Below are 56,617 nucleotides of genomic sequence, written 5' to 3' on the forward strand. Positions count from 1 at the left end.
GGCACCGAAGACCGTTTGGAAGAAGTCAACGGCCTGTTTCATATCCGGCACGGTGACGCCGATATGCTGAATGCCTCTAACCTGGATCAAGTCTTCCCTCCCTCGGCGCCGCTTATCCGTTTAAGCAATTTTGTGCGGACTTCAGTAGTAACTAATTAGTTATTTCATTTTGGCTTGATATTGTCAACGCCCTAGGCCTCGGCGAACGGACGCGGCTCGTTGCGCTCCCAGGAGAATACGGCACTCGGAAGAGCCGGCCGGCCCCTCACCAGGTCGGCTCCCTTTTCGCCGATCATGATGGTGGGAGCATTGGTATTGGAGGAATTGATCAAGGGCATGATCGAGGAATCGCAGACCCTCAGCCCATCGATGCCGTGAACCTTGAGATCCACCCCCACCACCGACATCGCGTCATGTCCCATCTTGCAGGTTCCAACCGGATGATGGTCCGTTTTTGCCATCCGGCAGGCGTAGTCGAAGGCCTTTGACGGGTCGTTGCCGATGTCCGCTCCCGGCAGGACCTCTCGCTTCAGGAATGGCGCCAATGCCGGCTGCGCCATGATCTGGCGCCCGAGTTCGAGACCGCGCAGAGACATTTCCAGATCATAGGGATCGGCCCAGTAATTGGGGTCTATCAGCGGTGCATCTGCGGGATCGGCACTCTTCAATCGCACGCTGCCGCGCGAGCGCGGCCTCATGAAGGCAGTGTTCAAGGTGACGCCCGGGTTCTGAAGCTTGGCGATGCCGGTCTCGATCCCGGAGCCCTGCCCGAAATGAAACTGGATATCGGGTGATCGCGCGGCGGGATCGGCGTACCAGAACCCGCCCGTTTCAAAGAGCGAGGACACCACCGGCCCCGTTTTGAACAGCATGTATTGCAGGCCCGCGGCCACCATACGATGCGGGCGCTGAACCCGATCGTAGGAATGGTCGCCGCTGCACTCGCACAATACGCACAGATCGACATGGTCCTGAAGGTTCTCGCCGACCCCGGGCAGGTCGTGGACGACCTTCACGCCGACGGAGCCGAGGTGGCGGGCCGGGCCGATACCCGACAACAGGAGAAGGCGGGGCGAGCCGATCGCGCCCGAGGAAACGAGAACCTCCCGGTCGCATGCAATACGCCTGAGTGCCGCGCCCTCCTTGACCTCGACGCCGGTTGCCCGTCCCCGCTCCACCAGGATCCGCCTGACCTCGGCATTGTTCATAACGGTCAGATTGGGCCTCGGCATGGCAGGCCGCAAGAACGCCACAGCCGCCGAGGAGCGACGGGCATCGCGTTGCGTGAGCTGGTAATAGCCGATGCCGCGCTGATAGCGCCCGTTGAAGTCGGGGTTGTAGGGGAGGCCGGCCTGTTGCCCGGCCCGAATGAAGGCATCGCAGATCGGAAGCGCCCCACGCGGCATCGCCACACCAAGCGGACCGTCGACGCCATGGAATTCGTCGTCGAAGCGCTGATTGCCCTCGGCTCTCTTGAAATAGGGAAGAAGATCGCGATAGCCCCAGTCCTCGCAACCGGCCTCGTCGCGCCAGGCATCATAGTCGAGTGCATTGCCGCGGGTGTAGATCTGGGCATTGATGGTGGATCCTCCGCCCAGCACCTTCGCCTGGGTGTACCAAAGTACCCGCCCTTGCATGTGGCGCTGCGGTACGGTCGACCATCCCCAGGAAGCGATGCCCTTCGTCATGCGGGCAAAGCCTGCAGGCCAGTGGAACAGAAAGTTGCTGTCCCGGCCTCCGGCCTCGAGAAGAAGCACCTTGACGTCGGGGTTTTCGCTCAAGCGCGAGGCGAGCACGCAGCCAGCCGGGCCAGCGCCGACGATGATGTAATCGAATTGAGCAGACACCGGCACACTCCTCCCCGGCCTCGCGCCGCCGCGAGCCGATATATAAGTAACTGTATAGTTATTTTCTATGCGTAGTTAGCCTGCTTTCGCCGATACGGTCAACGTCAAAGCCGCGGATGCGGAACGGCGCCTGCCACCGAGTGGCGCACGACAAGAGTGGGCTCGACCAGATAGCGCCGAGGCTCGAGCCCCGCTCCCCTCACCTTCTCCAGCAGCGTCGCGGCGGCATGCCTGCCGATTGTGCGGGGGAAGAGATCCACGGTCGTGAGCGCGGGCAGCAGGGAAGATGATTGAGGCAGATTGTCGAACCCGACGATCGAGTAGTTGACGCCGACGAGCCTGCCCGCAAGGTGAAGGGCGGCATAGGCTCCGAAGGCGACGTAATCGTTGAAGCAAATGGCCGCGCAGCAGTCTGGATTCGTCTCCAGCAACTGCCTCGTCGCGATCTCTCCGCCCTCGTTCGTGGGTGAGGTCGGTATGATGTGCTCTAGCGCGATGCTTTTGCCAACCTCTCCCAAGGCCCTGCGAATGCCCTGAAGACGGCCAGCCCAGGTCTTGCTTCCTTCATGGCCACCGACGAAGCCGAATTCGACGATGCCGGTGTCGATGAGGTGCCGGGCGGCAAGATAGCCCGCCGTTTCATCGTCGGCACCGATGAAATCAGCCGAAGGATCGTTGATGTCCCGTACGCAAATCACATAGGGCTTCGATCGCCGACGAAGGCCCGCCATCATGTCGCATGATGTCGTATGACCCGGACTGATCAGCAGGCCGGCAACATTCTGCGCGACCAGAGCGTCGATCAGCGTCGCCTGGCGCGCCAGATCATCCTTGGTATTCGCGACGATGGTCAGATAGCCCGCTTCGTAGCAAAACGCCTCGAAATCACTGAGCAATTCCGCAAAGAACGGGTTGGAAATGTCGTGAACGATGACCCCGAGCAGGTTGGATTCGCCCGTGCGCAAACGTGCTGCGGTGTCATTCCTGATAAAGCCCATGGCATCGGCGACGCGCCGGACATTTTCTTGGGTCTCGATCGAGACGCGGCCATTGCCGCTCAGGGCATAGGACACCGCCGCCGTTGACAGCCCAACCGCCTGGGCGATGTCCTTGATGCTCGGCCCTTTGGGACGCCTGACCACTTCCGCCCAATTTCCCTGACGCTTACTGCTATGCCTCGAACGGTGAAAGCCTAGCCTAGCGGCGGCACCCGATCAAAGTCCCCTTTGGAACGTCGGCACAATCGTCAACAGGTCTCCGACAACGCCGTGGTCGGCGCGCTTGAAGACAGGCGTTTCAACAGACGGAGCGAAAGCGCTCGACGCAGGTGTCGAGCACCTGCGCCGGATCGCGCTTCCACCAGTTCTCGGCCGAAAAGACCTCGACCTCGCACAAGCCTCGATAACCTGCGTCTTCCACCGCCGCGCGCAACGACTTCAGATCGGCGACGCCATCTCCCATCATGCCGCGATCGAGCAGGACATCGCGCGTCTCGGCAAGCCAGTCGCACAAATGATACCCCAGGATGCGCTCCTTGCCGGCACGCCGGAGTTCGCCGGCAAGGGAGGTGTCCCACCAGACGTGATAGACATCGACGCCAATGCCGACATTGGCCTCGCCGATCGCCTCGCAGAGGTCGACGGCGTCACGCATCGTCACCAGGCAGGAGCGGTTGCCCGCATAGACTGGGTTGAGCGGTTCGAGCGCCAGGCGAACGCCCCTCTGTGCCGCGTAGGGTGCGGCTTCGGCGACCCGCTCGGCCACGCGTTTCAGGCTTTCCTCCACCCCAAGGCTTCCCGGCTCGACCCCGCCGACGACGATGGTCAGGATCGAGGTCCCGAGTCCTGCCGCCATGTCGATCGAGGCCCGGAAGTCATCCCGCAGGACGGATAGAGGCCGCGGCGCCATCGGGCCTACCAGGAAGGGGCTGCGACACAGGCCCGCGACTTCGAGGCCCGCCTGGCGGGCACGATCGCCGATCGCGATGGCTCGCCCCCCAATCTCCCGGCGCCAGAACACGATCCCGCCAAAGCCGCGCTCGGCGCAGGCATCGATGACGCGCTCGATGGACCAGCCAGCGCCATGCCCATCCAGATTGTGCCCGAGCGTCGCGGTATTCAGGGCGAGCGCCGAATGATCCGTCGAGAAATCGCGCATCGCGACCTCTCAGGCGCCGTAAAGGACAAGCAGCCTGCGCATACGATCGGTTGCCAGATCCGGGTCGCGCAGCAGGCCGCAGGCATCCGCCTGCTTGAAAAGTTCGACGAAATAAGGCAGCGGCCGCATGGCCTGCGCCCCGCCCAGCATGATGAAATGCTCCTGGAAGCCATTGAGCCAGGCGAGGAAGACGACGCCCGTCTTGTAGAACTGGGTGGGTGCCCGGAAGATGAGCCGCGCCAGCGGGACGGTGGGATCCAGTACCGCATGAAAGGCTTGTCTGTCGCCCTCCCCCAGTTTCTGGATGGCGAAGGCCGCAGCCGGCGCAAGAGGATCGAAAATACCGAGAAGGGCATGCGAAAAGCCGACCTCGTCGCCGGCGATCAATTCCGGATAGTTGAAGTCATCGCCCGTATACATTCTGACGCCGGCGGGCAGGCGCCGTCGCATCAGGATTTCCTTGTCCTTGTCCAGGAGCGAAATCTTGATGCCGTCCACTTTTGCCACGTTCTCTTCGATGACGCGCAATGCCACCTGCATGGCGGCCTCGAAGCTTTCGCTGCCCCAGTAGCCCTTGAGCGCCGGGTCGAACATGTCGCCAAGCCAGTGGAGGATGACGGGCTGGTCGCAGCGGGCCAGGACATCGCCATAGACCTTCACATATTCTTCCGGTGAGCCGGCCACCGCAGCAAGGGCGCGGCTCGCCATCAGGATCAGGCGCCCTCCCAGGGCCTGGATGGCCTCAATTTGTTCGAAATAGGCGCGACGGACGTCGTCCAGCCCGCGCGCCTGGCTCGGCTCGAGCTGGTCGGTGCCGCATCCATTGAAGATCAGCGCCTGCGGAAGCTCCTCGCGGGTGCGTCGGATAAGCTCGAGGGCCCGAGGCCAGTCCAGGCCCATGCCGCGCTGGGCCGTGTCCATCGCTTCGGCAATGCCAAGTCCGAGATCGTTCAAATGGTGGCGAAACGCCATCGTCGCCTTCCAGTCGACCGCGGCCGGGCCGGAAGGATCATTGGCGGTGAACGGATCGGCCACGACATGGGCCGCCGAAAACACGACGCGCGCCGCGCCGGCGGGCAAGCGGGCAGCCGGGATCACCTTGCCGCTGAGCCGATAGTCGGAGAAAGCGCCATTGGCGTCTGGAAGACGGATCATCGTAGTTTCCTCAAAATCTCGGCACCAGCATGCCCGCATCCACGGCGATCACCTGGCCTGTCGTATAGGGCAGCTTGCCGGTGGCGAGGGTCGCCATCACGGTGCCGACATCCTGCGGCTGGCCCAGGCGCCGCATCAGGGTCAGGCCCTCTTCATCGATGCGCCGCTGGTACAGGCTGGTCACGGATTGCGTCATCGCGGTCTCGATCAGGCCCGGCCTGATGTCGTAGACGGCAATGTTCTCGCGCCCCAGGCGAACGGCGAACACCTTGCTGACCATGGCTGAGCCCGCTTTCGAAACGCAGTACTCCGCGCGCGGCTCGGCGACCGCATCGGCATTCGATGACGACACATTCAAGATCGCATAGAAGCGGCCGTCATTGCGATCGCGCGCGATAACGCGTCTTGCCCATTTCTGGCACAGGAAGAATTGCGCTTTCGCATTCACAGCCTGGCAGCGGTCGTAGCTTTCCTCGCTGACATCGAGCGGGTCGCCGCGGCTCAGCACCGATACGCCCGCATTGTTGACGAGCGTCGAAAGCGGCCCCAGCGCCTTTTCGGCGAGGTCGAGCATTGTCTCATGCGCACCGATATCGGCGATGTCGCCGGCGACGCGGGTGACCGGCACACCAAGGCCACGCACGCGTTCCTCGGCGGCCTGCAGTTCCGCATCATCCACGGGCCCGTTCAAGGCGATCGCAAAGCCGTTCCTGGCCAGTTCGATGGCGGCCGCCAGGCCGATTCCGCGGCTGGAGCCGGTGATGAAGGCCGCCTGCCGGAGTGGCGTACTCATGCCAGCGCTCCATGCTTGAACAGCTCGCGGGCGATGATCATGCGCTGGATCTGGTTGGTGCCTTCATAGATCTGGGTGATCTTGGCGTCGCGATACAGGCGCTCGACCTCGAAGCCGCGGATGTAGCCGGAACCGCCGAAGACCTGGACGGCGTCGGCCGTGCGGGTCACCGCCATGTCGCCGGCGAAGCATTTGGCGATCGAACAGGCCTTGGTCGCATTGTCCCCGCGATCGATCTTCGTAGCCGCGCTGTGCACCAGAAGACGTGCAGCCTCGATATCCTTGGCCATGTCGGCAATCAGCCACTGCACGCCCTGGAACTCGGCGATTGCCTTGCCGAACTGCTTGCGCTGGCGGGCATAGTCGACGGCAGCCTCCAGGCCGGCCTGGCCGATGCCGACCGCGAGCGCCGCGATGCCGACGCGGCCTTTGTCCAGCACGCTCATCATCATGTGGAAGCCCTTGCCGAGGTCTCCCAACAGCGCATCCGGCCCGAGCACGACATCGGTGAAATTGAGCGCGCCAACCTGGCTGGCACGCTGCCCCATCTTGTGCTCCTTGGGGCCGCGCTCGACGCCCTTGGCGTTGAGATCGACGATGAAGATGCTCATGCCGCGGTGGCCGGCATCCTTATCCGTCCGGGCCAGCACGAAACCGACATCGGCGACCGGCGCGTTGTGGATCCAGATCTTGCCGCCGTTGAGACGCCAGCCCTCTCCGTCCCGTTCTGCCGTGGTCCTGATGCCGGACACGTCCGTTCCGGCCTCCGGCTCGGTTATGCAATAGGCCACGCGCTTGGTTCCGCGCATCACCGGTGCCAGCCAGGCTTGGCGCTGGGCCGGCGTGCCGTGCCTCACCAGCAGCGTGCAGATGAGTTCCACCAGGCCGCATTGATCGGCAACCGAGGCATAGCCTCTCGAAAGCTCTTCCATCACCAGCGCATAGGTCAGCGTGTCGAACCCCGGGCCTCCCATGGCTTCGGGAACGCCGATGCCGAAGAGCCCGAGCTCTCCCATCTGCTCATAGATCTCATGGGGGAAGCGCTCCTCACGATCGAGCTCCTCGGCCAGCGGCTTGATCACGTCGTCGGCGAACTGTCGCGCCATGTCGCGCACCTGCATCTGCGTTTCGCTTGGGTACATGCGCTTCTCCCCCTTTTGTAACTATCTAGTTACTGCTATAACGCACGTGGATCAAACGGGTCAAGCCTGACGATCCCCTCGAATCGAGGCCAGGTCAGGCAAGCCATCAAAGAGCGATGCCAACGGAGGAAATCATGAAGCCATCGGAAAAGCGGAAATTCGGCCGCAGCGACATCGAGGTCACCCCCTTTGCCTTCGGGACGGCGCCGATCGGGAATTTCTTGCGCGAGATCAGCGAACCGGTTGCCGACGAAATGGTACAGCATGCCTGGAATGCCGGCGTGCGCTTCTACGACACCGCACCGATGTACGGTCATGGCCTTTCTGAACTGCGCCTGGGGCAGGCGCTGCGCTGGAAGAAGCGCGATGATTTCGTCGTCGCCTCGAAGGTTGGGCGCATCCTGCATCCGGCCCGGCGTTCCAACATCGACTTCTCGCCTTGGGTCAATGCGGCGCCGAACACCATGAGCTTTGACTACAGCTATGATGGCACGATGAGGGCGTTCGAGGATTCCCTGCAGCGGCTCGCGCTCGAGCGCATCGACATGCTGTTCATTCACGACATCGACCGCTTCACCCGTGGCGACGATCAGCCGGAAGTCTTCAGGCAGGCCATGGACGGATGCTGGCGCGCTCTGGAGCGCCTGCGCTCGGAAGGCGCGGTGAAGGCGATCGGTGTGGGCGTCAACGAATGGGAAGTCTGCCACGAGGCGCTCAAGCAGCGCGATTTCGACTGCTTCCTCCTGGCAGGCCGCTACACGCTACTCGAACAGGAGGCTCTCGACGGGTTCCTGCCGCTTTGCGAGGAGCGGGGTGCGGCCGTGCTGGTCGGCGGCGGCTTCAATTCCGGGATCCTGGCAACCGGCGCGGTGCCCGGCGCGAAATACAACTACGCCCCCGCCCCGGCCGCGGTGATGGAAAAGGTCGCCAGGATCGAGGCGGTGTGCCGCGACCACAGGGTGCCGCTTGCCGCTGCGGCGCTCCAATTCGTCGTCGCCCACCCCGCCATCCCGGCCTTCTGCGCGGGAACGCGCACGGTGGAGCAACTCGACCAGAACCTGGACTGGTTCAGCCACCCCATTCCCTCGGACTTCTGGGCCGAGCTGAAAAGCAAGCAATTGCTGCGCGAGGACGCGCCGGTGCCGGCATGAACGACATCGCACCCGACACCGGTCGCCGCCTCGCGGCGACCGGACTGCGCTATGAAGATGTGGCCATCGGGGATTGGTTCGACACACCGGCAAGACATGTGGGTACCGAACTGATCGATGCCTTCGCCGATTTGACCGGCGACCGCTTCGAGATCCATATGGACGATGATGCGGCGCGTGCTCACGGCTTTCCCTCTCGCGTCGCCCATGGCCTCCTGATCCTGTCGCTCGTCGATGGGCTGAAGAACCAGGCGCAGGCCCGCTTCCTCGCCATCGCCTCGCTAGGCTGGAACTTTCGGTTCGAGCGCCCCGTCCTGGCCGGCGACACGATCGCCGCCCGCGTCGGCATCAGGGACAAGAGGACGACATCGCGGCCGGACCGAGGCATCCTCATACTGGGGTTTTGTGTACGCAAGCAGACTGGAGACATCGTCCAGTCCGGAGAGAACCAGTTGATGGTCTATCGCTGAGACGGCAAGCCAATGCCACGCGCGTGGAGACCGTCTCTTGCTGGGTCCGAGCAAACATACCCTCCCCTCGATGGGGAGGGTAAAGAAGCGGCGCTTCTTTTCCCAAAGCTAGCGCCTCGGAACAAGGATCTGTCGGCCGTCAGGCGGCCGGTCAGAATTTCGGCGGCCGCCTTTCGCGGAAGGCGGCGAGGCCCGCCTGCAGCTCGCTCGACTGTGCCGCGGCTATGCCGGCCAGGCAGTCGAAAACCCGTTCCGTCTCCTCCGCTTCGGCGGCGTTCACCAGCATCTTGGTCATCTCGGTCGCCAAGGGCGCGCGCGAGCACACCTTTTCCGCGACCTCCATGGCCCGGGCAAGCCCTTGGCCGGTCTCCACCACCTCGTCCACGATACCGAGTTCGCGTGCATCCTTCGCGGTCAGGATCTCGCCGAAGATCGCCATGCGTCGCACGGCCTGGGCACCAAAGCGCCGTGTCGCCCGCTGTGTACCCGACCATCCCGGGATGATGCCGAGCCCCGTCTCCGGCTGCCCGATCTTGGCGTGGGCTTCCGCAATGCGATAGTCCGCACAGGCGGCAAGCTCCAGGCCTCCGCCCAAGGCATGGCCGTTCAGCACGGCGATCAGGGGCTGGCGCAGCCGGGCCAGCGCGTCAAAGGCGGCGTGTCCCTCGCGCACCCAGAACCGACCGAAATCCTCCGGAGCCTCGCGGCTCCAGGCCTCGATGTCGCCGCCTGCCGAAAACGCTTTCGTCCCGGCCCCCGTCAGGATCGCGACGCGGATGGTCGCATCGTGCTCGATGAGGGCGCACAAACGTTGCAGCTCCGCCACCATGGCAGCATCGAAGGCATTGAGCTTGCCTTCGCGTTCGATGACGATGCTCGCAACCGGCCCCTCGATCTTCAGCCGCACGCCATCCCCGCTCATCACTCGGCCGCCTCTCTGGTGACCGCCTGCCGGCTGCGGCGATCGGGCTCGAACAGGTCGGCTGGCATCAGCGGGAGAGGCTCGGCCACGGTGAGCGGGAAGGCAGCCTGGTCGAGGATATCGCGCTTGAGATCGACGCCCGGCGCAATCTCCGTCACGGTGAGCCGGCCGTCGATCAGCTTCAGCACGCAGCGCTCGGTGACATAGGTCACGTCCTGGTTCTGCAGCGTGGCGCGCTTGCCGGAGAACGAGACCTGGTCGACCTCGGGCACGAGCTTGGCAACCTTGCCTTCCTTGTCGATCCTCAGCTTGCCGTCGACCACCGACAATTTCGCACCGGCATTGAAGTAGCCCGAGAACACGATCTTCCTGGCGCGGGAGGTGATGTCGACGAAGCCTCCGGCGCCGGCCGTCACATGCGGCCGCACCGCCAGCTTGGAGACGTTGACGGAGCCATCCTCCCCGATCTGAAGGAACGACAGGAGGGAGGCATCGAAGCCGCCGGCCTGGAAATAGGTGAACTGATGCGGCGAGGCCACGAACGCCTCCGCGTTGGAGGAACAACCGAACTTGAAGTCGAGCAGCGGGATGCCGCCGACGGCACCCTGCTCGATCACCCAGGTGATCTCGCCATGCCGGCCTTCCTCCAGGAGAATGCGCGGAACGTTCGCGGAAATGCCGAAACCGATATTCACGGCCCAGCCGTTCTCGAGCTCCATCGCCACCCGGCGAGCCATCACCTTGGCCGCATCGAAAGCGGGGATCGTGAACGTATCGAGGGGGCGAAACAGCTCGCCCGATATGGCCGGGTCATAAGCCGTCGCCGTCGTCTGCAACTGGTCCGGCGCCTCGACGATGATGTCGACGAGGATGCCCGGCACCCTGACGTCATGAGGACGCAGCGTGCCCGATTGGGCGATCCGCTTGACCTGCGCAATGACGGTACCGCCGGAATTGTGCGCAGCCAGCGCCAACTCCATGGCGCCGAGATAGGCGCCTTCATGCTCGAAGGTCAGATTGCCACGTTCGTCCGCCGTCGAGGCCCGGATGATGGCGACGTCCGGTGCGATCGCTGGGAAATAGAGCCACTCGTCGCCCTCGAACTGAACCTTGCGCACGATCGGCTGCGAGCGGGCGCGGTCATTCATGGCGCAGCCATCGAGCGCCGGATCGACGAAGGTGTCGAGCCCGACCTTGGTCAGGACGCCGGGACGCTTTCCGGCCGCCTCTCTGAGAATGTCGAACAGGATGCCGCTGGGCACGTTGTAGGCGCTGATCTTGTTCTCGCCGAGCATCTTCCAGATCAGCGGCGGCTCCGCCGAAGACGGTCCCGACGGATAGGACCCGCCGATGATCGTGTCGATGAGGCCGTCCTGGGCCAGATGGTCGACGCCCTTGGTGCCGAACATGTCGCCCGCGGCAATCGGGTGGATCATGGTAAGCTGGCGGGGATGGCCCTCTTCGCGGTACCGCTCCCCCAGTGCCTGGAGAACCAGGTCCGGGCAGCAAAGCCCGCTGGAGGAATTGACGGCAACGACCGCCTTGTCACCGATGCGCTGCACTGCCTCGAGCGCGCTCCTGATTTTGGACATCGTCTCCTCGCGAGGATTTTTATAAGTAACTATATGGTTAGTACCTTATAGCGCCAGCGCCTTCAACTCCTTTTCTCCGCCGCCCGCCTCCCAGAAGCCACCCACCGCGCTTGCCGGACGGCGAGACACGATATATAAGTAACTAGATAGTGCAATAAAAAAGGAAACGACAGGGATGAGCATCTATTTCACGCGGACGTTCCAGCGCTCCTTCGGTACCTACCCCCTGCGCGGCGACGCGTGTCGGCAGGCGATCGAAACGGCATTGGCCACCGGATATCGCGCCTTCGATACCGCGCAGATGTACGAGAACGAAGCCGAGGTCGGTGAAAGCCTGGCCAATGGCGGCGTGAAGCGGGACGAACTTTGCATCACCACCAAGGTCAGCATCCACAATTTCTCCGAAGAGCGCTTTCTCCCGTCGGTCGAACAAAGCCTGAAGGACCTTCGGGTCGACTTCGCCGACGTCCTGCTGGTTCACTGGGCGCCGGCCGACGGCCATATCGCCCCCTCGCTCGAACTCCTGCAAAAGGCACGGCAGCGTGGCCTGGCCCGCCACATCGGCGTCTCCAACTACACGGCGCGCATGATGAGGCAGGCAAGATCGATCGTCGACGCGCCGCTTGTCACCAACCAGGTCGAGTTTCACCCCTTCCTCAATCAGGACATTCTGCTGGCCGCCGCCAACGAGACCAACATCCCGCTTTCATCCTATTGCTCGGTCGCACGAGGAAAAGTCTTCGAACAGCCGCTCTTCGCCGAGATCGGCCAGGCCTACGGGAAGACCGCGGGACAGGTGGTGCTGCGCTGGATTCTCCAAAAAGGCGTGCCGCTGAACACGATGTCGACGAAACCGGAAAACATCCGCTCGAATTTCGACATCATGGATTTCACGCTCTCGAGCATCGACATGGCGCGGATCGACGCGCAAACGCAGAAGAACCTGCGCATCGTCGGGCGCGACCTCATCCCCTGGGCGCCGGAGTGGGATTGAGCTTTCCGCGAAATGCGCTGGCATCTCGGTTCAGGCGAGGCACCTAAAAGTGCAGCAATCAAAGGAAAAGTGCGGCCGAAAAGACCGCACTTTTTCTGTGTCTAGCGAGGCACAGTCTTTTAGAGCCTTCGCCGCTCCAGACGAACGGCGATAGCGACGGTGTCGGGACCAGCCCCTTGCTTCACATATTCCCGCGGATGAGATCCGTTGCCTTCTCGCCGACCATGATCGCGGCGGCATTGGTATTCGAGCCGATCAGGCTGGGGAATGTCGAGCTGTCGCAGATGCGGATCCGGTCGAGGCCCCGCACTCGCAACTGGGGATCGACCACGGCCATCGCATCGATGCCCATCTTGCAGGTGCCGCTCGGATGATAGGAGGTCCTGCCGTACTGGCGCGCATAGTCTGCGAACTGCGCGTTGGTTCTGACATCGTCGCCAGGTAAGTGCAGGCGCTTGATGAACTTCTGCAAGGACGGCTTGGCAAAGATCTCCCTGCTGATCCGCACGCCTTCAGCGGAAACCCGGACATCGTCCGGCTCAGCCAGGAAGTTCGGGTCGACGATCGGATTGATGGCTGGATCGGAGGAAGCCAGCCTGACCGATCCGCGGCTTTTCGGGCGGAGCGTGTAGGAGTTCAGCGTAATGCCGGACCCGGAGGGAACCGTGGGTACGCCCGCTTCGGCGCCCGCGCCGGCAAGGAAGTGGAATTGCAGGTCTGGTATCGCGGCATCGGCATCGCCATACCAGAAGGCGCCGCCCTCGACGACGTTGGAGGTGACCGGCCCGGACTTGAAGAGCAGATACTGGAGCCCCGCCCATAGCATCCAATGCCACTTGTTATACTTGTCGAGGCTGGTCGGCCCCTTCAGTTCAGCCACGATATCGACGCCGAAATGGTCGTTAAGGTTCTCGCCCACGCCGGGCAGATCCTCGACCACGTCGATCCCGAGCTTCCTGAGATGATCGGCAGGCCCGACACCCGACAGCATCATGATCTTGGGCGATCCGATCGCCCCGGAGGTGATGAGGACTTCGCTCTCGGCCCTGGCGGTGATGAGTTGGCCATTCCTGACGAATTCGACACCAATGGCGCGCGCACTCTGGAACAGGATGCGCCGGACCAGGCAGCCGGTCTCGACGGTGAGATTGGATCGCTTCGCCGCCGGCCTGAGATAGCCGACGGCAGCCGAGCAGCGCCGCCCGTTCCGGATGGTCGTCTGGTAGATCCCCGCCCCTTCCTGCGCCCTGCCGTTGAAGTCCGGATTGTAGGGCATGCCGAGCTCCTGGCAGGCCTGGACGAAGGCGCGCGACATCGGCTGCGGATCGGGCAGGTTCGAGACACCCAGCGGTCCGTCCGCCCCATGCATGTCGCCCGAAAGAATGGTGTTGCCTTCGGATCGTATGAAATAGGGCAGCACCTCCTTGAAGGACCAGCCGGCAGCCCCCTCCTCCCCCGCCCAGCGATCGAAATCGGCGACATGGCCTCTCGTGTAGATCTCCGCATTGATCGAAGAGCCGCCTCCGATCACCTTTGCCTGGGCGTAGGGGATCTCCCGGTCGTAGGCATGCCGCTGCGGCGCCGTCTTGAGCCCCCAGGTCAGCGGCCCCGAGGTCATCTTGGCGAAGCCGACCGGCATGTGGATATAGGGGTTGCTGTCACGGCCGCCGGCCTCCAGCAACAACACGCGCACGGCAGGGTTTTCGCTGAGGCGAGCGGCAAGCACGCAGCCCGCCGACCCGCCGCCGACGATCACATAATCGTAGCCATCTTCCTTCATCAGCGCACCCAAGGCTCGCGCTTGCCAATCTCGATATGGACGGACTTGATCTGGGTATACTCCTCGATGCCGTAGGAGCCAGCCTCGCGTCCCCAGCCCGATTGCTTGAACCCGCCGAGCGGAAGTTCCGGGCCGCCGGCCAGCGTGGTGTTGACCCAGAAGCGGCCGGCGCGAACACGGCGTGTCACGTTCAAGGCCTTGTCGATGTTCTTGGTCCACACGCTCGCGGCCAGGCCATACACGGTGTCATTGGCCATGGCGATCGCTTCGTCCTCGCTGTCGAAGGGCATGACCGCAAGCACGGGGCCGAAAATCTCGTCGCGGGAAATCGCCATCGAACCGGTAACGTCCCCGAACAAGGTGGGCGCGATATACTGGCCGCGACCGAAGTCGAGCGCTCCGCCGCCACAGACAAGACGCGCGCCCTCCTCCTTGCCCTTGGTGATATAGCCCAGAATGGTCTCGTTCTGGGCCGTTGTCGTGATGGCGCCGATCTGCGTGTTCGGATCGAGCGGATCGCCGACCTTGACCTTTGCCAGCTTGGCGGCGACCAGCTTCTCGAACTCGCTGGCCACCGACCGTTCGACGATCAGGCGGCTGCCGCTCACGCAGCACTGGCCGGTGTTGAAGCCGATGCCAAAGGCCACGCCATCGGCGGCATCCTCCAGGTCCGCATCGGCGAAGACGATTTGCGGATTCTTGCCCCCGAGTTCCAGCCCGAGCTTCTTGAAATTGCCGCCGGCGGCCTCGATGCAGCGTCGGCCCACGGAGGTCGAACCGGTGAAGGACACCATGTCGATGTCGAGGTGTTCGGTCATGGCCTGGCCGATGACGCTGCCCGAGCCGGTGACGACATTGTAGCAGCCGTCAGGCAGCCCCGCTTCCGACAGGATCTCGGCCAGCATGAGGGTCGTGGCCGAGGTCACCTCCGAGGGCTTTGCGACGATGGTGCAACCGGCCGCGAGGATGTAGGGCACCCTTTCGCAGAGGATCAGGAATGGGAAGTTCCACGGCGTGATCAGGCCGACCACGCCGACCGGCTCCCGGGTGACCAGGCCGAACATGCCGTCACCCAGATTGTTGAAGGCATCGCCATGCAGCGTCCTGGCGAGACCGGCGGCATATTCGAACATGCCGGCGCAGCCATCCACTTCCGCCCGCGCCTGGCTGATGGGCTTGCCGTTCTCCAGCGTTTCCCAATAGGCCAGTTCTGCCGCGCGGCTGCGCAGGATCTGCGCGGCGCGCAAGAGCACGTTCGCGCGCTCCACGGCCGGGATCCTCGACCAGCGCCCGTCCTCGAAAGCGCGACGCGCCGCCTTCACGGCAAGGTCCAGGTCCTCCCTGGTGCACTTTGGAATGCGCGTCACCGGCACGTCATGCCCCGGGCTGCGGCGCTCGAAATAGGCGCGGTCGCCCGCCTCTATCTGCTTCCCATCGACGAAAAAGCCGAAAGTCCTGGGACTGTCGGGAAGCGACTGTCTACCGACGACCTGGTCCATGTCCTCAATCCTTTTATTCTATGAGCAATTGTATCAACGCGGCCGAGGCGCCTGTCATTCCGTTGCCTCGGGGGACCCGAAGCGGTCATGCCGTCGTATCGATCTGTGTTTTCAGAACAGTCGGCCGATCCTGGATGGTCTCGAAGGCGGACTGAATTGCGCTCAGTGGCACGACCGAGCCGATGAAGGGCTCGATTTGGAAGCGCCCGTGGGTCAGCAGCGTCAGGGCATCGTGCATATCCTGGCCAATGCCGGCCACTGAACCTTTGACCGAGTTTTCCCGCAGGACCGTTTCGAGCAAGGGAAGCGGCACGCTGTCGCCGGGGCCCGTGATGCCGAAGGCGGCAACATGGCCTCCGGGGCGAATGAGCCTGAAAGCCTCGGCGTAGAGTGCGGGGACGCCGACGCTTTCGATCACCACGTCCGCTCCACGCCCCTCCGTCGCCTCGGCGACGAGCCTGTGGGCGTCCTTGGGGTCGGTGATGACGAGATCGGCGCCAGCCCTCTCGGCGAGTTCCGCTCGGGGTCGCGACGGCTCCACGGCGATGATCGGGGCGGCTCCGACGAGTTGCATCATCTGGATATGGAGATTGCCGATCGGCCCTGCGCCGAGCACGACGACCGACATGCCGAAACCGATGCCGGATTTGCGCGCGGCCCTGACAACACAGGCGACCGGCTCCGTCAGCGCCAGCAACTCGGGCTTGGCTTCGCTGGGCGCGGGAATGACCAGCCGGGCAGGAACCGCGACAAACTCCGCAAACCCGCCATCGCGATGGATTCCGATCTGACTGACTGCCTGGCAATTGAGGACCTCGCCGCGGCGGCAGAAGTAGCAATGTCCGCAACCGATATTGACGTCCGCAACGACACGCTGTCCGACCTCGAAGCCCTGGACCCTGTCACCCACGCGGCTCACCGTGCCGGTGAACTCATGTCCGGGAATGAAGGGCAGGGTGTCGGCGGCATAGTGGCCCTTGAAGATATGGATGTCGGTGCCGCAGATACCGCAGCGATCCACCTTGATGAGAGCGTCATCCGGACCGATCGGGGGGATGGGCACCTCCCGGACTTCGAACCTCCCGGGGCGGGTGAGCACTGCGGCTCGCATCATTTCCATGTCGCTCTCCCCTCGCTTACTTCACGATCCGCATCTTCGAGCGGTCGATGGTGAGGGCGATCGCAACGATGAGCACGATGCCGAAGAAGATCTGCTGACCCGTCGCGGGGATATTGAGATAGAGCATGCTCGCGCGCACGACGGCCACGATCATCGCGCCGATGAGCGTGTTGACGACACCACCGACGCCGCCGGTGAGCGGGGTGCCGCCGACCAGCACCGCTACGATGGCTGGCAGGAGAAAGCCCTCGGCCAGGGTCGGCGAGCCGCCCGACAGCTTGACCGAGAACATGAGCCCCGCGATCGCCGCAAACAGGCCGGAAAGGGCAAAGGCCAGGATCTTGTAGCGCTCGACGCGTATGCCTGATGCGACCGCCGCCAGCTCGCCGGCACCCACGGCCTTCAGCGTGCGCCCGGCGGTCGTCCGGCTTTGAATGAACCAGGCTATCGCAAGCAGTCCCAGCGACACGATCAATTCGTGCGGGATGCCGGCGGTTCTGCCGAACATCCATCCGAACGCCTGGTCCCTCGCCCCTACATCCATGTGCAAGGCACGCTGGCCCGAAGCGAACTGGCCGACGGAAAGGGCAAGGCCGCCAACCGCCAAGGTGGCGATGAAGGAGGGCACCTTGAGCCTCGTCGTCACCAGTCCGGAGACGGCACCGAACAGCAAGCCTACCAGCGCGATCAGGAGGGCGCTGAAGACGCCGAGATAGGGCAGCGACAGGGTGGCGAGCACCGTCGTCATGTTCGCGACGGACTGAGCCGAAAGATCGATGCCGCCGATATAGATGGCAAGCGTCATGCCGAGCGCCATGATGAACAGGGGCGCGATGTCGGCGCCGAGCTCCATCAGGTTCTGCGGCCTGAGGAAGGTCGGATCCATGATGCCGACAAGCAGGATCAGCACGAGAAGCGTGATCCAGGGAAAATGGCGTTTGAGCTGGTGGAGATTCATCACCCTGGCGCTCACGTCATATGATGAAGCAGGTCGTAGAGGGAGGGCTTTGCGCCTGGCTGACAATTGAACCATTTTTGGATCTCGCCATCCTTGACAACGGCTATGGTGTGACTGAGGCCGATGGCCTCTTCGAGTGTGTCGGCGATGAGCACGATGCCCACGCCGTCGGCTGACATCTCCCGGATCATTTCGTAGACGTCCTCCTTGGCGCCGATGTCGAGGCCACGCGTGGGATGGTCGAGGAGGATGATGTTCGAGCCGCCACTGCGCCATTTTGCGAGCACGACCTTCTGCTGATTGCCACCCGAAAGGTTTCCGCAATCGGCGTTCTCGGAGGAGGCTTTGATCGACAGGCGCTTGATCCAGTCACGTGCGAGCTTGCGCTCGGAGCCAATGTCCAGAACGCCGGCCTTGGCATAGTTGCCAAGCTGCGAGAGCGTCATGTTCTCGAAGACGTTCATGCCGCCGACGATGCCTTCGATCTTGCGCTCCCTGGGAACATATCCGATGCCGCGGGCGACACCCTGCGAAGGACCGAAGTCGTGCACCTGGCTGCCCTGGACGGCCAATGCGCCCGATTGCATCCGCTCAAGGCCGAAGATCGTGCGCAGGATCGCCTCGCTTCCGCACCCTTCGACCCCGACGAGTGCCAGCACCTCGCCGGCATGCAGTTTGACGGAGATGTCCCGGTAGTGCCCGGGCAGACTGATCTGGTCCGCCTGCAAGAGCAGCTTCTGGACATCGTAGGGACGCTGCTTTTCTTCCCGGTAATATTCCTGGTTGATGTCGCGGCCGACCATCCGCTGCTGGATGGCTTCGGCCTTGGCCTCGGCGCCTTTGACCACATCGACCACCGCGCCATCCTTGAGCACATAGATGCGATCGGACAGCTCGATGACTTCGTCGAGGCGATGCGAGACGAAGATGAAGGACGCCCGCTTGCGCAGGTCTCGTACCAGGCTGAACAGCAGCCCGATCTCCTCCTTCGAAAGGACCGATGTCGGCTCGTCGAGGAGGATCACGAGATGGCCGTGCACGCGCTCCTCGAGCGTCAGCACCTTCGCCAATTCGACGAGCTGGCGCTGGGCAAAGGAGAGCTTCGAGGTGACCGTCCTGGGGTCGATCTGCAGCTTGACCTTCTTCAACTGCTCGCCCGCCGCCTTCGCCATGCGCTTCCAGTTGATCTTGCCGAAGCGGGCGAACTGCTTCTCGAATCCGAGGAAGATGTTCTCCATCACGGTCAGGTTGGGGATGAGCGACTGCTCCTGGAAGACCATGCCCACGCCGCGATCCATGGCTTCGCGCGGGTTCTGGAAGCGGACGGCCTTGCCGTCGACGAGCACCTCGCCGCCGTCATGCTGGACGGCGCCGTAGATCACCTTCATCAGCGTGGATTTGCCGGCGCCGTTCTCGCCGACGAGCCCGATGATCTCGCCGCGGTCGATCTGGAAATTGATGCCCTTCAGCGCATGGACGCCGGGGAAGCGTTTTTCGACGTTTCGAAGTTCGAACATGGCGCGCCTATTTCACAAAGGCCAGCGATCGACGATCGGTGGACAGATAGACTGCTGTGATGACCAGGAGGCCGAGGACGCCATCCTGCACGTAGCTCGGCAGGCCGATCACCACCATGCCATTGCCGATGACATTGACGATCAGCACGCCGACCAGTGTGTTCCAGACGCCGCCGGCTCCGCCCCAAAGCGCGGTGCCGCCGACGACGACCGATGTGACCGAGACGAACATGAAGTTTCGGCCGGTCACGGTCTCGGCAATACCGATCTGGGCTACGGCGAGAATGGCTCCGAGGGCGTAGAAGACGCCGGCGATCATGAAACAGATGACCCGTACCCTGGAGACATTGAGCCCCGATGCGTGGGCCAGGTCCTCGCCGCCTCCGACGGCGTAGAAATTTCGTCCGATGGTCGTCTGTGTCTGGATGAACCAGCCGGCGACCACCGCCGCAAGCGCCACATACGCCATCAACGGGAAGCCGCCGAGACGATAGGTGAGCAGCGAGCGAAAGAGAGGATCCTCGACGAGGATGCGGTCACCGCCGGTGATCAGCAGCGAAAGACCGATGCCGACGAAACCCATCGACAGGCTGGCCATGAACGAAGGAATCTTCAGGCGGACATGGACCAGGCCGGTGATGGCTCCGAAGATTGCCCCGACTGCCATGGCGCCCGGGATCGCCAGCCAGCCCCAGCCGGCAAGGGAACCGCCCAACGCCCCGAACAGCGTGGCAAAGAGCACCGCGCACACCGCAACCGAGCCCTCCATCGACAGATCGATGGAGCCCATCAGGATGACGAACGTCACGCCAACCGCGACCATCAGCGCCGGCGTCGACGAAATCGCGATGCGGGCGAAATTGCGCACCGACAGGAAGTTGGGATTGACGACCGAGAAGAACAACACGAGCGCCAGGAGCACCAGGACGGGTGCCCACTTTTGAATATTGTCCTTGGTGAGCAAGCTATCCATGTCGCGCTCTTGCATCGGAGGGAACGGGACGCGGCCGCATGCCCTCCCCCTGGAGGGCGTGCGGCCGGTGCGGAAGGAAGGGATCAGGACTTGTACTGGATCTGCCCCTTGCTCGGGCCCCAGAAGTCCTTCCAATCATATTTGGGATTGGTGTCGAGATATTTGGCCTTGAATTCCAGGGCGTCCTTGGGCGTGACCAGGATCGTCGGCCCATAGAACTCGCGGTGCTCCTTGGGTTCGCTCGAAGGCTTGAAGGCTCCCGTCGCTGCGTAATAGGCGAGCGCCGCGCTGATGCCGCCGCCCCAGTAGGGGTTGGTGAAGACGGTCGCCAGGATCTGTCCCTTGGCGACGAGTTCCACAGCCTGCTGGTTGCCGTCATAGGAGACGACGGGCATCCCCTCGATGCCCTCGGCACGCAGCGCCTCGAGCACGCCGTAGGCAATCGTGTCGTTGGCGCAGTGAACGCCCTTGATCTCGTCGCCGTAGCGCGTGATGAAGCCGGCCATGACCTGATTTGCCTTCTGCGTATCCCAGTCTGCCGGCTGCGCATCGAGCAGTTGCACGTCGGGATAATCCTTGAGGGCCTTCTTGAGCCCGTTGAGGCGCTCGATGGCGGGATTGTTGGAGGCGATCCCACCCAGATGAACCACGCCGCCCTTCTTGCCCATGGCGTCCATGAGGATGCGGGCAGTCTGCTCTGCCGGCCCCTCGTCCGACCAGGTCATGTGGGACACGTAGTGGTCGCCGAAGTCCCAGGGATGCAGGTCGTCGGTCTTGTTCCAGATGGTCGAGACATAGGCGCCGGCAGCCGCAACGGCCTCCACCACGGGACGGCAGTTCGGCGCATCGTTCGCATCGATCGCCAGTGCGACCTTGCTGCCGTTCTTGCCGAGCAACGCCTTGACGTCCGCCAGCGACTTTTCGCTGGATCCCTCATTGATGAGGTTGACCAGTGCGGTCTTGGGCAGCCCCAGGCTCTCGACGAAGGCCTCGCCGCCAGAGACGATGTAGTTCCAATAGGGATTGGTCCTGTCTCGATAGCTCCAGGCTATCGTCGGGTTGGATGCTGCCGCCCTTGCGGCAGTCGAACCCAACGCTCCGAGCGTCGCCAACCCGCCCAGACCATAGGCGGATGCCAGGAGCAGATTGCGACGATTGATCGTCTCCTGCTCGATGAATTTCTTGATGAACGACATGTCTTCCTCCCTGCCGACCCTCGCATCGCGCCGCGCTTTTGAGCGCCATTGGACGCTGTCGCGTTCTCGATATTGCACTATCTAGTTACTTCGTTATCGTTGATGTGTCAACGCTGCCGGATGCGCGGGCACAGCCTCGGATCATTACGGCAAGGGAAAGCGGGAAAGTGGAAGCGGCACTGGCGCAGCGTCAAAGTAACCAGTAAGTTACCAAAATTCTTGATCGAATCCGCCGACCGGCCGACAAAGCGTAACTGGAAAGAGGCACGCGGCCTCGAGTACCATCACGGACGGCTCCGCATCAGGCGACGCCCAATGAGGTAGGAATGCTCACCAATCCCCCCAAGCGACCCCGGATCCGAGACGCGGAAGCCACGCAAGCAAGAATCCTTGCCGCGGCGAAGAAGGAATTCTCGAAAAACGGACTTGGCGGCGCAAGGGTCGACATCATTGCCGAACGCGCCAAGGCCAACAAGCGCATGATCTATCATTACTTCAAAAGTAAGGAGGATTTATTTCAACGCGTCTTGGAAGACGCCTATTCCGACATACGAACGGCCGAGCAAAAGCTCGATCTGGAACGACTGCCCCCCAAGGATGCGCTTGAGCGCCTGGTGCGATTTACCTGGAATTATTACCTGAAGAACCCGGAATTTCTGACGCTCGTCAACAGCGCCAATCTGCACAAGGCAAAGCACATCAAGAAATCCGAAGTGGTGCGCCAGGTGAGCACGCGCTTTGTCGACATGGTCGGGAAATTGCTTGATCGCGGCGTCGAGACGGGTGAATTCCGGTCAGGCATTGACCCCGTACAACTGAACATCACGATTGCAGCGATCGGATATTACTATTTTACAAATCGCTATACCGGTTCGATTGTCTTTCAACGCGACCTCATGACCCCCGAAGCGCTTGAAGAACGGATCCGTTTCAACGTCGATACCATCATGCGGCTTGTCGAGGCCTGATATCCGGTCTCGAAGACGCTGATCTGCATAGGCGATTTTGGATTTCCCCCGGGACCGCCAGCATCTTGCTGGCTTCCGCCCGCAAAGGTCCCCCGCCCAGGAGCCAGCAAGATACTGGCAGTCCCAGGACGAGGCACTATTGTGCGCCCCGTCCGATGTGGATCTCTCCGCCGTTGCATCGGTCGCGGCGGTCAGCCACCGGACAGTCTTTTCGCCATCGTCATACCAGATGATGTACCAGCGGCATCCCGAACACCGGCGTGGGCAGGCCTTCCATGCGCGCCTTCAACTGCAATGCGAGATATTGGGAGTAATGGCGGGACTGGTGCAGGTTTCCGCCATGGAACCACAGCCCTTCCTGCCGGGTCGGCTTCCACATGTTGCGCGGCTCGCCCTCCCAGGGGCCGGGATCCTTGGTGGTATCGGAGCCGAGCCCCCAGACCTTGCCCACCCTGTCCGCGACCTCCTGCGAAATCAGCCTGGCGGCCCAGCCATTCATCGAGCCATAGCCGGTGGCGTAGACGATGAGATCGGCCGGCAACTCGGTGCCATCGCTGAGCATGACGCCGTTCCGGGTGATTTCGCGGACCCCCACGCCGCTTTTCAGCTTGATGTCCCCGTTCGCAATCAGGTCGGAAGCGCCGACATCGATGTAGTAGCCCGAACCGCGCCGCATATATTTGAGAAAAAGGCCGGATTCATCGTCGCCAAAGTCGAGCAGGAAGCCGACCTTTTCAAGTCTCTCCAGGAGATCGGCATCCGCGGCCTTGATGGACGCGGTCACGGGCCTGAGAATTTCCGGCATGAGCCTGTAGGGCACCGAGGCATTCAACAAATCGGCCTTGTCGGTATCGATGCCCTGCTCGAGCGCGTCCTCCGAATAGAGCCGGCTGGTGCCGAACTGGAAGAGCGCGTCTGAACTCGCGACATGGGTCGAGGTTCGCTGCACCATGGTGACATCGGCGCCCTTCTCCCACAGATCGGCGCAAATATCGTGGGCTGAGTTGTTCGAGCCGATGACGACGCATTTCCTGCCGCTATAGGCATCACTGCTCTTGTAGCGGCTGGAGTGGCATTGTTCGCCTGCAAAAAGCTCCATGCCGGGAAATGCAGGTTCATTGGGAATACCAGACATGCCGGTCGCCAAAATGAGGTGCTTGGGCGTGAGCGTAACCGGCTTGCCCTCGCGCGAGACTTCCACGGTCCATTGCCCTCGCGCGGCATCGAAGGATGCCTTCCGACAAGGAGAGGAACTCCAGACATTGAGTTCCATCACCTTGGCATAGGCTTCGAGCCAGTCAGCCATCTTGTCCTTGGGCGTATAAACCGGCCAGTCATCGGGGAAAGGCAGATAGGGCATGTGGTCGTACCAGACCGGATCGTGCAGGCAGAGCGACTTGTAGCGCTTGCGCCATGAATCGCCCGGTCTCTCATGGGCCTCGACGATGAGGGTCGGCACACCGAGACGCTTAAGCCGGGCCCCGAGGGCCAGGCCGCCCTGCCCGGCTCCGACGATCACGCAATAGGGCTGGGTCTCGGTGCCCAGGAGGCTCTCTTCCTCCTGCCGTCGCTCCAGCCAGGTCTGCCGACCGCGGTGTACGCCATGCTGGGCACCCATGACGCGGCGGCGCCCTTTCTTTTCTTCGAATCCCTTCAGTTCCTCCATCGAGGTCAGCAGCGTCCAGCACAGATCGCCCTTGAGGCGGATATAGCCGCGACAGCGCGCTTCGCCGGTTTCAAACGTGAAAAATCCTTCGATGACGCCATCGGTTTCCGACACCTCGTCCTGCACGGCAAAGGCGATGGGCCGCGTGCGCGCCAAGGTCGCATCGATCAAGCCGCCAACGCCTTCCCTGCCCTCCGCAGTGTAAAGGTTCCAGGTGAACGCCAGCAGATCGCGCCAGTAGCAATCCTCCGCGAACAGAGCGAGGAGCCCGGATTTGTCGGCAGCCGCCGCGGCGAGAGCAAAGCGATCCAGCCACCTCGAAAGCTGGCCCTTTGCATCTGATCTACTCATGGCATTTCATCCCTATGGTTTTTCAAAGCGCGCCTCATTGTGATCCGGGCGCCCGCAAAAAGCGGCGATTTAACAACGCATACCGGCAATCCGTATCGCCAAAAGGCCGTTATGCAGACGTAATACTATGGATTCTTCTCGCACCTCGTTCTTTCTGTACCAAATGGAGGTGATCACAAAGTATGTGTCAAGTAACTCTGAAACCGAAATCGATCGGGAAGGAATTGCGCATCATGCGGCAATGGCCACATCGTGCTCATCGAAGAGATGCACGCGGGACGCATCAGGCGTGAGGAAGATCCTATCGCCGGTCTTGAAGCGCCTTTTTCCCACGGCGCGCACGGTAATGGTTCCGAGCGATGGCACGTCGACATAGAGCAGGGCGTCGCTGCCGAGTTGCTTCTCCAGGGACACCGTGCCGTCCCACAGCCCAGCATCGGGGGAATAGAGAACGTGCTCGGGGCGGACGCCGAAGGTCATCTTCTGGTCCAGCCGGGTGCCCCGCCCATCCGGCAGAGCGACTTTCGAGCCACCGGCGAGCTCCGACTCCTTGTCGCCGCTCGGCATCGCCGGCACGAAGTTCATCTTGAGCGAGCCGATGAAGCTTGCGACGAAAAGGTTGGCGGCACGGTCGTAGAGTTCGAGCGGCGTGCTGAACTGCTCGGCATTGCCCGCCCGCAGCACCACGATGCGATCGGCCATCGTCATGGCCTCGACCTGGTCGTGGGTGACATAGATCATCGTGGTTCGAAGGGTGCGATGCTGCCGGACCGGTTCGATGCGCATCTGCACGCGCAAGGCCGCGTCGAGATTCGACAAGGGTTCGTCGAACAAGAAGGCCGTGGACGAGCGCACGATGGCCCGCCCGATCGCCACCTTGCTGGCGATTTCCTGCTTGGGCATGCCGGCGATCTTCAGGCCGAAGCCGATATTGTCACACACGCTCATATGCGGATAGAGCGCGTAGGACTGGAAGACCATGGCAATGCGACGGTCCGCCGGCGCGAGCCGGGAGACATCCGTGCCGTCGATCAGCACGCGGCCGTCCGACAGCTGCTCCAGGCCGGTGATCAGCCGGAGCACCGACGACTTTCCGCAGCCCGACGGGCCGACGAACACCACGAGCTCGCCGTCCTTCACCTCCAGGCTGACGTCGGAGACGATCTGATGGGACCCATATTTCTTGCTGACACGGTCGAACTGAATGCTTCCCATGGTCACCTCCTGATGGCTCACACCGAAAGTCATTGAAAATGGCTCTTGGTTCCGTCTCACAATTTTCGACAAGCCTTTGATTTTGCATCGAAAATCGTGAGGCGCTCAAGTCGCGTATGCATCAGCATCTTCGCGACTTGGTATCCGATCTAGACGAGGCTGCTGCGGCCGCGCTTTTCGGTCTCATAGGCAGCCTTGAGATGGGCCTGCGTGAAGGTCTTGGCATGAGCGGCGAGGTCGTCGCCGTCGTCCCACAGGTCACGCCAGATGCCGAGAATACCTTCGAGAGGCTGGCCGACGACCCGGGAGGAGAAGGATTCGAAGGTGATCGGTCCCTGGTAATTGGCCTTGGCGAGGGCGCGGAAGATCATCTTGAAATCGATCGACCCCGTCCCGAGATAGCCTCGATTTGAATCGCCGGTGTGGAAATAGCCGAGCAGCGGTCCGGTCTCGACGATGGCGGCGGCGACGTCGGCCTCCTCGATGTTCATGTGGTAGCAGTCGAGATGGACCTTCACATTCGGGGCGCCGATGCGCTTGCACATCTCGACCGCCTGCGCCGCCGTGTTGAGGACGTTGCTCTCATAGCGGTTGACCACCTCCAGCCCGAGGGTGATATCGCTCTTGGCCGCCTGCTCGGCGACGCGCTGCAGGACCTCAACGGCGCGGGCGACACCATCCTTTGTGGGAGGCACGGCATATTTCTGGAACGCCGAATAGATGATCCCGCAGATATGCGTGCCCTTCAGGTCTCGGGCGATGGAGACGATGTCGAGAAGGCGCCGTTCGCCGCGCTTGGCCATCTCGGGGTCGCCATTCGAGATATCGGTGGTGGCATCGAGGCCGAGGGAGAAGGTGATGCCGATATTGGCTTTCTCGAGTTCGCGCCGCGTGAAATCCACGTCGAATACGCTTGGATCGAGAGCCGGCGCTTCGATGATGTCATAGCCCAGTTCCGCCGTCTTCCCGATGGCGCGAGCGCACTGTTCGTGGCTCCAGCCGGGTGTCCAGACAAAGGCGTGCAGTCCCAGTTTATTGTTCACGATGCTGGTCTTTCTTTCAGCGGAGGTTGATGGTTTCAGTGGAAGATGATGCCGCCGCAGACGTTGAGCGCCTGCCCGGTGATGAAGGATGCATCATCGGATGCGAAAAAGGCGACGGAGCCGACGACATCCTCAGGATATCCCAGGCGCCCGAGCGTGGTCTTCTCGATGACTTTCTTGAGCGACTCTTCGTCCCGATAATTGTTGCGGCCCATGTCGATGTCGATGATGCCGGGGCAGACCGCATTGACGGTGATGCCGTCGAGGCCGACCTCCATGGCCAGGATATGGGTGAAGCTGATCACCGCGGCCTTGCAGGAATAGTAACGCGCCCCGGCCTTGCGCTGCCGGAAATGGCCAAGCAGGGCCTTGGTCACCATGAAGGTGCCCTTGGTGTTGACGTCGTACATGCGGTCCCACGCGTCAGGCTCGATATCCTCGACCTTGTGGACCGACAGGACACCCGCATTGTTGACCAGGACATCGATGGTGCCGCATGTCACCAGCAGGTGAACCCGCCGTCGGCCACCACCGTGGTTCCCGTCATCAGGCTGGAAGCATCACAGGCCAGGAAATGCACCACCGATGCGATCTCGTCCGGCTTGCCGAGGCGATGCATCGGCGTGTCGCGCAGCCAGACATCGATCATGCCGTCATTGTCGTGCCGGTACGTTGTCATCGCCGTCTCGATATAGGTCGGCGCCACCGCATTGACCCGTACGCCACGATCGGCCCATTCCGCAGCCAGAGACGAGGTCATCTGGTGTACCGCGGCCTTGGCCGCATTGTAGTAGGTCTGCTTTTGAGGGCGGTTCGAAATCAGGCCGGACATCGAGCCGATATTCACGATAGCCCCCCGCCCCGCCTTGAGCATGTGGCGGCCGAACGCGCGATTGCACCAGAAAACGCCATTGTAGTTCACATCGTTCACGAGCAGCCAGTGCTCGTCGGTCACATCCTCGGCCGCCGTTCCCGAACGGGCAATGCCCGCATTGGCAACGAGGATGTCGACCCGGCCATGGTCCCGCACAATGCCGCCGGCCAGGGCATCAACCTCGGCGGGCTTGGTCACGTCGACCTGGCGCACATCGACTTCATAGCCCCTGCGCGCCAGTTCCGCCTGCCCTTCGGCGGCGATCGACAGGTCGATGTCCGCGATGACGACTTTTGCGCCATTTTCCAACAGAGCTTCGGCGCAACTCAGGCCAATGCCACGCCCCCCGCCGGTGACGACGGCAACCCGGCCGTCAAGACGGAACTTGCGCACATACATGGGATCCTCCCGTTTGCGGATATTATGGCAATGCAGGTCGAGCCCGCTCTTATTCGGCACGCCGATCGAGGAAGGGATGGCGTCCGGGCTGGGCGAATTTGGTGCGGCGGATATCGAGAAGCCTCTCGATCTGCTCGGCGTTGAATTCCTTCGCGCCGCCATAATGGGAAGCGAGGTAGACGACCTTGGCGTAATAATCGAGCGCTTCCATCTTGAAATAGGCACTGGTGAGATCGTGCCCGTAGGACAGCGCGCCATGGTTTTCCAGGAGCAGGGCGTCATATCGGTCGAGATAAGGAGCGATCGCATCGGACAATTCGCTCGTCGAGGGCAGCGCATAGGGCGTCAGAGGCACCTCGCCGAGGAACATGGTGGATTCGGGCATGATCTGCTGCGTGATCGGCTTGCCGCAGATGGCGTGAACGGTGGCATAGAGGGGATGGGCGTGCACGACGGCCCGGACATCAGGACGACGGTCGTAGACGCAGAGATGCATCTTAATTTCGGTCGAGGGACGAAAACCCCTGTCTTCGAGAAGAGCGCCCTGCCGGTCGATCCGGCAGATCATGTCAGGCGTCATGAACCCCTTGGAGACGCTGGTCGGGGTGCACAGCAAGGTGCCGTCATCCAGGAGAACCGAGAAGTTGCCGTCATTGGCGGCGCCCATCTCGCGCGCATAAGCGCGCCGCCCGATTTCACAGATATATTCGCGCAATCGCAGATCGTCTTGCATGCCGGGCACCTCATTGGTCGCCCCAAGTTTTCGTATATTCGGTCAAAAAGTCAATAATTCAGACATTATATTTTCTGTATTTGCCCGATTATATCCATTACACGATCAGCTTCACCTCGTTCCTTTCGAACAATTCGCGCCATTCCGGCGATGGCTCCCGGTCCGTGACCACGAAATCGATGGGTCCGAAGCCGCAAATGCTGATCAGGGCCGTCTTGTCGAATTTCTCGCTGTCGACGAGGAGGCAAACCCGTTGTGCGCTCTCGATGAAGGCGCGCTTCACGTCCGCATCGGCCATGTTCGCCTCCATGAGACCGCCGGTCAGCGAGATTGCCTTGCAACTGATCAGGGCGACATCCGCATTGAACTGGGCGATGGTCTGGCCGGCCAGCGGGCCGACGAAGGTCATCGAGCGGCGCCGCAATTCTCCACCGACCGACATGATCGTGTAGGGGGGCAGGCTGGGGTCCGACAGGATGCGTACGGAATTGGTAATGAGGGTCAAATCCCGCCGGTTGCCAATCGCTCTCAAAGTCTCATAGGCCGTCGAGGACGAATCCATCATCACCGCGTCGCCGTCCCTGACGAGCGTCGATGCCTTCCCGGCGATCGAGCGCTTGGCTTCGATATTGATGAGATTCCGTGTCCGATAAGGCAGGTCTTCGGCTTCGCCCTGGAGTGCGATCGCGCCCCCATGCGTCCGGCTGAGGAGGCCCTCTTTTTCGAGCTTGTTGAGATCGCGCCGTATGGTCTCTTCGGTGACCCCCAGTTCCTGGCTGAGTTCGGCCACCACAACGCTGCGGTCGCGGGTGACAAGGTCGAGTATCCTGGTTTTTCGCTCAACCGCCAACATGCATCACCGGATCACCTGACCAAATATCGGAACGTTTCAGACAAGATCGCGAATGTCCGCGGACTGTTCAACCAGAGCCCGCCCTTCTTCCAATGATTTTATCTGGCCCAGGCCAAGGAGCTGAACCAAGGCATTGCCGCAGGAACTCGCTTCGGCTGGACCGATCCGCACAGTCTTTCCGGCACGGGCAGCGATCCTGTCGCACAGAACTGCATCCCGCACGCCACCGCCACACAAAGTGAGGCTCGACAGCGGACGGCCCGTCAGATTCTCGATCGTCTTGACCGCAGAACCGATTTCTGCGGCCAGGCCATTATAGACGGCCAGCGCCAGGCCTCCGAGGTCGTAGGGAGGAAAGATGCCGTTCCGCGCACATGATCGGCGGATCGCCTCGATGATGTCCGGGGGATTGAAGAAGAGCGGATCGGATGGATCGATGGCGGGCGTATCATCCAGGGCACCGGCTCTCGTGACTTCATCGGCGATCCCGGCAAACGTCACCGGCCGGCCGTGGCGCTGCTGCCAGGCAGCCCGCAATTTCTGGATGAGATGCAGGCCGTTCAGGCTCTTGACCAGGAAGGTACGGCCGAGAATGCCGCCCTCATTCCCGAAGCCTGCGGCCCGCACACCATCATCGAGATCGGGCACACGCCGCTCCAGGCCGATCAGGGACCATGATCCGCAGATCACGAAGCCGCCGCCATCGGTTAGATCGAGCGCCGCTACCGCGCTGGCCGTATCATGGGCCGCGACCGAGATCACCGGAACCGGCCCCAATCCCAGCCTGTCGGCAAGTTCACCGCGCAGCGTGCCATAGACCTCGGCAGGGCGAATGATGGGCTGCAGTAGCTGCCGCGGCAGACCGAGCCTTTGGCAAAGCTCGGTACTCCAATCTTCCGTACGGGCATCGACGAGCCCGGACGTGCGCGCCAGGCTCAGTTCGGACCGCAGGTTCCCGGTCAGATGGTAATTGACGACATCGGCCATCATCAGAAGGCCGCGGCTCTTTGCCAGTTCATCGGGGCCATGCCGAGCTTGGTCGAAAAGCTGGCAAATCGTATTGACAGGCAGGTCCTGCGCGCCCGAGATCGCGTAGAGCTCTTCCGGGGCGAGCGGCAAGGCGTCCCGTCCGCGCTGCGAGCGCGGATGGCGGTAGTGATAGGGCTCTCCTACCAGCCCGCCGGCATGATCCAGCAACGCATAGTCCAGGCCCCAGCTATCCACGCCGATGGAATCGAGCGAACCGACCTCGGCCCTGCACCGGCGCAGACTCTCCTCGATCTCATCGAAAAGGCAAGGGAGGGACCAATGAGGGCCGTCGTCCCTTTCGACTGCATAGCCGTCGAAGCGGTGAATTTCGTCGAGCCGTAGCTGGCGGTTCTCAAACGTGGCCAGCATCGCACGGCCGCTGCCAGCTCCAAGGTCAAGTACGAGACAACGCGTCATCGCCTCTTTCCGATTTCCGACCTTCCACGAGAAACAACATTATCGGGCAAACTCGACAGGTCGATTGTTGTCAAAAGTCCGAATTTGACATTAGAGCCCAACGCAGCCGACCAGCAACCGACAATTGCCGATTAGGCGGGATGATTGGGAGGTCCTTTTGATCGGAGGGAGAGCTTCTTCTCTTTCGCATCGTGACCCAACCAGGACGGAGGTGACCTCTAGCCATCGCGGACCGGCTCATCCAGCGGACGATGCCATGGCCGGCCACCAGGTGTGGGAACGGCCCGCTGGTGCATTCTGAGGCGGAGCGGCAACTCAATCGCTCGCTGAAAGTACGTCATAGCTGCGCTGGCAATCCTGAATCACGCCCATGTTCTCGACGGTCCAGTCGAACAGGATGGCGAATGGGCCCTGCAATGATTGGCCCAGCGGTGTCAGCGCATACTCGACGCCGAGCACGCGGCCAGCCAACACTCGACGGGTCACCATGCCATTGCGCTCCAGTTTGCGCAGTGTCTGAGTCAGCACGCGCTGCGTGACCCCATCGAGACGGCGCTTGATCGCATTGAAGCGACGTGGCTCCCGCAGCACCGCCAGCACCATCATCGACCATTTGTCGGCGATCTGATCGAGGATCACGCGGCTCGGGCAGTCGGCACGGTAGATCGGATCGGTGTCATCCATCGGTATCCTCCGGCATCCCTGGGATGCTTCAGGTGCGTAATTGACGCTAGGTATCCAATGAATACCATATGATCAAACGCGTGAAAGTCCAACGCCCGGTATTCCCCGAAACAAAGAGAAGTAGATATGACAGACGCAGACTTCCGCAAGCTCCGCATTTCCCAGGCGGATGGCGTCGCGACGATCACGATCGACAATCCGCCGGTCAACGTCCTCGATGTGACTTTGATGGGCGAAATCCGCCGCCTGCTCCTGTCATTGCGCAACGATCCAAATACGCGCGTGCTGGTTTTCCAGAGCGCCGATCCAGAGTTCTTCATCGCCCATGTCGACATGACATTGATCGACGAACCGCATGCCTTCGACGAGCTCGTGCGCGATGCTCCTGACGGGCTCAACCCATTCCAGGCGTTCGGCGAACTCCTGCGGGAGCAGCCGCAGGTGACCATCGTCAAGCTCGCCGGGCTGGCCCGAGGCGGCGGCGCAGAGTTCGTTGCGGCAGCCGACATGGCGTTCGCCGCCCAGGACCGAGCAGGGCTCGCGCAGTGCGAGGCGTTGATGGGCATCACCCCGGGGGGCGGCGCCACCCAATATCTATCCAGTCGGATGACGCGCGGTCGCGCTCTCGAGGTGATCTTAGGCGGCGATCTCACCGATGCCGCGACGGCGGAGCGCTACGGATGGATCAACCGAGCCTTGCCGGCGGCAGAGCTTGACGATTTCGTCGATCGGCTGGCGCGCAACATCGCCGCGTTGCCCGAAGGCGTCATCGCCGCCGCCAAGCAAGCCGTGCCGGTGACAGACCTGCAAGAAGGCTTTCGCCGTGAGCATGACGCCTGGGCCGGACTTTTCGAACGCCCCGCAGCCGAAAAGCTGATCCGGGGCGGCCTGAGGGCCGGCGCACAGACCAAGGACGGCGAGCGCAATCTCGAAGGCTTGCTCCGCGCCCTGGCCATCTGACCTGCGCCGCTACGATCTGCGCTGATCCTTGGTCAGACTGAATGCCTGCCCTCATCGCTCCGCCAAAACGACCTTATCATACCAGAGCGCGATCGAGATGCACGTAACCGCCATCGACGAAGAGCCATTGGCCCGTGGTATGGCTGGAGGCATCGGACAGGAGGAAAACCACCGTATTGGCGATTTCCTCGGCCGTCGTCATGCGCTTGCCGAGCGGGATACGGTGCGTGATGTCCTGCAACCGCGCTTGCGGATCCTCAAAAGTGTTCAACCAACGCTCATAAAGCGGCGTCATCACCTCGGCGGGGATGACGGCATTGACGCGAATGCCGTCCTCTCGGAACGCCGCCGCCCATTCGCGGGTGAGCGCCAGTTGCGCGCCTTTCGCGGCCGTGTAGCCGCTCGTATTGCCCTGCCCCGTCAACGCCGTCTTCGAGGAAATATTGACGATCGAGCCTTTCGAAAGCCGCAATGCAGGTAGGCAGTGATGGGCAAGGGTATAGTAGTGGATGAGATTGCGCTCCAGCGACGCACGGAAATCGGCCGGCCCCGCCTCCAGGCCAACACCGTCGTTTGCACCGGCATTATTGACCAAGCCATCAATTTTACCGAAGGCCTTGTAGGCCTCCGCGACGGCCATTTCGCAGGCCTGGTCTTGCGTCAGATCGGCCCTCACGAACAGGGCCGCGGGTGAAGCCTCGCGGAGGCGCCTTTCGAAATCAGCGTCCAGCGGGCTGCGCCCGAAAATGACGGGAATCGCGCCCTCTGCCGCAAGCCCCAGCGTAATCGCCCCACCGATCCCGGCGCCACCGCCGGTCACGATGAAGACTTTGTCTTTCAGACCAAGATCCATTCGTCTCTCCTCAACCGCGAAAGCGGAAATCTGAAAGGGTCTGTTCCTTCATCTCGATCGAGAACCCCGGTTCGGACGGCGGCATATAGGCAGCTCCCTGGATGATGCAGGGATCCTTGAAATGCTCGTGGAGGTGGTCGACGAACTCGATCACCCGCCCGTCCCGCGAACCGGAGACGACGAGATAGTCGATCATCGACAGATGCTGCACATATTCGCACAGGCCGACGCCGCCGGCATGAGGGCAGACGAGAAGCTTGTATTTCGCTGCCATGAGCAGCACGGCGAGAACCTCGTTGATGCCGCCGATGCGGCAGGCGTCGATCTGCACGACATCGATGGCGCCGCGCATGATGAACTGCTTGAACATGACGCGGTTCTGGCACATCTCGCCGGTCGCGACCTGTACCGGCGCCACGGCTTCCCGGATCCTGCGATGCCCCTCGACATCGTCGGGACTGGTGGGCTCTTCGATGAACCAAGGCTTGACGAAGCTGAGCTTCTTCACCCAGTCGATCGCCTGGTCGACTTCCCAGACCTGATTGGCGTCGATCATCAGCTTGACATTGGGGCCGACGGCTTCGCGTGCGATGCTCAGGCGGCGAATATCGTCTTCGAGATCGCGCCCGACCTTCAACTTGATGTGGTTGAAGCCGGCCTCGACAGCCTCCCTGGCAAGGCGGCGCAGCTTCTCGTCGCTGTAACCGAGCCAGCCGGCAGATGTCGTATAGCAGGGATAGCCTTCCTGCTGCAGCGTCTGGAGGCGCTCGGCCTTGCCCTGCTCCAGCCCACGCAGGAGGTCGATCGCCTCCTCGGGCGTGATGCAGTCCGTGATGTAGCGAAAGTCGATGCAGCGTACGAACTCTTCCGGCGTCATGTCCGCGACGAGCCGCCAGACGGGCTTCTTCTCGATCTTCGCCCAAAGATCCCAGACCGCATTGACCACGGCACCGGTGGCAAGGTGGATCGCACCCTTGTCCGGACCGATCCAGCGCAACTGGCTGTCGGAGGTCATGTGACGCCAGAAGGCGCCCATGTCCTTGGTGACCACGTCCATGTCGAGCCCCACGACGAGATGCCGAAGCGCCTCGATGGCCGCGCAGCAGATTTCATTGCCGCGACCGATGGTGAAGGTAAGGCCGTGCCCCGCGAGCCCGCCCGTATCCGTTTCCAGGATCACATAGGCAGCCGAATAATCGGGATCGGGATTCATCGCATCCGAACCGTCGAGATGCTGCGAGGTCGGAAAGCGCAGATCGAGGACCTGCATGCCGGTGATGATGGTCATGAAAACTATTCCTTGGAAGATCAGGCCGCGACGATGCGCTATTTCCGTTCGCCCAAGCCCTCGATGCCCCGTGAAACGGTTTGGCCGGGCTGCAGATAGACGGGCGGTTGCTGACCAAGACCGACGCCCGGCGGCATGCCGGTCGAGATAATGTCACCCATCTGCAGGCGCAGGAAGCGGGAACGACAGGAAATCATGTAACGGACGGGGAAGATCATGGTCTTGGCTCTGCCTTGAGCAGATTGAAGCGGGGCGATGCTTCGGCGCACCGCCCCGTAATGGAGGGAGCCATACTCAATCGTAGAGGACCGCCTTGATTTCCGGCTGATCGATGTTGCTCTTGTCGTAATAGTAGAAACCGGTATCGATCTTCGGTGGCAATGTCTCGCCCTTGAGGGCCTTGACCGCCGCCTCTACCGTCCTGTAGCCGATGCCGACCGGATTCTGAGTGATGGCACCAGCCATCACGCCGTCGCGTATGGCCTTGATCTGGGCAGCGCCGGAATCATAACCGATAACCACGAGCTTCCTGCCCGCTTCGCTCACGCCATTGACCACGCCGATGGCCGAGCCTTCGTTCGAACCGAAAATTCCCTTGAGATCGGGATTGGCCTGCAGGATCGACTTGGTGATCTCGGTCGATTTGAGCTGGTCGCCGTCGCCATACTGAATGGAGACGATCTCGATCTTGGGGTAGGCTTCCTTGATGCGGTTGACGAAACCGTCACGCCGGTCGATGCCGGTCCGGCTGGTCTGATCGTGCACCACCAGCGCGATCTTGCCTTCATTGCCGATGAGCGCGGCCATCTTGTCGGCGGCCAGCGCCGCTGCAGCCTGGTTGTCCGTGGCGGCAGTGCTGAGCGGAATCGGGCTGTCGACGCCGGAGTCGAAGGCGATCACCGGGATTTTGGCATCCGCTGCCTGCTGCAAGAGTGGCACAGCGGCCTGACTGTCGAGTGCAGCAAAGCCGATCGCTGACGGTTTGCGCGAGAGGGCGGCGGCGAGCATGTCGATCTGCTTGTCGACCTGGGTTTCCGATTCCGGCCCTTCGAACGTCACCTTGACGTTGAAATCCTTGGCCGCCTTGTCGGCACCGGCCTTGACGGCCTGCCAGAACTGATGCTGGAAGCCCTTCGAAATCAACGCGACATAAGGCTGGTCGGCAGCCTGGGCCGCGGGAGCCAAGCCGGCAAGCGCCAATGCGGCGGCCGCTCCGAGCATCATACGTCTGGTGATCATGGACGTCTCCTTCCTAGGTTATGAGGGTCTTGAGCTTTTCACTCTTTGGTCCGGCACGCGCCCGCGCGCCTATTGCCGACGCTGGCGCAGCATGTCGAAGAAAACGGCGAGGATGATGATCGAGCCGGTGGCGACGAACTGCCATTCCTGCGGCACCGACATGATGCGCAAGCCATTGGACAGGACGCTGGTGATCAAGGCTCCGATGAGCGTCCCCAGAATGGTGCCCCGCCCGCCGCTGAGCGAGGTACCACCGATGACGACGGCCGCGATGGCATCGAGTTCGTAGCCCTGGCCGAGTGCCGGCTGGGCCGAGTTGAGACGCGAGGAAAGCAGAATGCCGGCAATGCCGCAGATACCGCCCGCAAGGGCATAGATGGCGATCTTCCAGGCGTCGACATTGACACCCGACAGGCGCACGGCCTCCTCGTTGGATCCCAATGCGAAGGTAAAGCGGCCGAGGATGGTGCGGCCAAGGATGAAGCTAGTGACGATCGCCACTGCGAACAGCACCAGCACGCCATTGGGCAGCGGCAAGCCTGGAACGACATCCCCGACCAGCGAACCCAGCGAGATCTTGCTGTAGCCCGGCGTCGAGTTGAAATAGATCGGCTTGGTTCCCGAAATCAGCAGGGCAGCTCCCTTGAGCACCAGCATCATGCCGAGCGTTGCGATGAAAGGCGGGATCTTCAGCTTGGCGACGAGCGTCCCAGAAAAAATGCCTACCGCCGCGCCTGCCAGGATCGTGCCGATCACGCCCACGGCCAGCGGCATCTGCCCCCATGTGAGGATCACGCCGGCAATGACGGCGCAAAAGGACATCAGCGTGCCGATCGACAGATCGATGCCACCGGTGATGATCACCAGGGTAGCGGCGATGGCCAGCACGCCATTCACCGTGGTCTGCTGCAGGATGGCAACGAAATTCGACGATTGCAGGAAGCTGTCGGGTCGCAATATCCCGAAAACCGCCACGAGCGCGATCAGGCTCGCGAAAGCCAGCAATTTTTGCTGCGCGTCGGCGAAGCGCTTGGAAGTAGGCGCGCCGGCTGCTGTCGTACTGCTCATCAATGTCCTCCCCGATGGTCGCCTTGCGCTATTTCGGCCGCCACGCCGCCATGGCGTTGGGTTGCCAAGCGCATGATTTCTTCCTGCGAGGCGCCTCCCGGCAGCATGCCGGTCAAGCGGCCCTCGCACATCACCGCGATGCGGTGACTCAGCCGAACCACCTCCGGCAATTCGGAGGAGATCACGATGATCGCCTTTCCCTCCGCCGCGAGGGCGTTGAGCAGTTTGTAGATCTCGCTCTTGGCGCCGATATCGATGCCCCGCGTCGGCTCGTCGAAAATGAGGAGGTCGCAGTCACGCAGCAGCCATTTGGCGATGACGACCTTCTGCTGATTGCCGCCTGACAGCAGGCGCACGGTCTGGCGGTCCGACGGCGTCTTGATGGCGAGACTCGCCATGTAGTCCACCGTCACCTGGCGCATCGCCCCTTCCCTGAGCATGCCTCCCGCAGTGATGAAGCGCCTCATGCTGGCAAGGACGACGTTGTTTCGCACGTCCATGCCGAGGGCGAGGCCAAAACGCTTTCGATCTTCCGACAGATAACCGATGCCGGCCCTCACGGCGTCTTGCGGCGTGTGGATGGAGACTTTACGCCCATGCATGAAGATCTCGCCGGCCTCGCGGCGGTCTGCTCCGAAAATAGCACGCGCAACCTCGGTGCGGCCGGCTCCCATCAACCCGGCGAAGCCGAGGATCTCCCCTTTCCTGATCGCGAAGCTGACGTCCCGGATTTCGCGCCCGCGCCGCAGCCCCACCACCTTGAGCACATCCGGCGCGGCGCCGAGGTCGGGGAAAACGGGTGTTTCGTCCTGCAGCGTACGGCCAACCATCATGGAGATGATGGTTTCAAGCGGCGTTGTCGCCGCTGGCACGGTGGCGACATATTCCCCGTCGCGCATCACCGTGACCTTGTCGGCAATTCGCTTGATCTCGTCCATCTTGTGGGAAATGTAGACGATGGCGACACCGTCTGCCTTCAGCCTGGCAATGATGGCGAACAACTCGGCGATCTCGGCATCATTGAGTGCCGCCGTCGGCTCATCCATGATCAGGATGCGCGAATTGAAGGACAGCGCCTTGGCGATTTCCACCATCTGCTGGCGCGCGACCGTCAAGCTGCCGACCGGCGTGCGCGGATCGAGTTGCAGATTCATTTCCGCGAAGATCGTTGCCGCCTGCGCATTTAGCTTGGCTTCGTCCAGCAGCAGGCCGGCTGCCTTGCGCGGCTCGCGACCGATGAAGATGTTCTGGGCGGCGGTCAGGTCATTCATCAGGTTGAGTTCCTGGTGAATGATGCAGATGCCCAGGGTCTGCGCCTGTTTGGGCGAGGTTATGGTGACCGGCCTGCCATCGAGCAGGATCTCGCCCGCATCCGGCGTGTAGATGCCGGAAAGGATCTTCATCAGGGTCGATTTGCCGGCCCCGTTCTCGCCCATCAACGCATGGACCTCGCCGCGCATGAGCTCCAGCCGCGCTTGACGAAGGGCATGCACACCGGGGAACGTCTTCTCAATTGCCGTCATCGAGACGATTGCGTTCATGACCTCCGGTCCATGTGGCTTGCGCAAAAAATGAGAGGCGATACAGCTACGCACGAGTCTACCTGCCGAGGATCGAGATCCCGGCTCCAGTACTTTGGCTTTACTTGCGAGATCGGCTCGAACGAGATCCAAGCCCCGTTGCTGACGGAGACCGATGGGCGCTCGATCCGCCCCTCACCCGCTCACGCTTTCCTCAGATCGTGACGCCGCCATCGACGAGAACGGCTTGACCGGTGACGAAACGCGATTCATCGGAGAGGAGAAAGACGACCATCGGCGCTATGTCGCCGACTGCTGCAAGGCGGCCCATCGGCTGGCGGGCAATGAAGTCCTTTTCGGCCTGAACGGGATCGGCGGCAGTGGCGATACGCTCGCGCAGCGACGGCGTATCGACCGTGCCGGGGCAGAGGGCGTTGCATCGCAGCCGCCGGGACGCATAATCGGCGGCAATACTCTTGGTGAAGCCGATGACGGCAGCTTTCGTCGCCCCATAGACGAAGCGATTTGGGAAACCTTTGATGGATGACGCCATCGAGGCCATGTTGAGAATCGCGGCTGTGCCTGTTTGATTGGCCCGGTCCAGCAGCCCTGGCAGCAAGGCTCTCGTCACCCGATATGCCGACTTTACGTTGAGGTCGAAAGAAAAGTCCCAGTCCTCTTCCTCGCAATCGAGGATGGTTCCGTTGTGGACGAAACCGACACAGTTGAAGATCGCATCGAAAGGGGTCTGGGCCGAAGCAAAGGCGGAGACGGCCGTTCCGTCGCGAACATCGAGAGGCAGTGTTTCGATGCGGCTGTCTTCGGCGGAAAGCGTTCGCAGGCCTTCGATATTGACGTCGGTTGCCACCACCTCGGCGCCTTCGCGGGCACAAGCCAATGCACTGGCTCGGCCAATGCCCTGCGCGGCGGCGGAAATGAAAATACGCTTACCTTCCAAACGCATGGGCCTATCCATCCTCCCTGAGCCTGTGACTTCGACCACAATGCTTCTGCATGATAATCTGCCTGCACGCTTCTTATACGAACAATACGTTCATATGTAAACCGAGAACGATGGCAAAAAGAGAAAAGACGATGGCGACGCCACTCAAGGCCGATATGGAGAGCGAGGATCGCTACCGCGCTCCGGCTCTCGACAAGGGTTTGGATATTCTGGAACTCTTATCCGAGCAGCCCGGCGGGCTCACCCGCGCGGAGATCGTCAAGGCCATGGGCCGCAGTCCCGGCGAAGTCTATCGCATGGTCGAACGGCTCGTGGCGCGCAACTATGTCAGCCGCTCCCTCGAGGGAGACCGCTATGCGCTGACGATGAAGCTATTCTCGCTGGCGCATCGGCATCCGCCGTTGCGGCGGCTTGTCGCCCCCGCCCAGCCGCTGATGGATGCATTCGCTCGCGAAACGCGCCAGTCCTGCCATCTCGTCGTGCAGGAGGCAGATGCGGCTGTCGTCGTCGCACACGCAAGCTGTCCGGGAAATTGGGAGTTCGGACTGCGGATCGGCGCGCCGATCGATCTTGTCGCCACGAGTTCCGGTCAAACGCTCCTTGCTTTTGCGAGCCCGGCCATGATGGAGGACCTCCTTGCTCGATGGGACGATCCCGATAAGCAGAAGTCCTTCCAGGCGATCAAATCTCACCTCGCCGAATACCGGCAGCAAGGCCATCGCATCGGGGACAGCCAGGAGGTTCGGGGCATCGAAGATGTCAGCGTGCCAATTCTGTCGCCGGAGCGCCATGCGGTCGCTGTCTTGACCTGCCCCTTCGTGCATCGTCTGGATTCGGTCGAGGGCGGGATTGACGATGCTCTTCGGCTCTTGAAGGAGGTCGCCGACAAATTATCCTTTTTATAGTCGAGAGACTGGCCAGCACATCGCGCTCGGCCCGGAGGTGGGGCTCGCTGTCGTTGTCGGAAACAGGCCGTAGATCGCCCTCTTCGGCGCTCAATGCCTCAGGCGCGAAATGCTTCGTCAGACAACAGGCAGCGGAGATAAGAAAACGCTCAAATCACCACTCCACGGGGCCGCGTGTGTGATCGGCATGGCTGCCGGTGTGCGCGGCCGCTGTAAGATCTTCCGGATGAACAAGGCAGCCGGGAGGTTGCCTGCCCTTCTCGATGTGGGCGAAGAACGCCCGCTTAAGATTGTACGGATCGCCGAGGGAGCAGGCCGCACGATCGCGTGCGGCCGCCAGACGCTTCAGCTTTCCACCGAACTCGCCCCCAGTTCTGGATCAATAAGGCGCATCCGGAAAGTAATATTCCGCGGCGTTGTCTTTGGTGATGAGCGGACTGGACAGAACATAGCGGCCGCTGATCGGTGCCTGAGTCGCATATTTCATCGTGACCAGTTCGATGGCGGGGATGATCAGGGTCGGCGGATAGAAAATATCGGCATCGACCATGTCGTGCCCATCCATGACGAGCTTGATCACCTTGTTCATGCCGGAACCTCCCAGTACTGCGACGTTTTTTCGGCCCGACTGCTTGATGGCCTCGATGGCGCCGAGAGCGGCGTCGTCATCGCCTGTCCAGACACCGTCGATCTCGGGGAAGCGCTGCAGATAGTCCTGCATCACTTCAAAGCCCTTGTCGGGATTCCAATTGGCGTATTGCATGTCGAGGACCTTGATGTTGGTCCCCTTCAACGCTTCGTTGAAGGCCTCGATCCGAATGTTGTCGATAGCGGTGGGAATGCCGCGCATGACGACGATCTTGCCGCCATTCGGAAACTTCTTCTTGAAGTACTCGGCAGCCGTGCGCCCATAAGAGGGATTGTCGCCCCCGACATAGACGTCCTCGATCCCTTCCTGGGACAGACCTCGGTCGACCGTTGCGATGAAGACCCCTTTGGCCTTCGCTGCCTTGACCGGTTCGGTGAGCGGGTCGGACTCAAAAGGCAGGATCACCAGGGCCTTGATGCCACGGGCGAGCATGTCCTCGACGTCGTTGACCTGCTGTGTCGCGCTCGATGACGTGGTGAGGACGAAGTCAACGTCTGGAAAGGCCGCTTTCATGCGCTCGATCGTGCGCTTGGTGTGATAGTTGAGCCCCCCAGTCCAGCCATGGGTGGCCGCGGGGATAGAGATACCGATCGTGGTTTCGGCGGCCGCCGCTGGCGCTGTCCATCCCGCCAGGAGCATGGCTCCCGCTGCCACGACCGATTTCAATCTGCCGAACATAGTTTCCTCCCTCTTTGATTGGTGTTCTGACGCCGTCAACCCTGTGAGCGATCGCGTTGGAGCAAGACGGCGATGATGATGATGGCGCCCTGGAAAGCCCCGTTCAGATAGGGGCTGACCAGACCGCTCAAATTGAGGATGTTGCTGATGAAGCCGAGGATCAGAACGCCGGCCACGGTTCCCCAGATGCGGCCAAATCCACCGCTCAGACGGGTCCCGCCGATGATGACGGCCGCAATCGCCTCCAGTTCCCACATCAGGCCCGTAGACGGCGTGGTCGTGCCGAGGCGCGGGATGTAGATCGCCGTTGCAACCGCGACGGTCAGTCCCTGCACGACATAGGTCAGTATGCGAACCCGATCCACGGGAATGGCCGAGTAGACCGCGACTGAACGGCTGGAGCCGATGGCCGCAACGTGCCGGCCGAAGCGCGTGCGCCGAAGTACGACTTCGCCGACGATTGCCATCAGGGCGAACACGATGATCGGCACGGAAATGCCGGCGATCTCGCCGTAGTAGATCGGGCGCGACGCCGTCCGCAGCGAGAAATCCAGCGCTATCGAGCCGCCATCCGACAGCCAGGTCAGGATGGAGCGAAAAATACCCATGGCGCCCAGGGTCACGATGAAGGCTTCGACACGTCCCTTCACGATCATGACGCCGTTGAGCAATCCGGCGCAGCCCCCCAGGAAGAGCGCGCAGGCAATGCCGGCCGCCACCAGGCCCCAATCGCTCCCGAGCCATGGCAGCCCGTGATTCATGAACATGATCGTCAAGCCGGCCACGAGGCCGGAAAGGGAGCCCACCGACAAATCGAGACCGCCGGCGGTGATCACGAATGTCGCTCCTATCGCGATGATGCCGATCAAGGCACTGCGCGTCAGCACATTCGATAGATTCTCGGCCCCGAGAAAACTGCCGCTCATGGAGGCGCCCACGATCAGGAGGAGCGCGAGGGCCAGCAATGGTCCCGCCGCTTCCAGCAGGCGCCGAGGCGACCAAACGAGCGCGCCGGAACCCGAGGCGCTGGCCTTTGCGATATCAGACATTGACTGCTTCCTCCCCAAGTCCCATCGCCAGACGGATGATCTCGTTTTCCTTGACGTCAGCCCCGGCCAGTTCGCCCGCAATGGCGCCCCCGCGCATCACGAGAACCCGATCGGCCAATCCGACGATTTCCTGCATTTCGGAAGAGATGACGACGACGGCTTTACCGGCGTCCGCCAGGTCGGCGATGATCTGGTAGATCTGCTGCTTGGCGCCGATATCGACGCCGCGCGTCGGCTCATCGAACACGATCAGATCGGGATCGGTGGCGAGTGTCTTCGCAATCAGGACCTTTTGCTGATTGCCGCCGCTCAGAGAGCCCGCGGCGATGTTCAAGCTGCCGGCGCGGATGTCGTAGACCCGCACCGCGTCGACGAGATCTTGCTTTTCCGCTCTGAAATCGATCCAGGCTCCGCCATCGATCGCTCCTTTGGTAAGGGCGATGTTCTCTTCCAGTTTCTTGCCGAGCAGCAGCCCCTTGCCTTTTCGATCTTCGGTCAGATAGGCCAGTCTCATGCGCCATGCCTGGCGTGCAGACGGCAGTCTCGAAGGCCTTCCACGGATCTCCAGTGAGCGGCAACTGGCGGAGCGCAGACCCAGAAGGGCTTCGAAGAGCTCGGTTCGTCCGGATCCGATGAGGCCGGATATGCCGAGGATCTCGCCTCGGCGCACCTCGAACGTCGCGTTTCGCACAAGCGTCTTGTCCGAAAGCGCTTCCACCCGCAGGAAGATCTCGACCGTCTTTCGATCGGCCTTCCTCGGATAGATCTCCGCGAGCGGACGGCCGACCATCGCCTCGGCCATTTCCTCTTCAGAGATGCGCTCCGCCGTTTCGATCCGGGCGATCTGCCCGTCGCGCAACACGGCTACCTTGTCGGCGATCTGCTTGACCTCATCGAGGCGATGCGAGGTGAAAATCACCGAACCACCGGAGCTTCGGAATTTGCGAAGCCTGGCAAACAGCTGTGCTGCCTCATCGGCGGACAACACCGCCGTCGGTTCGTCCATGAGTATCAGCCTGGGATCGCGGGCGAAGGCCTTGGCGAGTTCGATCATCTGCCAGGCGGATACCGGCAATTCGCTGAGCCGCGCCCGAGGTGACACCGCCGAGCCGAGTTCGGCCAGGATTGCGGCGGCGGATATCCTCATCGCCTTCACATCGGTAAACAGGCCCCGTGTCAGTTCCCGCCCGAGGAAGATATTCTCCGCAACGGTCAGATGCGGCGCCAGGCAGAACTCCTGATGCACCATCACGATCCCGGCCTGCTCGGCTTCGATGAGCGTTCCAGGCGCCGGACTATCCTTGAACTTAAGAGAACCGGCGCTTGGCGCGGTCAGCCCCGCAACAATGCGCATCAGGGTGGATTTGCCGGCACCGTTTTCTCCGACCAGCGCGAGAACCTCACCGGGCGCGACGGTAAGTGTGATGTCCTTCAACACCTGGACATCGCCATAGGACTTGGCGACCTCCTCCAATCTCAGGAGTGACATTTTCGCTGGTTCCCGCCCTCGGAAATACTTAATGTTTTAATTTATATTTTATCTCTATGAAGCTGTTTTATATTGAAAACCCAGGTAAATCAGAGGGAGCGATCTTCCTGGACCCGCGGCATGCCTCCAGCGCATATGCCTTTTCCCGACCAGTCATCACGTCCTCCCTCAGGCACTTGCGCAAAGAAAATTGCAAACAACAAAAAATGTCAATAAACATTTCTCCATTGGGCGACATTTCGAGAGCCGACCGTGGCGCAGGCCGACGATGGGACCTATGCCGGGCCGCCACGAACCGGGAGTTCGGCTGTCCGGCGCCTGACGGGGCGGCGCGAAAACGGTCATCCCAAAACTGTGATGGACGTTCCTCCAAAAACTCCGCATCAGTCGTTGACAATATGAGATTTTTGCAATGATCATTGCTAAGAAAAGATGGGAGGAACTTCCGTGCTCAGAATCGCTGTGTTGGGTTGCGGGCGCATCGGGCGGATGCATGCTGCGAATATAGCAGCGCACCCTCGGGCAAGGCTTGCAGGTGTCTTCGACGTTTCGAGGGAGGCGGCCATGGAGGTGGGGGCAAGGGAAGCCACCACCGTTTTTGAAACCGACGAAGACGTATTCGCCTCCGAGGGCGTCGATGCGGTGCTCATTGCGAGCTCCACGAGCACGCATGCAGACTATATCGAGAAGGCTGTGGCGGTTGGCAAACCCATCCTGTGCGAGAAGCCGATCGACCTCAGCCTGGAAAGAGTGGATCGCTGCGCCAGGATCATCGGCAAGTCGTCCCTGCCTATCATGCTTGGTTTCGTCAGGCGCTTCGATCCCACGCACAGGGCTACGCGCGCCGCCATCGTGAACGGTGACATCGGCGACCTGCACCAGATCGTCATCACCTCCCGAGACCCGGCAATGGCTCCAGCTGCCTATATGGAGGTTTCGGGCGGCATTTTTCGCGACATGACGATCCATGATTTCGACATGGCCCGCTTCCTGCTGGGGGAGGAACCCGAAACAGTGAGTGCCGTCGGAAGCCGCCTTGTGAACCCGCCGCTGATGGAACGCTGCAATGACTGGGATACCGTATCGGTAGTTCTCACCACGGCATCCGGGAAGCAATGTGTCATCCTGAACTCGCGGCAGGCTGTTTATGGCTACGACCAGCGGGTCGAAGTGTTCGGCAACAAGGGCATGGCGGTCTCGGAGAACCGGAGAACGCATGATTCCGTGCGCTTCGCCGGGGAGTTCACATCCCGTGGAGCGCCATACCTCAATTTCTTCGTCGAGCGATATGCCGAGGCCTTCAACGCCGAGATCGGTGCATTCGTCGACGCCGTCGAAAATGGCACGGCGCCGGAGGTTGGTTTTGAGGACGGCCGGCGAGCCCTCGTTCTGGCGGAAGCGGCCGGCAGATCCATCCAGGAGGGACGGCCGGTAGAGACAAGCGAGGTTATTTGAGCATGTACCAGGATTTCGGCCTTTTCATCGACGGCCAATGGCGCGAGGCAGCGGACAAGGCCCGCGCACCGGTCATCAGCCCGGTACATGAACGCGTATTGGGCGAGGTACCCGTCGCCGCACGCTCCGATACGCACGACGCCCTTGAAGGTGCGGCAAGGGGGTTCACACTGTGGAAGTCCAAACCGGCATTCGAACGCGCGGATGCCCTGCATCGCATTGCGGATGAGATGCTTCGCCGCAAGGACGAAGCCACCCGCATGATTTCGAGTGAAACCGGCAAGCCTCTGGTACAGGCCGAACGTGAATGGATCCTGGCCACCGACCAGTTCCGCTGGTACGCCGAGGAAGCACGCCGCATCTATGGCCGCGTCATCGAAAGCCGGGTGCCGGCGGGGCGTTTCGAAGTCCTGCATGAGCCCGTCGGTATCGCTGCCGCCTTCACGGCCTGGAACTTTCCCGCGGCACTGGTGGCCCGCAAGGTTGCGCCAGCCCTCGCTGCCGGCTGTTCGATCATCGTTCGCCCTTCGAGCCAGACGCCGGGAACGGCCATGGTCATGGTCGATTGCACCAAGGCGGCCGGCATTCCGGCCGGCGTCATCAGCCTTGTCGTCGGACCGACCAGCGCGACCTATGATCCCATCATGGCCTCCGCGGGGGTGCGCAAGGTCTCGCTGACCGGCTCGACGCGCGTCGGACAGCAGATGATCAAGGATGCCGCCGAGACGGTGAAGAAGGTCTCGATGGAACTCGGCGGCAACGCGCCTCTCATCATCTATGACGATGCCGACCTCGAATTGGCGCTCAACGTTTCGGTACCGACCAAATATGCCAATGCCGGGCAAGTCTGCGTGACGCCCGATCGCTTCTTCGTTCACGAAAGCCTGCATGACGCCTTCGTGGAAGGGTTCGTTGCCCGGACCCGGGCCCTCAGGCTCGGAGATGGCCTCGACAGCGCAACGCAGATGGGACCTCTCATCAACGCCAAGCGCCGTGACGAGATCGAATCCATCGTCGCCGAGGCCGAAAAAGCCGGGGCAAGGCTGGCCACCGGTGGACGAGCCCCCCCTGCCTTCAATGCAGGCTTTTTCTTCGAGCCGACGGTGCTCACCCATGTCGAGGACGGCATGCGCGTGTTCGCCGAGGAGAATTTCGGACCGATCGCCGCCATAACGTCCTTCTCGACGGATGATGACGTCATCGCCCGGGCCAATGCCAGCGATATGGGGCTATCCGCCTATGCCTTCACGAGCAGCCCCAAGCGAGCCCGGCGCACCGTCGCGGAGCTGAAGTCCGGCATGGTCGGCATCAACAGCTTCGCGCTCGCGGCTGCCGAGGCTCCTTTCGGCGGCACCAAATATTCGGGAATGGGCCGAGAGGGAGGCTTCGAGGGCATTTCCGACTATCTCGACACCAAGCTGGCGCAGATCGTGTTTTGAGGAGGCACTCGTGATCAAGAACAAGCTGAAGCAGGCCTGGGCCGAGGGACGTCCCACGATCAACGGATGGCTCTCGATCGGCAACCCGTTCACCGCGGAGATCATGGCCGCACAGGGTTATGACAGTGTCACGGTCGACGTGCAGCATGGTGCCCTCGACTATTCCATGCTGCTGCCGATGTTCCAGGCCGTGCGCGCTTCCGGCGTCGTTCCAATGGCACGGGTGCCCTGGCTCGAACCCGGCATCATCATGAAGGCGCTGGATGCCGGCGCCTATGGCATCATCTGCCCGATGGTGAACACGGCCAGGCAGGCCGCCGAGTTCGTCAGCTATATGCGCTATCCCCCCCTTGGCCAGCGCAGCTTCGGGCCGACGCGCGCCAATTTTTCGGCAGGGGCAAACTATGCCGCCGAAGCCAATGACGAGATCCTCGCCTTCGCAATGGTCGAGACCGCCGAAGCCATGTCAAACCTGGAGGCGATCGCTGCCACACCCGGGCTGGACGGCATCTATGTCGGGCCGGCCGACCTGACCTTCAGCCTGCATCAGGGACGCCTGGCTCCGGCATTCGACCGCGAGGAGCCGGAGATGATCGAGGCGCTGCAGACGATCGTCGCGGCGTGCAGGAAATCGGGCAAGATCGCCGCCCTGCACTGCGGCACGCCCGACTATGCGACGCGCGCCATCGCATGGGGCTTCGACATGACGACCGTATCGGGCGATTCACGATTGCTCGCGGCAGCCGCCCAGGCCAGCGTCGCGCGTTTTAGGGAGCTCAACGGAAAGGCTTCGGCCGCACCGTCGACGGTGAAATCGGCTTATTGACCTCTCGCCGGAGGGCCGCATCGCCGGATTACAGATCCAGCCGTGCGGCATTTGCGCAGGAGATCTTGCCTCGTCGAACGCGAGCCGGATCAGCCATAGAGCTTTGGAACAGGCACGGCGGAGATTTGCTCCCGCAGGCCCGACTTCAGCGATCGCAGCCCTGCCTCGGCCACGCGGGTGGCGGCATAGCCGTCCCAGGCACTCGCACCGTTGGGCTTGCCCGTCCTGATGCCTTCGATCCATCCCTGCGCCTGCAGGCGATAGGCATCCTGGAAGCGCGGACGCCAATCGAGGGGGTAGGCGGTCCCCTGCAACAAAGCGTGGTTGACGACACCATGAACCGGCCGTTGCAGCTCGACCGTGCCCTTTTCGCATACGAGTTCGCCCCTGACATCGTAGCCATAGGCCGCGTCGTTGAAGATCTCGATCGTCACCAGACTGCCACCGGCACTGTCCAGCACCAGGAAAACGGGCGCTCCCGGCGATTGGCCTGAGATGTTGGCGGGCCTGAATATGGAGATCGCCGTCAATTCGCCGGGGAGCAGCCAACGGGCAATATCGAATTCGTGCACGGCCGAATTGGCTATCGCCATGCCACCGTCGAACCAGGGCGGTGCGGCGACATTGCGATGAACGCAGTGAAACATCAGCGGCTTGCCGAGTTGGCCTGCCGCGAGGTGGTTCTTCATCGCCACATAGGATGGATCGTAGCGTCGCATATAGCCGACTTGTATGAAACGCCGGCCCGCCGCGAGTTCGGCCTCGATCAGTTCGAGGCATTCCGGCGAAGTCGGGGCAAGGGGTTTCTCGCACAGTACCGGCTTGCGGGCCGCCACGCAGGCGAGCGTCAGCTCCTTATGGGTGGCATCCGGAGAGGCGATCAGGACGGCATCCACCTGCGGATCGTCAATGAGACGCCTGGGATCGCCGGCCACATCGGCAGCGCCGACTTCGTCAGCGATCTGCCGCGCCCGCTCTTGATTGGCATCGTAAATGCTATGGATGGCCGCTCCTGCAACTTGCGAAGCGATCGTGCGCGCATGATCGGCGCCCATCACGCCGACGCCGACAATCCCCAACCTGACAGTCATGCCTTCCCTCCCGATAGTGACCCCGGCCGACTTCTACGCCGGCCCGCACGGCGTCCAAGCGCCGCCATTTTCATGAGACTCCACCGCGGCATGGATGAAGCGCACCCCGCGAGCACCATCCTGTGCAGTGGGAAATTCCAGCATTGCCTCAGGCAACGAACGCTTGGCGGCTCTCGCCTCGATTGCCACCGCAAATTCGGTGTAGAGATTGGCCCAGGCATTGCTGAGCGCCTCGCCATGTCCGCTCGGCAGCGTGGACATCTTCTGAATGGAAGGGAGCATAGCCCCCTCCTTGCCCCGGACGATCATCTCGTCTGGCTGTCCGAGATAGCTGACCCGCAGATATTCCGGTTTTTCCTGGTCCCATTCGATGCCGCCCCGATCGCCATAGACCCGGATACGCAGAGCGCAGTAATTGCCGGGGGCGACCTGCGTGACCAGAAGCGTGCCGGGCGCCCCGCCAGCCAAGCGCACATTGATGAAGGCCGTGTCCTCCAGCCCGCGCTCCGGGCCGCAAACATGCAGATCGACCTTCAAGGCGACGATCTCTTCGCCCGTGACATAGCCAGCCAGATGAAAGGCATGCGTGCCGATGTCGCTGATCGCAGACGCCTTTCCAACCCTGGCGGGATCCTGCCTCCACGAGACCTGGCCGCCGTCTGGTTTCTTTTCCAGGCAGGACCATTCCTGGAAATACTCGACATGGACCTGGCGGATCCGCCCTATCCTGCCCTCCAGGATCATGTGCCGCGCCTGCCTCACCATGGCATGGAAGGCAAAGGCATAGGTCACGCCGAAGACGAGCCCGGTGTCTTTCTGGAGAGCGACAAGGGCCTGGGCGTCTTCGAGAGAGGTCGTCAGGGGTTTGTCGCAGATGACATTGATGCCCGCCTGCAGGAATGTGCGCGCGATCTCATAATGGGTGTGATTGGGCGTGCAGATCGCAACTGCATCTACGGGATCGGCACGAGCCGCCTCGCGCTCGGCCATGGCGTGATAGTCGTCATAGATGCGATCCTCGGCCAGGAACCAATCGCGACCCGATAGCCTCGCCTTTGCAGGATCGGTCGACAGGGCGCCCGCAACGATATCCCATCGATTGGAAAGACGAGCGCCCGCAGCATGCCAGGCGCCCACCTGGCCACCCCGCCCGCCTCCGACAAATCCCAGTCTCAAGCGGCGATCCGGCGGGGGATAGGTCCCGATCCGAAATTGCTCGGCTTTCATGCCTTCTCCTCCCAGGAGCGGGTCATTTGACGGGGTGACCGCAGTTTTCCGCATAAATCAACGATTATTGCCAAAAATAAAAATAGTCAATTATTGTTTCAAATCGCCGCGCCGGCATCACACCCGCAATAAGTGTTGCAATTTTAAAAATCATGAAATAGAAATTGCAAAGCAAATCAACTGGCCATCCCGAGGCCATCCTCGGCTTCGGCAGAACCATTCGCGGTGAGACTATCGATCCAGGCAGCGGTCGATATCGGCGCCTCCCCAGTGGCAACCTGCGGTTGATGTGTCATGATTAGACAAACAAGAAAATAAACCCGGGAGCGAGGAATGACACTGCTGCAGCTGAAGTCAGTCTCGAAAAGCTTCGGCGCCATCAAAGCACTGACGGACGTCGAATTGACGATTGGCAGAGCTGAGATCGTAGGCTTGATGGGTGACAACGGTGCCGGCAAGTCCACCTTGGTGAAATTGATCGCCGGCAACTTCCCGCCCACCTCTGGCGAAATCGTCCTGGATGATGAGATCGTGCATTTTCATAAGCCCGTCGAAGCTCGGGCCAAGGGCATCGAAGTCGTCTACCAGGACCTGGCGCTGTGCAACAACCTCTCGGCGGCGGCCAACGTCTTCCTCGGCCGGGAGATCAAGAAACGAGTGGGTCCTTTCCGCTGGCTTGATCATGGTGCGATGATCAAGAAGGCCGGTGAACTCTTCGGTGAGCTGAAGTCCGAAACCCGGCCGCGCGACCTCGTCCGCCAAATGTCGGGCGGGCAGCGCCAGGCCGTCGCCATCGCACGCACCAGGCTGTCCCAGGCTAAGATCGTGCTGATGGACGAGCCGACCGCGGCGATCAGCGTCAGGCAGGTTGCCGAAGTGCTGGGGCTGATCCACCGCCTGCGCGACGCTGGGATCAGCGTCGTACTGATCTCGCATCGAATGCCTGATGTCTTCGAGGTCTGCGATCGGGTGATCGTGATGCGACGCGGCCACAAGGTGGCCGACAAGCTCATCGCCGCAACCTCGCCGGAGGAAGTTACGGGTCTCATTACTGGCGCAATCCATACGGCGTGAGGTCGCGATGACGGACACTTCTTCCAACCGCCCGAAGCAGGCCAATACGCCTGCACCAGCTAATGTCTCCATCGAGTCCGTCCTGACGGTCAAGGAGAAGTCGCTGTGGCAGACGATGCTGTCGAGCCAGGCCTTCTGGGTCACAATCGCGCTGATCGTCATTTGCGCCATCATGTCCATCCGCGAGCCGCGCTTCGCCACGGAAGACAATTTCTACAACATAACCCGCAACTTCGCCTTCATCGGCATCATGGCGCTCGGCGCCACCATGGTCATTATCACCGGTGGCATCGACCTTTCGGTCGGCTCGATCATGGGCCTTGTCGCAGTCGCCTGCGGACTCACGCTGGAAGCAGGTTATCCCTGGTACGCGGCGGTGATTGCAGGCCTCGCGGCGGGTGGCGTCGCCGGCGCCATTAATGGCGGCCTCATCGCCTATCTGGGACTATCACCCTTCGTGGTGACCCTGGGCATGCTGTCGGCGGCACGCTCCGTGGCCGTGGTGCTTTCCGGCAACAAGATGCTCTACAATTTCGGTCCCGGCGGCCCGGCTTTCAAGTCGATCGGCGCTGGTGCGATCTTGGGTATCGCCAACCCGGTCTGGGTGCTCGTTGTCCTGACCCTGACCATGTTCGTGGTGATGCGCATGACGACATGGGGCCGGCATCTGCTCGCCGTCGGTGGCAATGAGCATGCGGCCAACCTCACCGGGGTACCGGTCAAGCGCATCAAATTGCAGGCTTATACCATTTCCGGGCTCAGCGGCGCCATCGCGTCGATCCTGAGCGTGGGTTGGGCAGGCTCGGCGATCAACTCCCTGGGTACGGGCTACGAGCTGCGCGCCATCGCCTCGACCGTGATCGGCGGCGCGAACCTGATGGGCGGTGAAGGTGGAGCACTCGGTGCATTCATCGGTTCTGCCCTTCTCGAAGTCATCCGCAATTCCCTTCTCATGGCCGGCGTCGACTCCAATTGGCAGGGCGTCTTCGTCGGTAGCTTCCTGGTTCTCGCGGTGCTGCTCGAGCGGATCCGCGGCAAACGACGCGAATGACCGGCCAAAGCCGGCGTCGTGTGAAACGCCCGAAACGGCGAACAACCCATCTGGAGGAAACGATGTTGAGATATCTGCTGACCACGGCGGCGATTGCCGTCGGTCTTGCCGCCACGGCCGGTGGCTCCTACGCCGCCGACAAGCTTACCTTCGCGCTGGTTCCCAAGAACACCAACAATCCCTTCTTCGACCAAGCCATGGCTGGCTGCAAGAAGGCGGAAAAGGAACTCAACGGGGCCATCGAATGCCTCTATGTCGGCCCTGGCGAGCATGGCGGCGGCGACGAACAGGCGCAGATGGTGCAGGACCTCATCACCAAGGGCGTCGACGGCATTGCGGTTTCCGTAGCCAACGCCCCGGCCATCGCGGCGGCGCTGCAGGGTGCCGCTGGCGCAAAAATTCCGGTCCTGACCTGGGATTCCGATCTCCTGCCCGACGCCAAGGGCGAACGCGCCGCCTATGTCGGAACGCATAATTACGAGATTGGCGTGAACCTCGCCAAGATCGCCATGAAGATCAAGCCGAAAGGCGGCAAGATCTGCATCCAGTCCGGCGGCGCAGCTGCCGCCAATCACAATGAGCGCATGCAGGGCATTCGCGATACGCTTGCGGGCAAGGAAAGCGCCCAGGCCCCCGGCGATCGGCTGGCTGGTCAAAATGGCTGGACCGAAGTCGACGGCTGCCCGCTCTATACCGATGACGATTTCCCCAAATCGGTGCAGCAGCTTGAAGATACTCTCGGCAAGTATCCCGATCTCGACGCCTTCATCCCGACAGGCGGCTTCCCGCAATTCCTGCCGGATGCCTACCGGCAAGTCGCGACCAAATACAAGGCCAAGATCGCCTCCCGCGCTCTCGCCCTCGTGGTTGCCGATACGCTGCCTGTGCAGATCGACCTGCTCAAGGAAGGTCTGGCCTCCGGCAATGTGGGTCAGCGTCCTTTCGAGATGGGCTACAAGGCCATGTACTACCTGAAGGACATCAAGGACGGCAAGGCAGCGCCTAAGGACCCGAGCTATACCGGTCTCGACATCTGCACGCCGGACAATGTCGCCACCTGTATCGGCGGTGGCAATTGACGAAACGAGAACGCTCTGCGCAGCCGAGCGATCCCGCTTGACCTCCCGGGTCTCGTTTCGGGCCCATGGCGGCATGTCGCGCGACTAACGTTGCGCGGCATGCCTATGCTAGAAGCGCCATTTGTACATGGCACGCTTGAGAGCCGCGGACGTATTGGAAAGAGGGAATATTCATGGGCGCCGACAGTGTCCCGCAAGACTACGAGGACCTCATTCGGATCATCCACGACAAATATGACGGGATGAGCAAGGCCTATCAGAATATAGCGGTGTATCTGACCCAAAACCCCAATGATGTGGCGGTCATGTCGCTCAACGCCATTGCAGAAACCTGTGGTATCCACGCATCCAGCTTTGTACGCTTCGCCCAGATGCTGGGATACAAGGGTTTCAAGGAAGTACAGGCGGTCTTTCAGCGACGCCTATCGACCGCAGCTCCCGGTTTCCAGGCTAGAATCAAGGCCCTGGAGACCGAGCTGAGCGACCGCGAGAATGTCGGCGGCTGGGGATTCCTGCACGACCTGGTGCTACGGGACATCGACGCACTCCAGGAATTGTTGAACTTGACCTCCGGGGAGACCATCGAAAAGGCCGTGGACCTGATGGAAAAGGCAGACACCATCTATCTGGTGGGCCAGCTCCGCTCAGCGCCGATCGTCGATCTCACCCGCTACATTCTGACGATGCTGGGAAAACGCACGGTTCTCCTGGACGCAAGCGGCGGTCTTTCTACGCATATCGCCGGCACCATGCGGCCCACGGACCTGCTCTTTGCCGTTTCATTCCGCTTTTACGCAACCGAGGTCGTCAACATCGTCGAGCAGGCTGCAGCCAAGGGCCTGCCGATCCTGGCGATAACGGATTCGACCCTTTCGCCACTTGCCAAGAGTGCAACGGTTCTCTTCTCCGTGCCCGAGCATCAGTATACGTTCTCAAGATCCCTGGCCGCACCGATGTGCCTGGCTCAATCCCTTACGGCAGCTCTGGCCGCTCGGCTGCAGAAGGCTCCCGTGCCGCGCATCCCGATCGTCACGCAGCCCTGAAGAGCTCGTCGCCTCCACAGGATACATGCGTTCAGGACGCATGCCGGGTCTTGAAAAGAAGCAGCCCAAGACGGGCTGCTTCCAGTCGGGACAATGGATTTTTCCTGAAAGGCATCAGGCGAGCGCAAGCGCCTCGGTCGGTACCGGCATGGGGCCGGCCGAGCCGCCCCACACCGTCTGGTCGTAATTGACCACGGCACCCGTCATCAGGCCGGCATCATCGGATACGATGAAGTTGACAGTTCTTGCGGCCTCCTCCGGGTCGACCAGCCGTCCGAACGGCAGTGTGGCGGTAGCCTTGGCCTCCCAGTCCGGATCACCCGTGGCCGCGGCCTGCAGCTCCCGTTCATGGTCGGACGACATCCAGCCGACATTGAGCTGGTTCACCCGGATGCGATTCTTCATCACCGAAAACGCCGTGTTGCGGGTCAGCGTCGCCAGCGCGCCCTTGGAGGCGCAATAGGCATTGATGAAGGGCTGGCCGGTATGTTCGGAGATCGAGCCGATATTGCAGATCGATCCCGCGACGCCATCACGGACCATCAGCTTGATGGCTTCCTGCATCAGGAAATAGGGCCCGCGCACATTGGTGGCGAAGATGAGATCGAACAGTTCCGGTGAAGTATCGATGATCGTGCCGCGATCCGTGCAGGCAGCGGCGTTCACCAGGACATCCACGCGGCCATAGAGGCGGTCCGCTTCGGCGATGGCATGCCGGCATTCCCCGACATCGGCGACATCGGCCTTGACGAAATGAACGGGAACGCCGGTCTGCGACTTGATCCTGTCAGCCACGGCCTGACCCTTCGCGGCATTGCGTCCAAGCGTCACCAGGCCGGTGGCACCGGCGGCAGCAAGTTGCCGGGCGATCTCGGCACCCAGGCCCTGCGTCGAGCCGGTCACGACGCAGATCTTTCCATCCATGCGGTTCATGTCGTCAGTTCTCCACGGTATAGCCGGCTGCTGCCATCACGCGCAGCAGTTCCTTGTGTCCAGTCTTGGCCATCTGCAGCGGCGGGCTCTTGACGGGGTCCTGCTCCGCCTCGACCACGAACCAGCCCTCATAGCCGTAGGAAGCCAGGCGCTTCACGATGGCCTCGAAGTCGAGCGAGCCGTCACCGGGAACCGTGAAGGCTCCCTTCACCACCGCGTCGAGGAAACTCTCCTTGCCCCGATCGAGGCCATCAACCACCTCCGCCCGGATGTCCTTGGTATGGACATGCGAGATGCGGGCGTGATGCTTGTCGATTACCCGCAGGACATCGCCGCCCGCGAACGCCATGTGTCCCGCGTCATAGAGCAGCGGCAGGGCTTCGCCCGAGTGCTTCATCAGGAGGTCAAGCTCCGCCTCGGTCTCGATCGCCGCCGCCATGTGATGATGGTAGCTGATCGGCATCCCCTGCCCCGCGCACCATTCGGCGAAGGCCGTCATCTTGCGGCCATAGGCCTTGATCTCGTCCTCGCTCAGCCGCCGCTTGGTCGCGAGCGGCGCCGAGCGATCGCCCTGGATGGTACCGGCGGTCTCGCCATAGACGATGCAGGGAGCACCGACGGCCTTGAAGAGCGCCATCTGGGCAGCGACGCGCTCCTTCTCCCGCTCGAGGTCACCGTCGAGCAGCAGGCCTGAGAACCAGCCGCCGCATACGCTCACGCCGTGCTTGTTCAGCACAGGCTTGAGGTCGGCGGGATCCATCGGGAAGCGGCGGCCGGTCTCCATCCCGGTGAAGCCCGCCTCGCGGGCCTGGCGCAGGCACTCGTCGAGGGAGACGTCGTCACTCAGTTCCGGCAGGTCGTCGTTCCACCAGGCAATCGGCGCGATGCCAAGTCTCGCTTTCATAAGATTCTCCAACGCATGCGTAACAGTCAGTCAGCTTTGGGAACGCCCATCAGACGCCGACCCGCTGATGCTGGCGGCCAGCGATTTGGGCGTCATGCGCCTCGCGTACTTCCTTCCTCTCGCTGGTGGCCGGGACCCCGACATCCCACCAGGCATCGCCCGGCGTCCAGGTGAAGGCATCCGACACGAGGGTGATGACGGTGGTGCGGTCATTCGTCTTCGCCCATTCCACGGCCTGGCCGAGATCGGCCAGGCTCTCCACGCGCCGCGTCAGCGCCCCCATCGCCTCGGCGTGCTTGGCGAAGTCGACCGAGAAAGGCTCCTTCACGCGGCAA

Annotated in this window: 53 protein-coding genes (2 of these 53 only partly in view); 13 read left to right on the plus strand and 40 right to left on the minus strand. The window is 61.9% G+C overall.

Features of this window, described 5'->3' with window-relative positions; translation table 11 throughout:
- The 7 genes from ACR9ZN_RS04205 to ACR9ZN_RS04235 form a co-directional block, all read right to left on the minus strand.
- A protein-coding gene (locus ACR9ZN_RS04205; RefSeq protein ID WP_481271450.1) for a VOC family protein crosses the window boundary here: on the minus strand, window positions 1-90 show its beginning. Its footprint begins 423 nt before the window's first position; only the first 90 of its 513 coding nucleotides appear in the window; its start codon is at window positions 88-90; its stop codon lies off the left edge, out of view.
- A 101-nt stretch (window positions 91-191) separates the two neighbouring features.
- Window positions 192-1,847, minus strand: a complete 1,656-nt coding sequence (locus ACR9ZN_RS04210) for a GMC family oxidoreductase (protein ID WP_481271451.1) — start codon at window positions 1,845-1,847, stop codon at window positions 192-194.
- Between the two features lie 104 nt (window positions 1,848-1,951).
- A complete protein-coding gene (locus ACR9ZN_RS04215) occupies window positions 1,952-2,989 on the minus strand; it encodes a LacI family DNA-binding transcriptional regulator (protein WP_481271452.1) in 1,038 nt (345 codons plus the stop codon).
- Window positions 2,990-3,143: 154 nt separating this feature from the next.
- Window positions 3,144-4,004: a sugar phosphate isomerase/epimerase family protein gene (locus tag ACR9ZN_RS04220; RefSeq protein ID WP_481271453.1), complete on the minus strand. Its 861-nt coding sequence runs from the start codon at window positions 4,002-4,004 to the stop codon at window positions 3,144-3,146.
- Window positions 4,005-4,013: 9 nt separating this feature from the next.
- Window positions 4,014-5,159 (minus strand): dihydrodipicolinate synthase family protein, encoded by a 1,146-nt coding sequence (locus tag ACR9ZN_RS04225; RefSeq protein WP_454817607.1) that lies wholly within the window; start codon window positions 5,157-5,159, stop codon window positions 4,014-4,016.
- A gap of 10 nt (window positions 5,160-5,169) precedes the next feature.
- Window positions 5,170-5,952, minus strand: a complete 783-nt coding sequence (locus tag ACR9ZN_RS04230) for a 3-ketoacyl-ACP reductase (protein ID WP_481271454.1) — start codon at window positions 5,950-5,952, stop codon at window positions 5,170-5,172.
- The gene (locus ACR9ZN_RS04235; RefSeq protein WP_434960559.1) at window positions 5,949-7,094 is read right to left on the minus strand and encodes an acyl-CoA dehydrogenase family protein; all 1,146 of its coding nucleotides are present in this window, start codon (window positions 7,092-7,094) and stop codon (window positions 5,949-5,951) included. Before ACR9ZN_RS04235 ends, ACR9ZN_RS04230 begins: the two co-directional genes overlap by 4 nt.
- Before the next feature lie 134 nt (window positions 7,095-7,228).
- On the opposite strand from ACR9ZN_RS04235, the gene ACR9ZN_RS04240 reads away from it, so the two are divergent.
- Window positions 7,229-8,245 carry an aldo/keto reductase gene (locus ACR9ZN_RS04240; protein ID WP_481271455.1) on the plus strand — a complete coding sequence of 339 codons (1,017 nt, stop codon included), beginning with the start codon at window positions 7,229-7,231 and terminating at the stop codon, window positions 8,243-8,245.
- Complete coding sequence (locus ACR9ZN_RS04245) at window positions 8,242-8,715, plus strand: MaoC family dehydratase (RefSeq protein WP_454817603.1); 474 nt, start codon at window positions 8,242-8,244, stop codon at window positions 8,713-8,715. Before ACR9ZN_RS04240 ends, ACR9ZN_RS04245 begins: the two co-directional genes overlap by 4 nt.
- Window positions 8,716-8,866: 151 nt before the next feature.
- On the opposite strand, the gene ACR9ZN_RS04250 is transcribed toward ACR9ZN_RS04245, so the two are convergent.
- Window positions 8,867-9,637, minus strand: a complete 771-nt coding sequence (locus tag ACR9ZN_RS04250; protein ID WP_434961347.1) for an enoyl-CoA hydratase/isomerase family protein — start codon at window positions 9,635-9,637, stop codon at window positions 8,867-8,869.
- Window positions 9,637-11,229 (minus strand): acyl CoA:acetate/3-ketoacid CoA transferase, encoded by a 1,593-nt coding sequence (locus ACR9ZN_RS04255; RefSeq protein ID WP_454817599.1) that lies wholly within the window; start codon window positions 11,227-11,229, stop codon window positions 9,637-9,639. The genes ACR9ZN_RS04250 and ACR9ZN_RS04255 overlap by 1 nt, the downstream gene beginning before the upstream one ends.
- 175 nt (window positions 11,230-11,404) lie before the next feature.
- Between ACR9ZN_RS04255 and ACR9ZN_RS04260 the strand changes: the two genes are divergently transcribed.
- Window positions 11,405-12,223: an aldo/keto reductase gene (locus tag ACR9ZN_RS04260; protein ID WP_454817597.1), complete on the plus strand. Its 819-nt coding sequence runs from the start codon at window positions 11,405-11,407 to the stop codon at window positions 12,221-12,223.
- 181 nt (window positions 12,224-12,404) lie between these two features.
- Here the strand turns inward: ACR9ZN_RS04260 and ACR9ZN_RS04265 are convergent, their stop codons facing one another.
- From ACR9ZN_RS04265 to ACR9ZN_RS04295, 7 genes are all read right to left on the minus strand, one after another.
- A complete protein-coding gene (locus ACR9ZN_RS04265) occupies window positions 12,405-14,003 on the minus strand; it encodes a GMC family oxidoreductase (RefSeq protein ID WP_454817595.1) in 1,599 nt (532 codons plus the stop codon).
- On the minus strand, window positions 14,003-15,502 hold the full coding sequence (locus ACR9ZN_RS04270) for an aldehyde dehydrogenase family protein (RefSeq protein ID WP_454817593.1): 1,500 nt from the start codon (window positions 15,500-15,502) through the stop codon (window positions 14,003-14,005). Before ACR9ZN_RS04270 ends, ACR9ZN_RS04265 begins: the two co-directional genes overlap by 1 nt.
- An 85-nt stretch (window positions 15,503-15,587) precedes the next feature.
- Window positions 15,588-16,622 carry a zinc-dependent alcohol dehydrogenase gene (locus ACR9ZN_RS04275; RefSeq protein WP_481271456.1) on the minus strand — a complete coding sequence of 345 codons (1,035 nt, stop codon included), beginning with the start codon at window positions 16,620-16,622 and terminating at the stop codon, window positions 15,588-15,590.
- 16 nt (window positions 16,623-16,638) lie between these two features.
- The gene (locus ACR9ZN_RS04280) at window positions 16,639-17,580 is read right to left on the minus strand and encodes an ABC transporter permease (protein WP_441770826.1); all 942 of its coding nucleotides are present in this window, start codon (window positions 17,578-17,580) and stop codon (window positions 16,639-16,641) included.
- Window positions 17,581-17,591: 11 nt separating this feature from the next.
- The gene (locus ACR9ZN_RS04285; protein ID WP_434960551.1) at window positions 17,592-19,097 is read right to left on the minus strand and encodes a sugar ABC transporter ATP-binding protein; all 1,506 of its coding nucleotides are present in this window, start codon (window positions 19,095-19,097) and stop codon (window positions 17,592-17,594) included.
- A gap of 7 nt (window positions 19,098-19,104) precedes the next feature.
- Window positions 19,105-20,070 carry an ABC transporter permease gene (locus tag ACR9ZN_RS04290; RefSeq protein ID WP_434960550.1) on the minus strand — a complete coding sequence of 322 codons (966 nt, stop codon included), beginning with the start codon at window positions 20,068-20,070 and terminating at the stop codon, window positions 19,105-19,107.
- An 83-nt stretch (window positions 20,071-20,153) separates the two neighbouring features.
- Entirely contained in the window at window positions 20,154-21,266 is a 1,113-nt protein-coding gene (locus ACR9ZN_RS04295; protein WP_454817588.1) for a sugar ABC transporter substrate-binding protein, read from the minus strand.
- A 326-nt stretch (window positions 21,267-21,592) separates the two neighbouring features.
- Here ACR9ZN_RS04295 and ACR9ZN_RS04300 point away from each other — a divergent pair, with 326 nt between their 5' ends.
- On the plus strand, window positions 21,593-22,234 hold the full coding sequence (locus ACR9ZN_RS04300; RefSeq protein ID WP_434960548.1) for a TetR/AcrR family transcriptional regulator: 642 nt from the start codon (window positions 21,593-21,595) through the stop codon (window positions 22,232-22,234).
- Between the two features lie 220 nt (window positions 22,235-22,454).
- Here the strand turns inward: ACR9ZN_RS04300 and ACR9ZN_RS04305 are convergent, their stop codons facing one another.
- The 9 genes from ACR9ZN_RS04305 to ACR9ZN_RS04345 form a co-directional block, all read right to left on the minus strand.
- On the minus strand, window positions 22,455-24,251 hold the full coding sequence (locus tag ACR9ZN_RS04305; protein WP_481271457.1) for an NAD(P)-binding domain-containing protein: 1,797 nt from the start codon (window positions 24,249-24,251) through the stop codon (window positions 22,455-22,457).
- Window positions 24,252-24,482: 231 nt separating this feature from the next.
- Window positions 24,483-25,466 carry an ABC transporter ATP-binding protein gene (locus ACR9ZN_RS04310; protein WP_481271458.1) on the minus strand — a complete coding sequence of 328 codons (984 nt, stop codon included), beginning with the start codon at window positions 25,464-25,466 and terminating at the stop codon, window positions 24,483-24,485.
- Between the two features lie 149 nt (window positions 25,467-25,615).
- Window positions 25,616-26,509 (minus strand): sugar phosphate isomerase/epimerase family protein, encoded by an 894-nt coding sequence (locus tag ACR9ZN_RS04315; RefSeq protein ID WP_481271459.1) that lies wholly within the window; start codon window positions 26,507-26,509, stop codon window positions 25,616-25,618.
- Between the two features lie 35 nt (window positions 26,510-26,544).
- Window positions 26,545-27,012, minus strand: coding sequence for an SDR family NAD(P)-dependent oxidoreductase (locus ACR9ZN_RS04320; protein ID WP_481271460.1), 468 nt, complete (start codon window positions 27,010-27,012; stop codon window positions 26,545-26,547).
- The gene (locus tag ACR9ZN_RS04325; protein ID WP_481271461.1) at window positions 27,009-27,782 is read right to left on the minus strand and encodes an SDR family NAD(P)-dependent oxidoreductase; all 774 of its coding nucleotides are present in this window, start codon (window positions 27,780-27,782) and stop codon (window positions 27,009-27,011) included. The genes ACR9ZN_RS04320 and ACR9ZN_RS04325 overlap by 4 nt, the downstream gene beginning before the upstream one ends.
- 49 nt (window positions 27,783-27,831) lie before the next feature.
- Window positions 27,832-28,515 (minus strand): class II aldolase/adducin family protein, encoded by a 684-nt coding sequence (locus tag ACR9ZN_RS04330; protein WP_481271462.1) that lies wholly within the window; start codon window positions 28,513-28,515, stop codon window positions 27,832-27,834.
- A 97-nt stretch (window positions 28,516-28,612) separates the two neighbouring features.
- Window positions 28,613-29,368, minus strand: a complete 756-nt coding sequence (locus ACR9ZN_RS04335) for a DeoR/GlpR family DNA-binding transcription regulator (RefSeq protein WP_481271463.1) — start codon at window positions 29,366-29,368, stop codon at window positions 28,613-28,615.
- A 36-nt stretch (window positions 29,369-29,404) separates the two neighbouring features.
- Window positions 29,405-30,814, minus strand: a complete 1,410-nt coding sequence (locus ACR9ZN_RS04340; protein ID WP_454817572.1) for a rhamnulokinase — start codon at window positions 30,812-30,814, stop codon at window positions 29,405-29,407.
- Between the two features lie 315 nt (window positions 30,815-31,129).
- Window positions 31,130-31,498 carry a winged helix-turn-helix transcriptional regulator gene (locus tag ACR9ZN_RS04345; protein ID WP_434960540.1) on the minus strand — a complete coding sequence of 123 codons (369 nt, stop codon included), beginning with the start codon at window positions 31,496-31,498 and terminating at the stop codon, window positions 31,130-31,132.
- Between the two features lie 126 nt (window positions 31,499-31,624).
- Between ACR9ZN_RS04345 and ACR9ZN_RS04350 the strand changes: the two genes are divergently transcribed.
- Window positions 31,625-32,458 (plus strand): enoyl-CoA hydratase/isomerase family protein, encoded by an 834-nt coding sequence (locus ACR9ZN_RS04350; protein WP_481271464.1) that lies wholly within the window; start codon window positions 31,625-31,627, stop codon window positions 32,456-32,458.
- A 76-nt stretch (window positions 32,459-32,534) separates the two neighbouring features.
- Here the strand turns inward: ACR9ZN_RS04350 and ACR9ZN_RS04355 are convergent, their stop codons facing one another.
- From ACR9ZN_RS04355 to ACR9ZN_RS04385, 7 genes are all read right to left on the minus strand, one after another.
- On the minus strand, window positions 32,535-33,311 hold the full coding sequence (locus ACR9ZN_RS04355; RefSeq protein WP_481271465.1) for an L-fucose dehydrogenase: 777 nt from the start codon (window positions 33,309-33,311) through the stop codon (window positions 32,535-32,537).
- Between the two features lie 10 nt (window positions 33,312-33,321).
- Window positions 33,322-34,599 (minus strand): L-fuconate dehydratase, encoded by a 1,278-nt coding sequence (locus ACR9ZN_RS04360; protein WP_481271466.1) that lies wholly within the window; start codon window positions 34,597-34,599, stop codon window positions 33,322-33,324.
- Between the two features lie 38 nt (window positions 34,600-34,637).
- Window positions 34,638-34,868, minus strand: a complete 231-nt coding sequence (locus ACR9ZN_RS04365) for a fumarylacetoacetate hydrolase family protein (RefSeq protein ID WP_481271467.1) — start codon at window positions 34,866-34,868, stop codon at window positions 34,638-34,640.
- Between the two features lie 25 nt (window positions 34,869-34,893).
- Window positions 34,894-35,838: an ABC transporter substrate-binding protein gene (locus ACR9ZN_RS04370; RefSeq protein WP_441770566.1), complete on the minus strand. Its 945-nt coding sequence runs from the start codon at window positions 35,836-35,838 to the stop codon at window positions 34,894-34,896.
- A gap of 69 nt (window positions 35,839-35,907) precedes the next feature.
- Entirely contained in the window at window positions 35,908-36,906 is a 999-nt protein-coding gene (locus ACR9ZN_RS04375; RefSeq protein ID WP_434960534.1) for an ABC transporter permease, read from the minus strand.
- The gene (locus tag ACR9ZN_RS04380) at window positions 36,906-38,447 is read right to left on the minus strand and encodes a sugar ABC transporter ATP-binding protein (protein WP_481271468.1); all 1,542 of its coding nucleotides are present in this window, start codon (window positions 38,445-38,447) and stop codon (window positions 36,906-36,908) included. Before ACR9ZN_RS04380 ends, ACR9ZN_RS04375 begins: the two co-directional genes overlap by 1 nt.
- 193 nt (window positions 38,448-38,640) lie before the next feature.
- Window positions 38,641-39,390, minus strand: coding sequence for an SDR family oxidoreductase (locus ACR9ZN_RS04385; protein WP_454817561.1), 750 nt, complete (start codon window positions 39,388-39,390; stop codon window positions 38,641-38,643).
- Between the two features lie 50 nt (window positions 39,391-39,440).
- Here ACR9ZN_RS04385 and ACR9ZN_RS04390 point away from each other — a divergent pair, with 50 nt between their 5' ends.
- Entirely contained in the window at window positions 39,441-40,295 is an 855-nt protein-coding gene (locus ACR9ZN_RS04390; protein ID WP_481271469.1) for an IclR family transcriptional regulator, read from the plus strand.
- A 379-nt stretch (window positions 40,296-40,674) separates the two neighbouring features.
- Here the strand turns inward: ACR9ZN_RS04390 and ACR9ZN_RS04395 are convergent, their stop codons facing one another.
- From ACR9ZN_RS04395 to ACR9ZN_RS04405, 3 genes are read right to left on the minus strand one after another with little or no spacing between them, the layout of a single operon-like run.
- Window positions 40,675-41,622, minus strand: a complete 948-nt coding sequence (locus ACR9ZN_RS04395) for a substrate-binding domain-containing protein (RefSeq protein WP_434960531.1) — start codon at window positions 41,620-41,622, stop codon at window positions 40,675-40,677.
- Between the two features lie 35 nt (window positions 41,623-41,657).
- Complete coding sequence (locus ACR9ZN_RS04400) at window positions 41,658-42,671, minus strand: ABC transporter permease (RefSeq protein WP_481271470.1); 1,014 nt, start codon at window positions 42,669-42,671, stop codon at window positions 41,658-41,660.
- Window positions 42,664-44,160 (minus strand): sugar ABC transporter ATP-binding protein, encoded by a 1,497-nt coding sequence (locus ACR9ZN_RS04405; RefSeq protein ID WP_481271471.1) that lies wholly within the window; start codon window positions 44,158-44,160, stop codon window positions 42,664-42,666. Before ACR9ZN_RS04405 ends, ACR9ZN_RS04400 begins: the two co-directional genes overlap by 8 nt.
- Window positions 44,161-44,592: 432 nt before the next feature.
- On the opposite strand from ACR9ZN_RS04405, the gene iolG reads away from it, so the two are divergent.
- From iolG to ACR9ZN_RS04420, 3 genes are read left to right on the plus strand one after another with little or no spacing between them, the layout of a single operon-like run.
- Window positions 44,593-45,615, plus strand: coding sequence for an inositol 2-dehydrogenase (iolG, locus tag ACR9ZN_RS04410; protein WP_481271472.1), 1,023 nt, complete (start codon window positions 44,593-44,595; stop codon window positions 45,613-45,615).
- 2 nt (window positions 45,616-45,617) lie between these two features.
- Window positions 45,618-47,054: an NAD-dependent succinate-semialdehyde dehydrogenase gene (locus ACR9ZN_RS04415; protein WP_481271473.1), complete on the plus strand. Its 1,437-nt coding sequence runs from the start codon at window positions 45,618-45,620 to the stop codon at window positions 47,052-47,054.
- Window positions 47,055-47,064: 10 nt separating this feature from the next.
- Entirely contained in the window at window positions 47,065-47,880 is an 816-nt protein-coding gene (locus ACR9ZN_RS04420) for an HpcH/HpaI aldolase family protein (protein WP_441770557.1), read from the plus strand.
- Between the two features lie 89 nt (window positions 47,881-47,969).
- On the opposite strand, the gene ACR9ZN_RS04425 is transcribed toward ACR9ZN_RS04420, so the two are convergent.
- Window positions 47,970-48,971: a Gfo/Idh/MocA family protein gene (locus ACR9ZN_RS04425; protein WP_481271474.1), complete on the minus strand. Its 1,002-nt coding sequence runs from the start codon at window positions 48,969-48,971 to the stop codon at window positions 47,970-47,972.
- Window positions 48,972-49,004: 33 nt separating this feature from the next.
- On the minus strand, window positions 49,005-50,198 hold the full coding sequence (locus tag ACR9ZN_RS04430) for a Gfo/Idh/MocA family protein (RefSeq protein WP_481271475.1): 1,194 nt from the start codon (window positions 50,196-50,198) through the stop codon (window positions 49,005-49,007).
- Between the two features lie 333 nt (window positions 50,199-50,531).
- Here ACR9ZN_RS04430 and ACR9ZN_RS04435 point away from each other — a divergent pair, with 333 nt between their 5' ends.
- The 4 genes from ACR9ZN_RS04435 to ACR9ZN_RS04450 all read left to right on the plus strand — a co-directional run bounded on the left by ACR9ZN_RS04435 (window position 50,532) and on the right by ACR9ZN_RS04450 (window position 54,445).
- Entirely contained in the window at window positions 50,532-51,272 is a 741-nt protein-coding gene (locus tag ACR9ZN_RS04435) for an ATP-binding cassette domain-containing protein (protein WP_454817548.1), read from the plus strand.
- Window positions 51,273-51,279: 7 nt separating this feature from the next.
- On the plus strand, window positions 51,280-52,323 hold the full coding sequence (locus ACR9ZN_RS04440; protein WP_434960523.1) for an ABC transporter permease: 1,044 nt from the start codon (window positions 51,280-51,282) through the stop codon (window positions 52,321-52,323).
- 62 nt (window positions 52,324-52,385) lie between these two features.
- A complete protein-coding gene (locus ACR9ZN_RS04445) occupies window positions 52,386-53,402 on the plus strand; it encodes a substrate-binding domain-containing protein (protein ID WP_481271476.1) in 1,017 nt (338 codons plus the stop codon).
- A 173-nt stretch (window positions 53,403-53,575) separates the two neighbouring features.
- A complete protein-coding gene (locus tag ACR9ZN_RS04450) occupies window positions 53,576-54,445 on the plus strand; it encodes a MurR/RpiR family transcriptional regulator (protein WP_434960521.1) in 870 nt (289 codons plus the stop codon).
- A 114-nt stretch (window positions 54,446-54,559) separates the two neighbouring features.
- On the opposite strand, the gene ACR9ZN_RS04455 is transcribed toward ACR9ZN_RS04450, so the two are convergent.
- The 3 genes in view from ACR9ZN_RS04455 to iolD are tightly spaced (at most 49 nt apart) and all read right to left on the minus strand, a layout consistent with a single transcriptional unit that may run on beyond the window.
- A complete protein-coding gene (locus ACR9ZN_RS04455) occupies window positions 54,560-55,378 on the minus strand; it encodes an SDR family oxidoreductase (RefSeq protein ID WP_454817545.1) in 819 nt (272 codons plus the stop codon).
- 4 nt (window positions 55,379-55,382) lie between these two features.
- Entirely contained in the window at window positions 55,383-56,282 is a 900-nt protein-coding gene (iolE, locus tag ACR9ZN_RS04460; RefSeq protein ID WP_454817543.1) for a myo-inosose-2 dehydratase, read from the minus strand.
- Window positions 56,283-56,331: 49 nt separating this feature from the next.
- Window positions 56,332-56,617, minus strand: partial view of a 3D-(3,5/4)-trihydroxycyclohexane-1,2-dione acylhydrolase (decyclizing) gene (iolD, locus tag ACR9ZN_RS04465; RefSeq protein ID WP_454817541.1) — the 3' end only. Its footprint extends 1,559 nt past the window's final position; only the last 286 of its 1,845 coding nucleotides appear in the window; its start codon lies beyond the right edge, outside the window — the gene reads right to left on this strand; the stop codon is at window positions 56,332-56,334.

The sequence above is a fragment of the Labrys sp. HAY1-8F genome (assembly GCF_056754975.1).

Bases quoted from the DNA above. Each gene is read 5' to 3' on its own strand.
- ACR9ZN_RS04220 (WP_481271453.1), bottom strand. From the start codon at position 4,004: ATGCGCGATTTCTCGACGGATCATTCGGCGCTCGCCCTGAATACCGCG.
- ACR9ZN_RS04225 (WP_454817607.1), bottom strand. From the start codon at position 5,159: ATGATCCGTCTTCCAGACGCCAATGGCGCTTTCTCCGACTATCGGCTC.
- ACR9ZN_RS04230 (WP_481271454.1), bottom strand. From the start codon at position 5,952: ATGAGTACGCCACTCCGGCAGGCGGCCTTCATCACCGGCTCCAGCCGC.
- ACR9ZN_RS04235 (WP_434960559.1), bottom strand. From the start codon at position 7,094: ATGTACCCAAGCGAAACGCAGATGCAGGTGCGCGACATGGCGCGACAG.
- ACR9ZN_RS04240 (WP_481271455.1), top strand. From the start codon at position 7,229: ATGAAGCCATCGGAAAAGCGGAAATTCGGCCGCAGCGACATCGAGGTC.
- ACR9ZN_RS04245 (WP_454817603.1), top strand. From the start codon at position 8,242: ATGAACGACATCGCACCCGACACCGGTCGCCGCCTCGCGGCGACCGGA.
- ACR9ZN_RS04250 (WP_434961347.1), bottom strand. From the start codon at position 9,637: ATGAGCGGGGATGGCGTGCGGCTGAAGATCGAGGGGCCGGTTGCGAGC.
- ACR9ZN_RS04255 (WP_454817599.1), bottom strand. From the start codon at position 11,229: ATGTCCAAAATCAGGAGCGCGCTCGAGGCAGTGCAGCGCATCGGTGAC.
- ACR9ZN_RS04260 (WP_454817597.1), top strand. From the start codon at position 11,405: ATGAGCATCTATTTCACGCGGACGTTCCAGCGCTCCTTCGGTACCTAC.
- ACR9ZN_RS04265 (WP_454817595.1), bottom strand. From the start codon at position 14,003: ATGAAGGAAGATGGCTACGATTATGTGATCGTCGGCGGCGGGTCGGCG.
- ACR9ZN_RS04270 (WP_454817593.1), bottom strand. From the start codon at position 15,502: ATGGACCAGGTCGTCGGTAGACAGTCGCTTCCCGACAGTCCCAGGACT.
- ACR9ZN_RS04275 (WP_481271456.1), bottom strand. From the start codon at position 16,622: ATGGAAATGATGCGAGCCGCAGTGCTCACCCGCCCCGGGAGGTTCGAA.
- ACR9ZN_RS04280 (WP_441770826.1), bottom strand. From the start codon at position 17,580: ATGAATCTCCACCAGCTCAAACGCCATTTTCCCTGGATCACGCTTCTC.
- ACR9ZN_RS04285 (WP_434960551.1), bottom strand. From the start codon at position 19,097: ATGTTCGAACTTCGAAACGTCGAAAAACGCTTCCCCGGCGTCCATGCG.
- ACR9ZN_RS04290 (WP_434960550.1), bottom strand. From the start codon at position 20,070: ATGGATAGCTTGCTCACCAAGGACAATATTCAAAAGTGGGCACCCGTC.
- ACR9ZN_RS04295 (WP_454817588.1), bottom strand. From the start codon at position 21,266: ATGTCGTTCATCAAGAAATTCATCGAGCAGGAGACGATCAATCGTCGC.
- ACR9ZN_RS04300 (WP_434960548.1), top strand. From the start codon at position 21,593: ATGCTCACCAATCCCCCCAAGCGACCCCGGATCCGAGACGCGGAAGCC.
- ACR9ZN_RS04305 (WP_481271457.1), bottom strand. From the start codon at position 24,251: ATGAGTAGATCAGATGCAAAGGGCCAGCTTTCGAGGTGGCTGGATCGC.
- ACR9ZN_RS04310 (WP_481271458.1), bottom strand. From the start codon at position 25,466: ATGGGAAGCATTCAGTTCGACCGTGTCAGCAAGAAATATGGGTCCCAT.
- ACR9ZN_RS04325 (WP_481271461.1), bottom strand. From the start codon at position 27,782: ATGTATGTGCGCAAGTTCCGTCTTGACGGCCGGGTTGCCGTCGTCACC.
- ACR9ZN_RS04330 (WP_481271462.1), bottom strand. From the start codon at position 28,515: ATGCAAGACGATCTGCGATTGCGCGAATATATCTGTGAAATCGGGCGG.
- ACR9ZN_RS04335 (WP_481271463.1), bottom strand. From the start codon at position 29,368: ATGTTGGCGGTTGAGCGAAAAACCAGGATACTCGACCTTGTCACCCGC.
- ACR9ZN_RS04340 (WP_454817572.1), bottom strand. From the start codon at position 30,814: ATGACGCGTTGTCTCGTACTTGACCTTGGAGCTGGCAGCGGCCGTGCG.
- ACR9ZN_RS04345 (WP_434960540.1), bottom strand. From the start codon at position 31,498: ATGGATGACACCGATCCGATCTACCGTGCCGACTGCCCGAGCCGCGTG.
- ACR9ZN_RS04350 (WP_481271464.1), top strand. From the start codon at position 31,625: ATGACAGACGCAGACTTCCGCAAGCTCCGCATTTCCCAGGCGGATGGC.
- ACR9ZN_RS04355 (WP_481271465.1), bottom strand. From the start codon at position 33,311: ATGGATCTTGGTCTGAAAGACAAAGTCTTCATCGTGACCGGCGGTGGC.
- ACR9ZN_RS04360 (WP_481271466.1), bottom strand. From the start codon at position 34,599: ATGACCATCATCACCGGCATGCAGGTCCTCGATCTGCGCTTTCCGACC.
- ACR9ZN_RS04370 (WP_441770566.1), bottom strand. From the start codon at position 35,838: ATGATCACCAGACGTATGATGCTCGGAGCGGCCGCCGCATTGGCGCTT.
- ACR9ZN_RS04375 (WP_434960534.1), bottom strand. From the start codon at position 36,906: ATGAGCAGTACGACAGCAGCCGGCGCGCCTACTTCCAAGCGCTTCGCC.
- ACR9ZN_RS04380 (WP_481271468.1), bottom strand. From the start codon at position 38,447: ATGAACGCAATCGTCTCGATGACGGCAATTGAGAAGACGTTCCCCGGT.
- ACR9ZN_RS04385 (WP_454817561.1), bottom strand. From the start codon at position 39,390: ATGCGTTTGGAAGGTAAGCGTATTTTCATTTCCGCCGCCGCGCAGGGC.
- ACR9ZN_RS04390 (WP_481271469.1), top strand. From the start codon at position 39,441: ATGATAATCTGCCTGCACGCTTCTTATACGAACAATACGTTCATATGT.
- ACR9ZN_RS04395 (WP_434960531.1), bottom strand. From the start codon at position 41,622: ATGTTCGGCAGATTGAAATCGGTCGTGGCAGCGGGAGCCATGCTCCTG.
- ACR9ZN_RS04400 (WP_481271470.1), bottom strand. From the start codon at position 42,671: ATGTCTGATATCGCAAAGGCCAGCGCCTCGGGTTCCGGCGCGCTCGTT.
- ACR9ZN_RS04405 (WP_481271471.1), bottom strand. From the start codon at position 44,160: ATGTCACTCCTGAGATTGGAGGAGGTCGCCAAGTCCTATGGCGATGTC.
- iolG (WP_481271472.1), top strand. From the start codon at position 44,593: ATGGGAGGAACTTCCGTGCTCAGAATCGCTGTGTTGGGTTGCGGGCGC.
- ACR9ZN_RS04415 (WP_481271473.1), top strand. From the start codon at position 45,618: ATGTACCAGGATTTCGGCCTTTTCATCGACGGCCAATGGCGCGAGGCA.
- ACR9ZN_RS04425 (WP_481271474.1), bottom strand. From the start codon at position 48,971: ATGACTGTCAGGTTGGGGATTGTCGGCGTCGGCGTGATGGGCGCCGAT.
- ACR9ZN_RS04430 (WP_481271475.1), bottom strand. From the start codon at position 50,198: ATGAAAGCCGAGCAATTTCGGATCGGGACCTATCCCCCGCCGGATCGC.
- ACR9ZN_RS04435 (WP_454817548.1), top strand. From the start codon at position 50,532: ATGACACTGCTGCAGCTGAAGTCAGTCTCGAAAAGCTTCGGCGCCATC.
- ACR9ZN_RS04440 (WP_434960523.1), top strand. From the start codon at position 51,280: ATGACGGACACTTCTTCCAACCGCCCGAAGCAGGCCAATACGCCTGCA.
- ACR9ZN_RS04445 (WP_481271476.1), top strand. From the start codon at position 52,386: ATGTTGAGATATCTGCTGACCACGGCGGCGATTGCCGTCGGTCTTGCC.
- ACR9ZN_RS04450 (WP_434960521.1), top strand. From the start codon at position 53,576: ATGGGCGCCGACAGTGTCCCGCAAGACTACGAGGACCTCATTCGGATC.
- ACR9ZN_RS04455 (WP_454817545.1), bottom strand. From the start codon at position 55,378: ATGAACCGCATGGATGGAAAGATCTGCGTCGTGACCGGCTCGACGCAG.
- iolE (WP_454817543.1), bottom strand. From the start codon at position 56,282: ATGAAAGCGAGACTTGGCATCGCGCCGATTGCCTGGTGGAACGACGAC.